This is a genomic window from Flavobacterium koreense, from assembly GCF_054776075.1.
Genome location: NZ_BAAHCF010000002.1, coordinates 1 through 57671, shown reverse-complemented (window position 1 = coordinate 57671; position 57671 = coordinate 1). Strand labels below are relative to the sequence as shown.

Annotated in this window: 54 protein-coding genes (1 of these 54 running past the window's edge); 23 read left to right on the top strand and 31 right to left on the bottom strand. The window is 31.9% G+C overall.

Going from position 1 to position 57671, the window contains the following annotated elements; genetic code table 11:
• The 3 genes from ACYU7A_RS00570 to uvrC all read right to left on the bottom strand — a co-directional run.
• On the bottom strand, positions 1-771 hold the 5' portion of the coding sequence (locus ACYU7A_RS00570) for an amino acid permease (protein WP_460573418.1). Its footprint begins 702 nt before the window's first position; the window shows 771 of its 1473 coding nt (coding positions 1-771); the start codon lies at positions 769-771; the stop codon falls past the left edge of the window.
• 78 nt (positions 772-849) lie between these two features.
• Positions 850-3063: a patatin-like phospholipase family protein gene (locus ACYU7A_RS00565; RefSeq protein ID WP_460573416.1), complete on the bottom strand. Its 2214-nt coding sequence runs from the start codon at positions 3061-3063 to the stop codon at positions 850-852.
• 37 nt (positions 3064-3100) lie between these two features.
• On the bottom strand, positions 3101-4894 hold the full coding sequence (uvrC, locus tag ACYU7A_RS00560; protein WP_460573414.1) for an excinuclease ABC subunit UvrC: 1794 nt from the start codon (positions 4892-4894) through the stop codon (positions 3101-3103).
• A gap of 106 nt (positions 4895-5000) precedes the next feature.
• On the opposite strand from uvrC, the gene ACYU7A_RS00555 reads away from it, so the two are divergent.
• A complete protein-coding gene (locus ACYU7A_RS00555) occupies positions 5001-6236 on the top strand; it encodes a pyridoxal-dependent decarboxylase (RefSeq protein ID WP_460573412.1) in 1236 nt (411 codons plus the stop codon).
• Complete coding sequence (locus ACYU7A_RS00550) at positions 6229-6792, top strand: 5-formyltetrahydrofolate cyclo-ligase (RefSeq protein ID WP_460573410.1); 564 nt, start codon at positions 6229-6231, stop codon at positions 6790-6792. The genes ACYU7A_RS00555 and ACYU7A_RS00550 overlap by 8 nt, the downstream gene beginning before the upstream one ends.
• On the opposite strand, the gene ACYU7A_RS00545 is transcribed toward ACYU7A_RS00550, so the two are convergent.
• From ACYU7A_RS00545 to ileS, 3 genes are all read right to left on the bottom strand, one after another.
• Positions 6789-7439 carry a lipoprotein signal peptidase gene (locus tag ACYU7A_RS00545; protein ID WP_460573408.1) on the bottom strand — a complete coding sequence of 217 codons (651 nt, stop codon included), beginning with the start codon at positions 7437-7439 and terminating at the stop codon, positions 6789-6791. The genes ACYU7A_RS00550 and ACYU7A_RS00545 overlap by 4 nt on opposite strands.
• 86 nt (positions 7440-7525) lie before the next feature.
• Positions 7526-7906, bottom strand: a complete 381-nt coding sequence (locus ACYU7A_RS00540) for a TraR/DksA family transcriptional regulator (RefSeq protein ID WP_460573406.1) — start codon at positions 7904-7906, stop codon at positions 7526-7528.
• Between the two features lie 7 nt (positions 7907-7913).
• The gene (gene ileS / locus ACYU7A_RS00535; RefSeq protein WP_460573404.1) at positions 7914-11315 is read right to left on the bottom strand and encodes an isoleucine--tRNA ligase; all 3402 of its coding nucleotides are present in this window, start codon (positions 11313-11315) and stop codon (positions 7914-7916) included.
• A gap of 229 nt (positions 11316-11544) precedes the next feature.
• Between ileS and ACYU7A_RS00530 the strand changes: the two genes are divergently transcribed.
• On the top strand, positions 11545-12636 hold the full coding sequence (locus ACYU7A_RS00530; protein ID WP_460573402.1) for an acyltransferase family protein: 1092 nt from the start codon (positions 11545-11547) through the stop codon (positions 12634-12636).
• Here the strand turns inward: ACYU7A_RS00530 and recO are convergent.
• The 3 genes from recO to gdhA form a co-directional block, all read right to left on the bottom strand.
• The gene (gene recO / locus ACYU7A_RS00525) at positions 12616-13329 is read right to left on the bottom strand and encodes a DNA repair protein RecO (protein WP_396144868.1); all 714 of its coding nucleotides are present in this window, start codon (positions 13327-13329) and stop codon (positions 12616-12618) included. The genes ACYU7A_RS00530 and recO overlap by 21 nt on opposite strands.
• A complete protein-coding gene (gene porZ, locus ACYU7A_RS00520; protein WP_460573400.1) occupies positions 13329-15626 on the bottom strand; it encodes a type IX secretion system anionic LPS delivery protein PorZ in 2298 nt (765 codons plus the stop codon). The genes recO and porZ overlap by 1 nt, the downstream gene beginning before the upstream one ends.
• Positions 15627-15753: 127 nt before the next feature.
• Positions 15754-17097: an NADP-specific glutamate dehydrogenase gene (gdhA, locus tag ACYU7A_RS00515; protein ID WP_460573398.1), complete on the bottom strand. Its 1344-nt coding sequence runs from the start codon at positions 17095-17097 to the stop codon at positions 15754-15756.
• Positions 17098-17358: 261 nt separating this feature from the next.
• Between gdhA and ACYU7A_RS00510 the strand changes: the two genes are divergently transcribed.
• On the top strand, positions 17359-18147 hold the full coding sequence (locus tag ACYU7A_RS00510) for a THC0290_0291 family protein (RefSeq protein WP_460573396.1): 789 nt from the start codon (positions 17359-17361) through the stop codon (positions 18145-18147).
• 60 nt (positions 18148-18207) lie between these two features.
• Here ACYU7A_RS00510 and ACYU7A_RS00505 read toward each other — a convergent pair whose 3' ends face one another.
• Genes ACYU7A_RS00505 through ACYU7A_RS00495 form a run of 3 tightly spaced genes read right to left on the bottom strand, consistent with a single transcriptional unit; the run spans position 18208 to position 20281 of the window.
• Entirely contained in the window at positions 18208-19350 is a 1143-nt protein-coding gene (locus tag ACYU7A_RS00505; RefSeq protein ID WP_460573394.1) for a cystathionine gamma-synthase, read from the bottom strand.
• Between the two features lie 31 nt (positions 19351-19381).
• The gene (locus tag ACYU7A_RS00500) at positions 19382-19834 is read right to left on the bottom strand and encodes a DinB family protein (RefSeq protein WP_460573392.1); all 453 of its coding nucleotides are present in this window, start codon (positions 19832-19834) and stop codon (positions 19382-19384) included.
• Positions 19835-19843: 9 nt separating this feature from the next.
• Positions 19844-20281: an acyl-CoA thioesterase gene (locus ACYU7A_RS00495; protein ID WP_460573390.1), complete on the bottom strand. Its 438-nt coding sequence runs from the start codon at positions 20279-20281 to the stop codon at positions 19844-19846.
• 71 nt (positions 20282-20352) lie between these two features.
• On the opposite strand from ACYU7A_RS00495, the gene ACYU7A_RS00490 reads away from it, so the two are divergent.
• The 10 genes from ACYU7A_RS00490 (at position 20353) to ACYU7A_RS00445 (ending at position 27702) form a co-directional block, all read left to right on the top strand.
• Positions 20353-20712 (top strand): arsenate reductase family protein, encoded by a 360-nt coding sequence (locus tag ACYU7A_RS00490; protein WP_298303433.1) that lies wholly within the window; start codon positions 20353-20355, stop codon positions 20710-20712.
• Entirely contained in the window at positions 20705-21595 is an 891-nt protein-coding gene (locus tag ACYU7A_RS00485) for a DMT family transporter (RefSeq protein ID WP_460573388.1), read from the top strand. Before ACYU7A_RS00490 ends, ACYU7A_RS00485 begins: the two co-directional genes overlap by 8 nt.
• A 96-nt stretch (positions 21596-21691) precedes the next feature.
• Positions 21692-22552: a YicC/YloC family endoribonuclease gene (locus ACYU7A_RS00480; RefSeq protein WP_298303430.1), complete on the top strand. Its 861-nt coding sequence runs from the start codon at positions 21692-21694 to the stop codon at positions 22550-22552.
• A 58-nt stretch (positions 22553-22610) separates the two neighbouring features.
• The gene (gene gmk, locus ACYU7A_RS00475; protein ID WP_460573386.1) at positions 22611-23186 is read left to right on the top strand and encodes a guanylate kinase; all 576 of its coding nucleotides are present in this window, start codon (positions 22611-22613) and stop codon (positions 23184-23186) included.
• A 32-nt stretch (positions 23187-23218) separates the two neighbouring features.
• Entirely contained in the window at positions 23219-23584 is a 366-nt protein-coding gene (locus ACYU7A_RS00470; RefSeq protein ID WP_460573384.1) for a four helix bundle protein, read from the top strand.
• Between the two features lie 52 nt (positions 23585-23636).
• Positions 23637-24218, top strand: a complete 582-nt coding sequence (nadD, locus tag ACYU7A_RS00465; protein ID WP_460573382.1) for a nicotinate (nicotinamide) nucleotide adenylyltransferase — start codon at positions 23637-23639, stop codon at positions 24216-24218.
• Positions 24219-24929: a hypothetical protein gene (locus ACYU7A_RS00460; protein WP_460573380.1), complete on the top strand. Its 711-nt coding sequence runs from the start codon at positions 24219-24221 to the stop codon at positions 24927-24929.
• Positions 24930-24995: 66 nt separating this feature from the next.
• On the top strand, positions 24996-26162 hold the full coding sequence (locus ACYU7A_RS00455) for an iron-containing alcohol dehydrogenase (RefSeq protein WP_460573378.1): 1167 nt from the start codon (positions 24996-24998) through the stop codon (positions 26160-26162).
• Positions 26163-26480: 318 nt separating this feature from the next.
• Positions 26481-27476: an NAD(P)H-dependent glycerol-3-phosphate dehydrogenase gene (locus ACYU7A_RS00450; RefSeq protein WP_460573376.1), complete on the top strand. Its 996-nt coding sequence runs from the start codon at positions 26481-26483 to the stop codon at positions 27474-27476.
• A gap of 1 nt (position 27477) precedes the next feature.
• Positions 27478-27702, top strand: coding sequence for a hypothetical protein (locus ACYU7A_RS00445; protein ID WP_460573374.1), 225 nt, complete (start codon positions 27478-27480; stop codon positions 27700-27702).
• Positions 27703-27806: 104 nt separating this feature from the next.
• Here the strand turns inward: ACYU7A_RS00445 and ACYU7A_RS00440 are convergent, their stop codons facing one another.
• The 3 genes from ACYU7A_RS00440 to ACYU7A_RS00430 form a co-directional block, all read right to left on the bottom strand.
• Positions 27807-28214 carry a hypothetical protein gene (locus ACYU7A_RS00440; RefSeq protein ID WP_460573372.1) on the bottom strand — a complete coding sequence of 136 codons (408 nt, stop codon included), beginning with the start codon at positions 28212-28214 and terminating at the stop codon, positions 27807-27809.
• A gap of 91 nt (positions 28215-28305) precedes the next feature.
• Positions 28306-29325 carry a phenylalanine--tRNA ligase subunit alpha gene (gene pheS, locus ACYU7A_RS00435; RefSeq protein WP_298303417.1) on the bottom strand — a complete coding sequence of 340 codons (1020 nt, stop codon included), beginning with the start codon at positions 29323-29325 and terminating at the stop codon, positions 28306-28308.
• 131 nt (positions 29326-29456) lie between these two features.
• Positions 29457-29813 carry a hypothetical protein gene (locus ACYU7A_RS00430; protein WP_396144907.1) on the bottom strand — a complete coding sequence of 119 codons (357 nt, stop codon included), beginning with the start codon at positions 29811-29813 and terminating at the stop codon, positions 29457-29459.
• Between the two features lie 153 nt (positions 29814-29966).
• Here ACYU7A_RS00430 and ACYU7A_RS00425 point away from each other — a divergent pair, with 153 nt between their 5' ends.
• Positions 29967-30461 (top strand): CvpA family protein, encoded by a 495-nt coding sequence (locus tag ACYU7A_RS00425; protein ID WP_460573369.1) that lies wholly within the window; start codon positions 29967-29969, stop codon positions 30459-30461.
• A gap of 19 nt (positions 30462-30480) precedes the next feature.
• Here ACYU7A_RS00425 and ACYU7A_RS00420 read toward each other — a convergent pair whose 3' ends face one another.
• The 8 genes from ACYU7A_RS00420 to ACYU7A_RS00385 form a co-directional block, all read right to left on the bottom strand.
• Complete coding sequence (locus ACYU7A_RS00420) at positions 30481-31230, bottom strand: tetratricopeptide repeat protein (RefSeq protein ID WP_460573367.1); 750 nt, start codon at positions 31228-31230, stop codon at positions 30481-30483.
• 5 nt (positions 31231-31235) lie between these two features.
• Positions 31236-32993: a BatD family protein gene (locus ACYU7A_RS00415; RefSeq protein ID WP_460573365.1), complete on the bottom strand. Its 1758-nt coding sequence runs from the start codon at positions 32991-32993 to the stop codon at positions 31236-31238.
• A 43-nt stretch (positions 32994-33036) separates the two neighbouring features.
• A complete protein-coding gene (locus tag ACYU7A_RS00410; RefSeq protein WP_460573363.1) occupies positions 33037-33765 on the bottom strand; it encodes a tetratricopeptide repeat protein in 729 nt (242 codons plus the stop codon).
• Between the two features lie 28 nt (positions 33766-33793).
• Positions 33794-34834, bottom strand: a complete 1041-nt coding sequence (locus tag ACYU7A_RS00405; protein ID WP_460573361.1) for a VWA domain-containing protein — start codon at positions 34832-34834, stop codon at positions 33794-33796.
• Between the two features lie 68 nt (positions 34835-34902).
• Positions 34903-35907: a vWA domain-containing protein gene (locus tag ACYU7A_RS00400; RefSeq protein WP_460573359.1), complete on the bottom strand. Its 1005-nt coding sequence runs from the start codon at positions 35905-35907 to the stop codon at positions 34903-34905.
• Positions 35908-35909: 2 nt separating this feature from the next.
• Complete coding sequence (locus ACYU7A_RS00395) at positions 35910-37538, bottom strand: BatD family protein (protein WP_460573357.1); 1629 nt, start codon at positions 37536-37538, stop codon at positions 35910-35912.
• Positions 37539-38408: a DUF58 domain-containing protein gene (locus tag ACYU7A_RS00390; RefSeq protein WP_460573355.1), complete on the bottom strand. Its 870-nt coding sequence runs from the start codon at positions 38406-38408 to the stop codon at positions 37539-37541.
• Positions 38409-38459: 51 nt separating this feature from the next.
• Positions 38460-39464: an AAA family ATPase gene (locus ACYU7A_RS00385; protein ID WP_460573353.1), complete on the bottom strand. Its 1005-nt coding sequence runs from the start codon at positions 39462-39464 to the stop codon at positions 38460-38462.
• A gap of 169 nt (positions 39465-39633) precedes the next feature.
• Between ACYU7A_RS00385 and ACYU7A_RS00380 the strand changes: the two genes are divergently transcribed.
• The 5 genes from ACYU7A_RS00380 to ACYU7A_RS00360 all read left to right on the top strand — a co-directional run bounded on the left by ACYU7A_RS00380 (position 39634) and on the right by ACYU7A_RS00360 (position 43571).
• Positions 39634-40503 (top strand): aldo/keto reductase, encoded by an 870-nt coding sequence (locus ACYU7A_RS00380; RefSeq protein ID WP_460573351.1) that lies wholly within the window; start codon positions 39634-39636, stop codon positions 40501-40503.
• A 72-nt stretch (positions 40504-40575) separates the two neighbouring features.
• Positions 40576-41727, top strand: coding sequence for a DUF5929 domain-containing protein (locus tag ACYU7A_RS00375; RefSeq protein ID WP_460573349.1), 1152 nt, complete (start codon positions 40576-40578; stop codon positions 41725-41727).
• Complete coding sequence (locus ACYU7A_RS00370) at positions 41720-42448, top strand: metallophosphoesterase (RefSeq protein WP_460573347.1); 729 nt, start codon at positions 41720-41722, stop codon at positions 42446-42448. The genes ACYU7A_RS00375 and ACYU7A_RS00370 overlap by 8 nt, the downstream gene beginning before the upstream one ends.
• A 43-nt stretch (positions 42449-42491) precedes the next feature.
• Entirely contained in the window at positions 42492-42983 is a 492-nt protein-coding gene (locus ACYU7A_RS00365; protein WP_460573345.1) for a DUF6646 family protein, read from the top strand.
• A gap of 12 nt (positions 42984-42995) precedes the next feature.
• Positions 42996-43571 carry a PhnA domain-containing protein gene (locus ACYU7A_RS00360; RefSeq protein ID WP_344815746.1) on the top strand — a complete coding sequence of 192 codons (576 nt, stop codon included), beginning with the start codon at positions 42996-42998 and terminating at the stop codon, positions 43569-43571.
• 126 nt (positions 43572-43697) lie between these two features.
• Here the strand turns inward: ACYU7A_RS00360 and amaB are convergent, their stop codons facing one another.
• From amaB to ACYU7A_RS00340, 4 genes are all read right to left on the bottom strand, one after another.
• Positions 43698-45251, bottom strand: coding sequence for an L-piperidine-6-carboxylate dehydrogenase (gene amaB / locus ACYU7A_RS00355; protein ID WP_460573342.1), 1554 nt, complete (start codon positions 45249-45251; stop codon positions 43698-43700).
• 99 nt (positions 45252-45350) lie between these two features.
• Complete coding sequence (locus ACYU7A_RS00350; RefSeq protein WP_460573340.1) at positions 45351-45890, bottom strand: 3-hydroxyanthranilate 3,4-dioxygenase; 540 nt, start codon at positions 45888-45890, stop codon at positions 45351-45353.
• Positions 45891-45960: 70 nt separating this feature from the next.
• Positions 45961-46320: a hypothetical protein gene (locus tag ACYU7A_RS00345; RefSeq protein WP_345093637.1), complete on the bottom strand. Its 360-nt coding sequence runs from the start codon at positions 46318-46320 to the stop codon at positions 45961-45963.
• Between the two features lie 44 nt (positions 46321-46364).
• Positions 46365-47471, bottom strand: a complete 1107-nt coding sequence (locus tag ACYU7A_RS00340) for an endonuclease/exonuclease/phosphatase family protein (protein WP_460573338.1) — start codon at positions 47469-47471, stop codon at positions 46365-46367.
• Positions 47472-47609: 138 nt separating this feature from the next.
• Here ACYU7A_RS00340 and ACYU7A_RS00335 point away from each other — a divergent pair, with 138 nt between their 5' ends.
• Genes ACYU7A_RS00335 through ACYU7A_RS00325 form a run of 3 tightly spaced genes read left to right on the top strand, consistent with a single transcriptional unit; the run spans position 47610 to position 52418 of the window.
• Positions 47610-50450 carry a carboxypeptidase-like regulatory domain-containing protein gene (locus tag ACYU7A_RS00335; RefSeq protein WP_460573336.1) on the top strand — a complete coding sequence of 947 codons (2841 nt, stop codon included), beginning with the start codon at positions 47610-47612 and terminating at the stop codon, positions 50448-50450.
• Between the two features lie 9 nt (positions 50451-50459).
• Complete coding sequence (locus ACYU7A_RS00330) at positions 50460-51074, top strand: choice-of-anchor J domain-containing protein (RefSeq protein WP_460573334.1); 615 nt, start codon at positions 50460-50462, stop codon at positions 51072-51074.
• A gap of 6 nt (positions 51075-51080) precedes the next feature.
• Positions 51081-52418 (top strand): DUF5689 domain-containing protein, encoded by a 1338-nt coding sequence (locus ACYU7A_RS00325; RefSeq protein WP_460573332.1) that lies wholly within the window; start codon positions 51081-51083, stop codon positions 52416-52418.
• A gap of 65 nt (positions 52419-52483) precedes the next feature.
• Here the strand turns inward: ACYU7A_RS00325 and ACYU7A_RS00320 are convergent, their stop codons facing one another.
• The 4 genes from ACYU7A_RS00320 to ACYU7A_RS00305 all read right to left on the bottom strand — a co-directional run.
• Positions 52484-53173, bottom strand: coding sequence for an ankyrin repeat domain-containing protein (locus tag ACYU7A_RS00320; RefSeq protein ID WP_460573330.1), 690 nt, complete (start codon positions 53171-53173; stop codon positions 52484-52486).
• 259 nt (positions 53174-53432) lie between these two features.
• Positions 53433-55295 carry an OmpA family protein gene (locus ACYU7A_RS00315; RefSeq protein WP_460573328.1) on the bottom strand — a complete coding sequence of 621 codons (1863 nt, stop codon included), beginning with the start codon at positions 55293-55295 and terminating at the stop codon, positions 53433-53435.
• Positions 55296-55312: 17 nt separating this feature from the next.
• Positions 55313-56233: a PorP/SprF family type IX secretion system membrane protein gene (locus ACYU7A_RS00310; protein ID WP_460573326.1), complete on the bottom strand. Its 921-nt coding sequence runs from the start codon at positions 56231-56233 to the stop codon at positions 55313-55315.
• Between the two features lie 33 nt (positions 56234-56266).
• On the bottom strand, positions 56267-57671 hold a 1405-nt coding region (locus ACYU7A_RS00305), incomplete at its 5' end, for a T9SS type B sorting domain-containing protein (protein WP_460573324.1).

The window sequence follows — 57671 nt, the reverse complement described above, 5'->3', positions numbered from 1 at the left end:
AAAACCAATGAATGCAAAAAATACTGTACCAGCTGCACCAAGTATTCCCATAATGCCTCCAAAATTATGACCAACTCCGTGTTCATCTGTAAAAATTGAACTTTCAGGAATGTATGGAGTATGGTTCTCAGGATTGATAAAGCTCCATCCAAAAACGATAATCATTACAACAATTGCAACTTTTACAACAACTATAATTCCATTTACAAAAGCTGATTCTTGAGTTCCTTTTATTAAAAGCAAGCTAATAACCGCAACGATAAACAATGCAGGTAAATTTATTATACCTGAAACACCATCAGCTGAAGTTTGAAATGGAGAATGGCATAATTCATATGGAATTGGACTAGTATGGAGGACATTGACCAGAAGATTATTGAGATATTCGCTCCAAGCAATTCCAACTGTAGCAGCTCCAACAGCATATTCTAATATTAAATCCCAACCAATAATCCATGCAAGTAATTCTCCCATAGTTGCATAAGTATAAGTGTAGGCACTTCCAGAAATTGGAATAGATGATGATAATTCTGCATAACATAAACCAGCTAGCGCACAACCGATTGCTGCAACTATAAAACCAATTGTAACTGATGGACCAGCATTTTGAGCCGCAGCTGTTGCTGTTCTAACAAAAAGTCCTGCTCCAATAATAGCTCCTATTCCTAATGCTACTAATGACCAAGCTGTTAATGTTCTTTTTAATCCTTTTTCAGAGTCTGATGCTTCAGCGAGCAACATAGACATAGGTTTTCTTTTCCAAATAGACATAATGTAGTTTTTTAGTTTATTGTGTTCAAATATACTTTTTTTGTTTAATAATTTTACGAAAATAGAAAAATTATAGATTTAAAACCAAAATCCTACATTAATCCAAGTAAATCCTTTAGGTAATTCTGGTGACCAAGAATATTTAATTTCAATTGGTCCTAAAACGGTTTCAAGTCCGTATCCAACTGCATATCCAGAGTATCTAGGTGTTGAAAGCCAATTGCCTGAACTGAATAATTTATTTTCAACATTGGCATAGTTTGCTGAAAAATTAATGTGATTTTTCTTTAAGAACTCTACATCAATTGTGGCTAATGATTTTATATAGCTATCTGCTGCGATACTTAAAAAATCGTAACCATAAAAATGTTTGAAATTATTTATTGTATTAAATCCATAACCACCTAAAACAAAATCTAAGAAATGAACACTATCTTCTCCGAAAGAGAAACCAGCCTCTGATTGAAATCTTAAATTAAATATTTTATAAAAAGTTCTTGTAATTCCCGCTTCTCCTTTTAAAATTGAGAATTTATTGAATTGATTTGTATAATCACTTGATTGCAAATAAGTTTGTAAATCTCCATTAAAAAACCATCCTTTTTTAGGAAAAAATTTATTATCAAAAGAATCATATTTTAAATATCCGAATGCACTTGCATAATTGCTGTTTTCAAAAATTGTGTTATTGCTTTCTAACGTTTTTGATCTAATTTTTAAATGTTTTAATTCTAATCCAGCTCCTATTAAAAACTTTTGTGCAAATATTGTCTGAACATAGGCTTGATTTGTAATATCAGAAAAATCTACGTTTAAGGAATTAATTCCGTATTGAGAAAAAAGATTACCATCATTAAAGTCTGTTAAAACATTTTTATTGAATTGATTAAATTGAGATTTAAAACCGAAACTAAAATAAAACCCGTTATCGATGTAATAATTAAGGTTGTATCTGAAATTATCTCCAAGTCCTAAATCTATTGCTAAAACGTCGTTTCTTAAAAAGAGTTTTTTCTGTGTTAGATTAACTAAAACTGCACTTTTATATAAGTCATCATAATGTAATCCGAATTTTAAAAACGTTTTATTCTTGTTCTCAATTAAATTTAAATTAATGTCATCGCCGTTTGTTAATTCATTGATTTGATAGTTAATAGCACTAAAATTTCCTGTTGCATCAAGAGTATTAATTCCTGTTTTTAACTGATCATAACTAATTACATTTCCTCTTTTAAAACCAAGCTTACCGATTACATAAGCATGGGTGTAATCTTTAAGAGTATTGATTGTTATTCTCTTAACATCTAAACTATCTCTAGTAACATTTAGTTTCTGAGTTTTATAATTTCTTGTTTCTGAACTCAACTTTTTTAATTCATCAAATACCTTTAATGCCGCATCTTCTCCTTTTTGAATAATTTCTTGGCCTTTGTCGAAGGTAATAACTGTATAGTCTTTAATATCTGGTTTTATGTAGATATCTGTCTTTTTTATCTTCTCTTTCATACCTTCAATCATCTGAAGATTTGAAATTTGAACCAAAATCTTTGTAGCTTCTTTCAATGAATTTCTTCCTTTTAATCCGTCTTGAACATCAACACCAATAATGATATCAGCTCCCATTTTTTTTACCTCATCTATAGGGTAATTATTAGTTACACCACCATCTATTAACATTTTTCCATCTATTTCTAAAGGAGAAAACAATGTTGGAAAAGCAGAACTGGCTAAAAGTGCTTGAGCTAAATATCCTTTATCTAGAACTAATTGTTCACCAGTTTCTATATCGGTTGCAATGCATAAAAAAGGAATTGGAAGTTTATTAAAATCTCTAATATGCCTTACAGAATGGGTAAGTTTTGTAAGTAAATTGTAATTATACATTCCTTTTGAAAGTGCTATTGGAACTCCAACACTGAATTTATTGAATGGTAATGAAATTGCGTAAAGCTCATCATTACGCTTTTCATAAAAACTTTTTGAAGACCTTGGTATGTAATCTTTTAAAAGTTGATCAAAATTTGTATCGTGAAATATTGAATCTATTTGCATGGCACTATATCCTGTAGCATATAATCCTCCAACTACAGCACCCATACTTGTTCCTCCAATATAATCTATTTTGACTCCAGCTTTTTCTAGCACTTTTAAAACTCCGATATGGGCAAATCCTTTTGCTCCACCGCCGGTTAAAACTAATCCGATTTTTTTTCTTTGAATGGTGTCTTGCGAAAATGAGTGTAGAGGTAAAAGAATCGTCAGTAAAAAATAAATAAAAATTTTAAATTTCACTTTTTGTCTTCCAAATTTTAATCTTAGACACATATGATTATTCTTTTTTGTAAAATTCGATAATTTTTTTGGATTTAGATACACCAACCACGTCAGAAATTTCTTTTTCTGAAGCTAATTTCAATCTTTTAACACTTTTGAAATGTTTTATTAATGTGAGCATGGTTTTTTCACCTATTCCAGGAATGGTTTCTATGGATGAATTTAAGGCAGATTTGCTTCGCTTGTCTCGATGAAATGTGATTCCGAATCGGTGCGCTTCGTTTCTTAAAAACTGAATAACCTTTAAAGTCTCAGATTTTTTGTCAAGATATAATGGAACCGAATCTCCAGGATAAAAGAGTTCTTCTAATCGTTTTGCAATTCCAATGATGGCAATTTTTCCACGCAAACCTAAATCGTCAATGCTTTTTAATGCCGAAGAAAGTTGTCCTTTTCCCCCATCGATGATAATTAGTTGTGGCAAAGGTTGATTTTCGTCTAAAAGACGTTTATATCTTCGGTAAACGACTTCTTCCATCGATGCGAAATCGTTTGGCCCTTCTACGGTTTTTATATTGAAATGACGATAATCTTTTTTGGATGGTTTTCCGTCTTTAAAAACTACACAAGCCGCAACCGGATTGGTTCCTTGAATATTGGAATTATCAAAACATTCGATATGTCTTGGTTCTACAGAAAGGCGTAAATCTTTTTGCATTTGCGCCATAATTCTATTTGTATGACGCTCTGGATCAACAATTTGAATTTGTTTTAATTGGTCTAAACGGTAATATTTGGCATTTCTTTCGGATAATTCTAAAATGTGTTTTTTGTCGCCGAGTTGTGGAATGGTAATCTTTACATTTTCGCCTAAATTCAATGCAAAAGGCAAAACAATTTCTTTGGAAGTCAAATGAAAACGCTCACGAAGTTCGACAACTGCCAATTCTAAAAGTTCTTCGTCGGTTTCGTCTAATTTTTTCTTTAATTCTAAAGTATGCGAACGAATGATTGCGCCATGAGCAATTTGCAAAAAGTTGACATAAGCCATAGTTTCATCAGAAATAATGGAAAACACATCGATATTGGAAATCTTCGGATTTAGAACCGTTGAACGCGATTGATAATTTTCGAGAACTTCTATTTTTTCTTTGATTTGTTGAGCTTCTTCAAATTGCATATTGGTTGCAAATTCTTGCATTTTGGATTTGAAATCCTTCAAACTTTCTTTGAAGTTTCCTTTCAATATTTCACGAATGGCGTTGACTTGAATTTGATAATGTTCAGCTGTTTCGTATCCTTCACATCCGCCTTTGCAATTTCCAATATGAAATTCTAAACACACTTTAAATTTTCCTTTTTCAATATTTTGAGATGACAAATCAAAGTTGCAAGTTCGCAATGGATACAACTCTTTTATTAAATCCAAAATCGTATTTACCGTTTTGAAATTGGTATAAGGTCCAAAATATTCCGAACCGTCTTTTATCATTCTTCTAGTTGGAAAAATTCTTGGAAATGGTTCTTTTTTGATACAAATCCATGGATAGGTTTTATCATCTCGCAATAAAACATTGTATCTTGGCTGAAGTTTTTTAATCAAATTATTTTCCAACAAAAGTGCATCTTGTTCAGACGAAACGACAATATGTTTTATAGTAACAATTTTGCGAACCAAGACATTCGTTTTTCCGTTATCGTGAACTTTGTTGAAATAGGAAGAAACGCGTTTTTTGAGATTTTTGGCTTTTCCTACATATAGAATTTTATCCTCTTTATCGTAATACTGATATACTCCAGGATTATCGGGTAAGGTTTGTATTTGAAGTTCTAAAGATGGATTGTTCATGTAACAAAGTTAATTTGAATTGTATCAAAAAACAAGAATTTAACAACCTAACAATTATCATGTTTTATTTTAGTCTGTTGAAGTAGTTTTGGCGAAAATTATAGGTATGATTTATTGGAAAAAACTCCCAAAAGAAGAACGTAAAACCAAGATACAAAATGCTTTAAAAGCAAATGTGAATTTCGCAAAAGATACTTCTTTGGGTTATCCTGCGTCAAAATTGGACGGAAAAGTATTTTTTGATGCTGATTTTTTGAAAGATGCTCCTGTTTTGCAAACCTTTGTTTCTAATCCAAATCACATTGGATGTCACACTTTAGGTGATTCTGAAAGTGCTTTTAAAGGAACTCATGAGTTAGAAAAAGAAGTTTTGAATGTTCTTGCCGTTGATATTTTTAAATCAAAACCCAACGAATTTGATGGTTATATTTCTCCTGGTGGAACAGAAGCTAATATTCAAGCCATTTGGATGTATCGCAACTTTTTCATGTACAAAAAAGACGCAAATCTTGACGAAATTGTAATCCTAGCTTCAGAAGATACACATTATTCAATTCCGAAAGGTGCAAATCTTTTGCAATTGGATTGTTTGAAAATTCCAGTTTCATTTGAAAAACGAGAAATTAATAAAATTGCTTTAGAAGAAATCATAGTTAAAGCCAAAAATAATGGAAAGAAATATTTCATAGTGGTTTCAAATATGGGAACTACTATGTTTGGTTCTGTTGATAATCCAGAAGATTATATTACTATTTTAGAAAAACATAATTTAGATTATAAACTTCATATTGACGGCGCTTATGGCGGATTTGTTTATCCGTTTAGCAATGAAAATTCTAATATAAACTTTAGTAATCCTAAAATTAGTTCAATTACAATTGATGCTCATAAAATGCTTAAAGCCCCATATGGAACTGGGATTTTTATTTGTCGAAAAGGATTAATCGAAAATGTGTTAACCAAAGAAGCGCAATATGTAGAAGGAATGGATTTAACACTTTGTGGAAGTCGTTCAGGCGCTAATGCAATTTCAGTTTGGATGATTTTGTTTACTTATGGTCCTCACAAATGGTTTGAAAAAATTAGTGTTTTACAAATGAGAACGCAGTTTTTATGTAATGAATTGGATAAATTAGGTATCAAGTATTTCCGTGAACCGTTTATGAATATTGTTACTATTCACGCTGAATTTATTCCAAGAGAAATAGCAGAAAAATTTGATTTAGTTCCAGAAACACACAATCATGAAAATAAATGGTACAAAATTGTGTTGATGAATCACGTAGAAGTGCAACATTTAACTACTTTTATAGACGAATTGAAGTCGTCTGTTTATGCATAAAAAAGAGTTAAGAAAAAAGTACAAAGAGTTAAGACAAGATTTGACTCCTGAAGCAATTGAAGATAAAAGTTTGGCTATTGCTAATCGATTATTGCAGTTGGATGTTTGGGATAAAACCTATTACCATTTATTCCTGTCAATTGAAGAACAAAAAGAAATTGATACGGAATTCATTCTTCAAATTTTAGCTGGAAAAGATAAAGAAATTGTAGTTTCTAAAAGTGATTTTGCTACTTTAGGAATGACACATTATCTTCTTACGGACAACACCAAATTCAAGAAAAACGAATACAATATTCCAGAACCTGTTGATGGTTTGGAAGTTCCTGTAACTAAAATTGATGTAGTTTTTGTGCCGCTTTTAGCTTTTGATGTAAAAGGAAATCGAGTGGGTTATGGCAAAGGATTTTATGACAAATTTTTATCCGAATGCAAACCAGAAACTATAAAAATTGGATTATCTTTCTTTGAAGCAGAAGAATTTATTGAAGATATTTCAGAAAATGATATTCAATTGGATTTTTGTGTTACACCAAATAAACTATATTTTTTCTAGATTGCATCGTCATCTAATTTATTAGAAAACTTAACGTTAGGTGGAAGTTTTACAGGAGCAAATGCTCTTTTATTAAAGAATATTAATATTCCAACTCCAACAGAAATTGCAAAATCTGCAACATTAAAAATTGCATTAAAAAATCTAAAATCATCACCGCCCCAAAAAGGAATCCAGTCTGGTAATTTACCTTCCCAAATTGGAAATTCAAACATATCAACAACTCTTCCGTGAAACCAATCGCCATAAGGTTGTTCTGGGAAATAAGTAGCTAGATGATATCTCGTGCTTTCATCAAACATAACTCCATATAGGACAGAGTCAATGATATTTCCTAAAGCTCCTGCAAAAATTAAGGCAATTGCAGTAATTAAAAATTTAGATTTTCCTTTTTCAACTGAATCCCACAACCAATATCCAATACCACCAACAGCTAAAATTCTAAATAAAGTTAAGAATAATTTACCATATTCACCTGGTATTTTTGTTCCCCAAGCCATACCTTCATTTTCAATAAAAGTAATATTAAACCAACTCAACACTTGATAAGGTTCTCCATAGTAAAAGTTGGTTTTTACGTAAACTTTTGAGAATTGATCTACAATTAATATAAGGATAATGATAAGTGCTGCGTGCCTAAGTTTCATTTTTTGATTTTTGTGTGCAAAAGTACTACTATTTTCTATGAAAAACGCTCCTTTTTGGAGCGTTTTATGTTAAATACAAACAACAATTATCGTTGTAAATTCTTAGCTTCGATACTCATTGTAGCATGAGGAACGATTTTTAATCTTTCTTTTCCGATTAATTTTCCTGTTACTTTACAAACACCATAAGTTTTGTTTTCAACACGGAAAAGTGCATTTTTAAGGTCACGAATAAACTTTTCTTGGCGAATTGCTAATTGTGAATTCGCTTCTTTACTCATGGTTTCGCTTCCTTCTTCAAATGCTTTGAATGTTGGTGACGTGTCGTCTGTACCATTATTTAAATCATTCATATAAGCACTTTTGATTAATTCTAAATCCGTTTGTGCTTTTTCAATTTTTGTAAGGATAATTTCTTTGAACTCTGCTAAATCAGCATCAGAGTATCGCATCATTTCTTCAACCATCTGTATACTATTTTGATATTAATATTTTTGTTTTTATGTCATCAAACTCAATTTCTATACCATTTTCTAAATTATCAGTAAAATTTAATTCTTCTGTTAATGTTTCGTCTTTGATATAGCTTTCGTTATTCTTTATTGCTTGTTCTAATTCTCCATTACGTTGAATTTGAACTTTAATTTTATCTGTTACTTCAAAACCAGAATCTTTTCTGATATTTTGAATTCTGTTCACCAATTCTCTTGCTATTCCCTCTTGTTTCAATTCTTCAGAAATTGTAATGTCTAAAGCTACTGTAATTCCGTTAGAATTTGCAACCAACCAACCTGGAATATCTTGTGAAGATATTTCTACATCTTGGGATGTTAAAATTATACTTTTTCCTGAAATAACAAGCGATAGCTCACCTTTAGCATCAATTTCATTGATTTGTTCTTGTGAAAATTTTTGTATCTCACTAGAAATCAATCCCATATCCTTACCAAAACGAGGTCCAAGTGCTTTGAAATTTGGCTTAATTTGCTTCACTAAAACACCCGATGCATCGTCCAAAAGTTCGATTTCTTTGACGTTTACTTCAGCTTTTATCAGGTCAGAAACTGCCTCGATTTCAGCACGCTGCGTCTCGTCAAGTATAGGAATCATAACCTTTTGCAACGGTTGACGTACTTTTATCATTTCCTTTTTACGAAGTGATAAAACTAGTGACGAAACCGTTTGCGCTTTCATCATTTTGCTCTCTAATGATTTATCAACAAAGTTTTCAACCGAAACAGGGAAATTTGCCAAGTGAACACTAGTAAAACTCTCGCTTCCAGTTGCATTAACTAAATTGGTATATAATTTGTCCATAAAAAATGGCGCTATCGGAGCCGAAAGTTTAGCCACATTCAACAAACAAGTATAAAGCGTTTGATAAGCTGCGATTTTATCTGTTCCGTATTCGCCTTTCCAGAATCTTCTTCTGCACAGACGAACATACCAGTTACTTAAATTTTCTTGAACAAAGTCAGAAATAGCTCTTGCCGCTTTTGTTGGTTCGTAATCTGCATAAGCTTCATCAACGGTTTTTATCAAAGTGTGTAATTCTGATAAAATCCAACGATCGATTTCAGGTCTTTCGTTTAATGGAATTTCTGCTTCTTCGTATTTGAAACCATCGATATTAGCGTACAAACTAAAGAACGAATAAGTGTTATATAATGTTCCGAAGAATTTTCTACGAACTTCTGCAACACCTTCGATATCAAATTTCAAGTTATCCCAAGGATTGGCATTCGAAATCATGTACCAACGTGTAGCATCTGGACCATATTCAGCCAAAGTGGTGAATGGATCAACGGCGTTTCCTAGACGTTTCGACATTTTTTGTCCGTTTTTATCCAAAACCAAGCCATTCGAAACTACATTTTTATACGCTATTTTATCAAAAACTAAAGTTCCGATGGCGTGTAATGTATAAAACCATCCACGAGTTTGATCTACACCTTCTGCAATAAAATCAGCTGGAAATGCTTTGTTTTCGTCAATTAAATCTTTGTTTTCAAATGGATAATGCCATTGCGCATAAGGCATCGCACCTGAATCAAACCAAACGTCAATCAAGTCGCTTTCTCGTTTCATCAATTTTCCTGATGGCGAAACCAAAACGATATTATCAACGACATTTTTGTGTAAATCGACTAAATCGTAGTTTTCTTCACTCATATTTCCAACCACAAAACCTTTAAACGGATTTTCTTTTTGGAAACCAGCTGCGATTGATTTTTCTATTTCTGAATACAATTCTTCAACCGAACCGATTAAAATTTCTTCTGTTCCATCTTCGGTTCTCCATATTGGCAATGGAATTCCCCAGTATCTTGAACGCGACAAGTTCCAATCGTTAGCATTTTTCAACCAATTTCCGAAACGACCTTCTCCAGTTGCTTTAGGCTTCCAATTGATGGTTTCGTTCAAATCGAACATTCTATCCTTGATTTCGGTTACTTTGATGAACCATGAATCTAATGGATAATATAAAATTGGCTTGTCGGTTCTCCAACAATGTGGGTAACTGTGAACGTATTTCTCAACTTTGAAAGCCTTATTTTCTTCTTTTAATTGAATAGCAATTTCAACATCGGCAGAGCGTTCTGGAGCTTCGCCATCGTTGTAATATTCGTTTTTAACATATTTTCCAGAATAATTTCCTAAACCATGAATGAATTTACCTTGTAAATCAACTAAAGGAACAGGATTTCCATTTTCGTCAAGAACCAACATTGGTGGTACTTCAGGTGTTGCTTCTTTAGCCACTTTAGCATCATCTGCACCAAAAGTTGGAGCTGTGTGTACAATTCCAGTTCCATCTTCAGTTGTAACGAAATCACCAGAAATTACTCTAAAGGCATTTTCAGGATTTTGATAAGGCAATGCCAATGGCATCAATTGCTCGTAACGAATTCCCACTAAATCAGCACCTTTGAATTCGGCTAAGATTTGATATGGAATATTTTTATCGCCTTCTTTGAAATTTTCAAAATCGGATGGTTCATTTGAAGCAAAAAATCCTTTTCCGAATTGTTTTCCAACAAGGTTTTTAGCCAAAATTACTTTAACAGGTCGAAAAGTGTATTGATTGAAAGTTTCCACCAAAACATAATCGATTTTTGGACCAACGGTCAAAGCGGTATTTGATGGTAAAGTCCAAGGAGTTGTCGTCCAAGCTAAAATGTGAACATCACCAAAACCTTGTAAAAAGCTCGGTAACGTTTCTACTTTCGTTTTGAATTGTGCTACAACTGTTGTATCCGTAACATCTCTGTAACTTCCTGGTTGGTTAACTTCGTGCGAAGACAATCCAGTTCCAGCTTTTGGAGAATACGGTTGAATGGTGTAACCTTTGTATAATAAGTCTTTGTTGTAAATTTGTTTCAACAACCACCAAACGGTTTCCATATATTTGGATTTGTAAGTCACATATGGATCTTCCATATCAACCCAATAACCCATTTTTTCTGTCAAATCGTTCCATACGTCGGTATAACGCATCACAGTTCGTTTACACGCTTCGTTATATTCTTCAACAGAAATGGTTTTTCCGATATCTTCTTTGGTAATTCCTAATTCTTTTTCAGTTCCAAGTTCTACTGGCAAACCGTGAGTATCCCAACCTGCTTTACGTTTTACTTGAAATCCTTTTTGAGTTTTATAACGACAAAAAATATCTTTAATAGCACGAGCCATCACGTGGTGAATTCCAGGTAATCCGTTTGCCGAAGGTGGACCTTCAAAAAACACATATGGAATTGCACCTTCACGCGAAGTTACACTTTGTTCAAAAACGTTGTTTTTCTTCCAAAAATCAAGAACTTCTGATGCTACTGTTGGCAAGTCAAGTCCTTTGTATTCAGTAAATTTTGTGCTCATTTTGTCGTAATCTTAAATCAGTTTGCGAAAGTAATAAATAGTTGTGAGTTATGAGTTATGAGTTATGAGTTTTTGCGATAGTACAAGAAAGAATGTCTAAATTTATCTTTTATGCAAAAACTTCCTTTAAAAATGTTTTTAGATTGTGGATTTTACTTAATTTGACTTTGCATCATTAATTTATTAATTGCACATTTGTGAACTATTTAAATTTTTAATTGAATTCCAAATGGAAAGAATACCAAATATTACAGGACTACGATTCTTTTTAGCAGTTTTTGTAATGATTTTCCATATTTCTGAATTTTGTAGTAAACATGACATTCCGTTTTACAATTCAATACCACTATTTCACAAAGGTTATGAAGCCGTTTGTGTATTTTTTTCATTAAGCGGATTTTTAATTATAAGGCAACTTTATCTTGAAAAAGAAACAACAAACACCATTTCGCTAAAAAACTTTTATATTAGAAGAGCTTTACGAATTTTTCCGCTTTACTTTTTGATTTTACTTTTTGGCTTGACTTATTACAATTATATTCTTCCAAAATTTGGTTTCACTGGTGGATTCAATACTAATTATAATTTATATGAAGGATTGTTGCTTTCAATATTCTTTATGCCAAATGTTTTTGCCGCTTTACACAATCCTGGTGGAATTATAGAAATTCTTTGGTCTATAGGTGTTGAGGAACAATTTTATTTGTTTATTGCTCCAGTATTATTGTTTTTGCCTGTAAGAAAAATAATTTTCTTCTTATTAGTTTCCACCATTGTTTTCTTTACGATATATTTTACTATTGAAGGAAATATTTTATATAAATACACTATGCTGTTTTTTTATTTTACTTCTAGTGGTATCATTTCGATTCTATTATTAAAAAAGCCACAACTATTTAATAATAAATTAGTTATATATATTTCTTTACTTAGTTTTATCCTCTATTTTACAACTAATTATTTTGTAAATTTATTTTCATCTAGCAACTATAATCTTTTCAGTATGTTGCTGTTTTGTTTAGTAATTGGAGTATTGAGCAATAAACCTTATTTCATTTTAAACCATCGTGTTACAATTTATTTGGGTAAAATTTCTTATGGAATTTATGTTTACCATGCAATTGTTATCCAATTGATTGGCTTGATTTATATCAAACTTTTTTCCAATCTTGGTCTCAATAATTATGTTATAATTTTGGTTTATAATGCTATTGTTTTAATAATAACTATTTGCATTTCGCATTTTTCTTATCAATATTTTGAGAAGTTTTTTATGAATTTTTATCGAAATAAATCTGTATCAAGAAAAAACTTCCTTTAATACGTCTAAAGATTTTGGTTTTTTAAATCCATCAAGGTGAATGGAATAGTAATCTAATAAGATTTTTAGAAGTATTTGACGTTCAATTCCTGCGAAAACCTTTTGGTCGGAGTCAAATTTTAAGTTGATTAGTTTTTTGAAGAGAAATGTTTCGTGTTCGTTAAGGCAATTTGTTCCTTGAAAAGGTGAAAAAATGCCATCAACCATTTCAAAAAAATTGAAATCCGTTTCGGAATTATCTGGGTAAAAACCTAAAAATTTTGTTGTTTCTAAAAGTAAAATTAGATGAAAATTGGATGTTTCTTCGTGTGTATCTAACCAAATTAAAGCCGTTTCAAGAAAGGTAAATAAATCTTCATTTTTTTCTTCTTCGTGAATGCTATGGTGTAACATCTCTGACAAGAAAATTACAATAGTACTTTTTACAATATCGGTATTTATGGTTTGATAAGCTGTGGCTAGTTTTATTTCTTTAAAATGCTCTAAAGTACCTTTATTCTTATGATTGGCTTCAATTTCAAGAATAGTTAAAGGTTGAAAATAAGCGATTTTTTGATTTGATTTTTTTCCAGAATAAGCACTTTGCACGAAGTAACTTTTTAATCCGTCGCTTTGTGTAAAACATTTTACAATCAAGCTTTTTTCTTGATATTTTACGGATGAAAGAACGATTGCTTTAGTTTTGACTAACATTACCTGATAATCATTACTTTTTTAACGATTGTATCTATTCCATCTTCTGCAGAAACTAAAATCATATACACACCTGAAGCTACTTTGTGTTTTCCGAAAGCTGTGGTATCCCATTCTATTGTACCTCCTTCTGAAGTAGTTTCATAGACTAAATTTCCTTCAATGTCTGTGATTTTAACAACTGCTTTATTAGTTAAACCTGATATCTTAACTGTTCCTGAAAAACCTGGTCTCACTGGGTTTGGATAAGCATACACATTACTTAAATCATCACTAGGTCTTGTGGCTGTTCCTTTAAAAGAAACTAATCCTTTATCTGTTGCAAAAAAGACTTCTCCTGTAAAACTATCAATTTCAATATCGTTTACATTATTACTTGGAAGTGGCGAATTTTCTTTTGTGAATTTATAAATAGTTTCCTGACCATTTGGCGAAACTAAATATACTCCAGACTCAGCTATCGAAATCCATTTTCTATTCGCGCCATCAACAGCAATATCCATAATAAATTGCTCATAAAACAATTCTTGAGCCAAATCATCTTCTAAAATAATAATTGGTTTTGATTCGATTTCAGTTTCACTAATAAAAGAATCCGCAGAAGGAATATATCTTAATCCTCTTGCTGTTCCTATCCAAACTTGATTTCTATTATCTATTGCAACAGCTCTAACGTCATTTATCGGTAAATTACCATCGGTTCCTGTTCTTATTCTAATAAATTTATTTGCATAATTTTCATTAAATGCAATCAATCCGTTTCCTCTGTAGGAAGGCACCCATTTGGTGTCGTTTTTATCTATAGCTAATTTGGAATATCTCTCTTCAGTTACTGATGCTAATTGATTTTGCCAATCACTTGGCGCTATCCAAGTCCCATCGCTTTTTAATGCTTTAAGTCCTTTAAAAACTAATGAATTTGACATCCAAAGACTGCCTTTACTATCAAATGCGCCTCCATTAATTCTAACTGAAACATATAATGGTGTAACTAACTGTTGGTTCTCAGGTCCGTTTGGTGGTGCACTATTTTGATTGTAAAAAGTGATCACATCATCTTTTATTTTAAGTAAACCATTATGAAAAGAACACACATAGACTTCTTTTTCATTTTTCGGATTGGTTATAATATCTGACAAAGATGTTGCGCCAAATAATTCACTAAAAGGTATTTTGCTCCAACCTGTTTGTCTTGAATATTTGCTTATTCCTTCTTCAAGTAATGTTGGATCGTAAGTTAATGAGTAACCTCCGTAGGTTGCCCAAAGAGTTGTTGATGTTTGTTTTAATCTAAAAATATTATTTCTGTCTGGACCATCTGGCTTTATAACTTGAAAAGTTGTTGGTGCAGATAAAGAGGACGTTAGTAGTCCTTTTTCATTTGTTCCGATGAAAATTTGATTATCAGCTACTGTCGCGCAACTAAAGGAAACAGGTGCTAAAGTATATTGATTACTATTAATAGTTACTGTTTGTTGCAAAGCAGCATTGAAAATATAAATATAATTTTGATTTGTTACAATTAGAAAATCCTCATTAGTCCTTATATCTAATCCACTTTGATTCATGATAAAAAATTCTTCAAAGAAAGTTCCATTATGCTTGTAGAGCCTAGCATTGGTATTCATTCCAACAAGTTTATTTTGAATGGTTGTAATTCCATTCCAATAACCACCATCGAATAGTTGCCATTGATTATAATCTACCAAATTAGGATTTGAAAGAGATGCTTTTTTCATACCATGTATATCGGTCACGGCAAAAATTTCACCATTAAGAATTGTTGTTTGGTATACTTTAACTTGTTGCCCATTATTCCCGATGTAATAAGTATCTCCAAATTCCATTGACGTTAAATCAAAAACTGAAATTCCATAATCACATGATATATAAACCTTTCCATTATGTTCTAAAAAATGATTAATTTTTTTAAGAAATGGTGAAACTGGTACTTCTACTACAATTCCGTTTTTGAAAACTATTTTGCCATCAGGATTCATTACTAAAAGTAATCCGTTTTTATTTCCAACAAGTGTTTTATTAAAACTTTCGCTATGATGAATTGCTGTAATTGTTTCTGCTTTCAGTCCATCAACAGATGTGGTTGTAGCTAAATCGTTAGTAGCTAAATTTTTAGAAAAAATAGAAATTTCTGAAGATGCGTAAATTTTATCTTGTCCTTGACTAATATCTGTTATTTTGTTGTAGGAGAAATAACCTTGCCATTGCGGATTAGTTTGAGCAAAGCCATTTACGAATAGTACTAAAAATAATATTTGAACAAATTTCTTTATCATTTGGTAAATTGCAATTTATAAATACAAATATACTATAAACGTATTTAATTGTAATTTCATATACATCAATAAAAAAACCTTCTCCCAATTAAGAGAGAAGGTTTATATAAATTTGTAAGTGTTTTAATTACACAATTCCTTGCGCTAACATTGCGTCTGCAACTTTTACGAATCCTGCAATATTTGCACCTTTTACGTAGTCTATATAACCATTAGAATCTGAACCATATTTCACACAAGCGGCGTGAATATTCGCCATAATTCCTTTAAGTCTTTCATCAACTTCTTCTGAGGTCCAACTTAAACGTAAAGAGTTTTGAGACATTTCAAGACCAGAAGTTGCAACACCTCCTGCGTTTGAAGCCTTTCCTGGAGCAAATAATATTTTAGCATTTTGGAAAACATGCATTGCTTCTGGAGTTGAAGGCATGTTTGCACCTTCAGCAACACAAATACATCCGTTTGCTACTAATGTTTTAGCTTCTTCTTCGTTCAACTCGTTTTGAGTAGCACATGGTAAAGCAACATCACATTTTACTTCCCAAGGACGTTTTCCGGCTACGAAAGTTGCGTTAGGATATTTAGTTACATAATCAGAAATTCTTCCGTAGTTTACGTTTTTAATTTCCATTACATAAGCTAATTTTTCTGCTGTAATTCCGTCTGCATCATAGATATAACCTGATGAATCTGACATTGTTACAACTTTTCCACCTAATTGAGTAGCTTTTTCTGTAGCATATTGAGCTACATTTCCAGAACCTGAAACTACAACTGTCTTTCCAGCGAAACTATCAACTTTAGTTGCAAGCATACTTTGTGCAAAATACACATCACCATATCCTGTAGCTTCTGGACGGATTAATGAACCCCCGAAAGAAATTCCTTTACCAGTTAAAACTCCAGTAAATTCATTTCTTAATCTTTTATATTGACCAAACATGTAGCCAACTTCTCTTCCACCAACACCAATATCTCCAGCAGGAACGTCAGTGTCTGCACCAATATGTTTAGATAATTCCGTCATAAATGCTTGACAGAATTTCATGATTTCAATATCAGATTTTCCTTTTGGATCAAAATCTGCTCCACCTTTTCCTCCACCCATTGGTAAAGTTGTTAAACTATTTTTGAAAGTTTGCTCAAAAGCTAAAAATTTCAAAATACTTAAATTTACAGATGGATGAAAACGAATTCCTCCTTTGTAAGGTCCAATTGCAGAGTTCATCTGAATTCTGTAACCTCTGTTTACTTGAGTTTTACCAGCGTCGTCAATCCAAGTTACTCTGAACATGATTACTCTTTCTGGTTCAACCATTCTTTCCAAAAGCATTTTGCCTTCGTATTTTTTATTCTCTTCAATAAAAGGAATTACTGTTTCGGCAACTTCCTTAACAGCTTGCATAAATTCTGGCTCGTTAGGGTTTCTTTTAGCAACCGCTTCAATAAAGTTGTTGATACTTTGTGACATAAAATATAATATTAATGTTTAAGAAAACGTTTTCGTAATATTCGACAAATATACATTTTATAAAAATAATGGCACAATTTTTTTTAAATTCTCATAATTTTTATCTTTTTGTTAAGATTTTTTAATGATATGTGAAATTAATGACCTGTTTTAAAACTATTTCTGCTTTTTTTCATAGATATACAAGTATTTTTTTATTTTATTTTATTAGTGAATGATGTTTTTATATATTTGTCGAGAATTGAATTAATCTGTATGAAAATGACCAAGTATTTTATTGTCACTTTATTGCTTTTGTTTGGTGTAACCAACAAGGCACAAGCTCAGTTTGGTTTCTCCCATGAAATTGGTGGTATCATGGGTCCTGTAGCATTTCAGTCTGACTATGGAGAGCGAAACGATATTTCTACAAATGCAGGAAATACTGGTTTTGGTATTGGATTAATCCATTATCTAAATTTTTCATATAAAGCAGAATGTAATTGTTACACTCCTGAGACTTATTTTAATGATCACTTTAAATTAAGAAGTGAATTATCTTACAACAAAACCAATCTTCAACATTTTGGAGAATGGGTTGCAGATAATAAAACTTCATTAGGAGCAAAACAACTAAGAGCAATGCAAGGAAGTACTGCTGTAACAAATATTGGAATGCAATTGGAATTCTTCCCTTTCAGTATTAGGGATTTTACAGCAAATATTGGAAGTTGGGCTCCGTTTGTAAGTCTTGGTGGTCAATTTAGTTTCTTTAAGCCAACTGCGGAATCGAGTTTAGGTCCTGGTTTAGGTCAATTACCAACAGTTACTCCAATAAAATATATTGATGCTTTTGATGTAAAAGGTGGAACAACATGGTCTGTTGTTTCAAGTGTAGGGACAAGATATAAATTAACTGAACTTTCAGATTTAATGGTAGATTTGAGATTTCAATACTATTTTTCAAACTGGGTTGATGGTTTAAGTCCTGATCCTAAAGTTTATTTAGAAAATAGAGCAAACGACTGGAATGTTTGGTTAAACTTTGGATACATCTATTATTTAAATTAATATAATATAAACAGAAATAAAAAACCCCGATTCATTGTATTGAATCGGGTTTTTTGTTTTTTATCTGAATGCTTGTTCTAAATCGGCAAGTAAATCATCTATATCTTCAACACCTGTGCTTAATCTTACTAAGTCATCAGTGATTCCAACTTCAAGACGTTTATCTTCTGGAATTGATGCGTGAGTCATTAATGCTGGGTGATTCGCTAAACTTTCTACTCCACCTAAAGATTCTGCCAAAGTGAAAACTTTAAGTTTTTCTAAAAAGGAAATTGCATCTTCTTTTCTTCCTGATGTGAATGTGAATGAAACCATTCCACCAAAACCACTCATTTGTTTTTTAGCAATATCATGAAAAGGATGATCTGGCAATCCTGGATAATAAACCTTAGCTACTTCTGGATGATTGCTTAAAAATTCGGCCACTTTCATTCCGTTTTCACAATGTCTTTGAACTCTTAGGTGCAAAGTTTTGATTCCTCTTAAAACCAAATAACTATCCATTGGTCCAAGCGTTCCTCCTGTTGCAAATTGCTTAAAGTGTAATTCGTCACCTAATGCTTTATCCTTAATAATCAAAGCGCCTGCAATAACATCCGAATGTCCACCTAGATATTTTGTAGCTGAGTGCATTACAATATCAGCTCCTAAATCTAAAGGTTTTTGTAAGTAAGGCGTTGCAAAAGTATTATCAACTGCAAAAAGGATATTATGTTTTTTAGTGATTTTTGCAATTTCTGAAATATCGGCTAATTTCATTAATGGATTTGTTGGTGTTTCAACCCAAACTAACTTCGTGTTTTCATTAATCAAGGATTGGAACCCATCCAAATCATTCATATCAACGAAGTGAAATTTGATACCACTATCTTTATATAAACGTGTAAATAATCTATAAGTTCCACCATATAAATCGTCCATAGCAATGATTTCGTCACCTGCTTTGAACATTCTTAATAAACAATCTGTAGCTGCCAATCCTGATGCAAATGCTAAACCTCTTGCTCCATTTTCAATTGATGCCAAAGCATCTTCCAAAGCTTGACGAGTTGGATTTGCTGCACGACTATATTCATAGTCACCTACAGGAATTCCTGGACTTGTTTGTGCATAAGTTGAGGTTTGAAAAACTGGAGTCATTACAGCTCCAGTTACTTTTTCGTGGTGTTGACCACCGTGTATTACTTTAGTATTGAATTTCATTATAATAATATTTTTACAAAGGTATTTTAAATTAAATAAATTTTCTAATATTCATCATAAAACCCAAATGAATTCCTTCATGATAATTATTAAACTCCATGGCATCTTTTATGTTTGCTAAATGAAATCCTGTTCCTGTTGTGAATTCGTTATAAGAAGTGAATTTTCCATTAGCATAATCTTCTTTGGTTTTTTCTAACAATGAAAATAATAAAACTTTCAATTCATTTATTTCTTCTTGGGTTGTAGCAGTTGGTTTTGACCCATTTTTATATTTTTCCATCATTTCGGGTGAAATATTCATTGGCAAACCCGAAAGTCGATATACCAAACCTTGTTGCGAAACAACAATGTGACCTAAATTCCAAGCCAAATTATTACTAAAACCTTCCGGAATCTTATTCAATTGTTCTAATGAATAATTCTCAATGATTTTTAAATAAATGTTTCTGCTGGTTTCCCAAATTTTAAATGTTGCTTCCATTTTGTGATTTTATAATTGTGTAAAATTATCTGATTTTGGTATTAAATTCATGACATCAATTGCAATTTGAGGTGTTGGATTTGCAATTTTCCTTAGTTTTGTATCCATCCAAGCGCCATCAACAGTAATAGTTGCTAGAAGTTCGTCTTTGTCGTTTTTAAATTCGTGAATAAGCGTCCATCGTGAAGCATCTTCTTTTATTTTACCCACTTTTGTGCTGATAAAAACCTTTTGATTCATTCGCTTTTCTCTTCTAAAAATACATTCTTCACGAAACAAGATTGGTCCAAAATGTTGTTCTTGCATGATACGCATTGACATTCCTAATTGTTCTAGAATTTCAACACGATGTTGTGCTCCAAAATCGTAATATGCGCTGTGACGCACGTGAAAATTTGGGTCTAAATCGGCCCAACGAATGTGTATTTCTTTAATAAATGTTGACATTGATTGCAATTTTTTTACAAAAATACAGATTATAAGTTTCAAATGAATTTTCTTTGCAAAAAGAAAAAATTATGACTGATACCATATACTATTTAGCGAGTTGCGATACGTGTAGAAAAATTATAAAATCGTTGCCTAAAAGTGCAAATTTGAAATATCACGACATAAAACAAGATCCAATTACAATTGAAGAATTAGAATATATGCGTTCACTTTCTGGAAGTTATGAAGCCTTGTTCAGCAAAAAAGCGCAGTTATACAAGTCATTAGATTTGAAGAATAAAAACTTAACAGAAGACGATTTTCGTAAGTATATTTTAGAACATTACACCTTTATTAGTCGTCCAGTTTTTATAATTCAAGACAAAATTTACATCGGAAACACACAACAAAACATGTTACAAGTAATGAAAGCATTAGAAAATGTCTAAAAGAACTTGGGCATTATTTGCCGCAACATTAGTTTCAATAATTTATGGCGTAACCTTTACTATTGCTAAAGATGTAATGCCAAAATATGTCGAGCCGTTCGGATTTATAACCATGCGCGTTGGTGGTTCGGTTTTACTATTTTGGTTAGTTTCCTTTTTTGGCCCCAAAGAAAAAATTGCTTTAGAAGATTTTCCTCGAATTGCTGCTGCGGCTTTGTTTGGCGTAGCTTTAAATATGCTTACTTTTTTTAAAGGTTTGAGTTATACTTCTCCAATTATGGGTGCGGTTTTAATGGTTACCACGCCAATGATTGTATTAATTCTTTCAGCAATAATAATGAAAGAACGAATGCAAAAACGTAAAATATTTGGAATAATTTTAGGATTAGCAGGAACAATAACCCTGATTCTTTACGGAAAATCAATGGTTAATGCTCCAAACGCCACTTTAGGGAATTTACTCGTTTTTATCAATGCGATTTCCTATGGTTTTTACTTGATTTTGGTAAAAAAGTTAATGGATAAATACAATGCTTTCACTTTCGTAAAATGGATTTACACCTTTGGATTTATTATGGTTTTACCGTTTGGCTGGAGCGAATTTGACGCCATAAATTGGACAACAATTCCAACGGATATTTTTTGGAAAATTGGATTTGTAGTGGTTTTTTCAACCTTCCTAACTTATCTATTAAATCTAATTTCGATGCGTGAGTTAAAACCAACAACCGTTGCCGTGTTCATTTATTTACAACCACTTTTTGCAACAATTTTTGCTGTTCGTTTAGGAAAAGACGAACTGAGTTTGGTGAAATTACTTTCGGCGGTTTTAATCTTCGCTGGAGTTTATTTAGTAACACAAAAACGAGTAAAAAGTGAATAGTAATTAGTAAATAGCTTTGAAATCGATAAATTACTAATCACTTTTCACTAATCACTAATCACTATTTCATATATTTGAAGTCTATAAAACATAAGAATGATACAATCAATGACCGGTTTTGGGAAAGCATCTTTGCAATTACCAACCAAAAAAATTACAGTAGAATTAAAATCACTAAATAGTAAAGGTTTAGATTTGAATACAAGAATGCCGTCAGTTTACCGCGAAATGGAATTGGGTTTACGCAATCAAATTTCACAAAGATTAGAACGTGGAAAAATTGATTTTTCTCTTTACATCGAAGTGACTGGCGAAGAAACATCTTCTAAAATTAATGTGCCTATTGTAAAAGGTTACATCAATCAAATGAAAGCAGTTATTCCAAATGCTGATGAAACTGAATTGATGAAAATGGCTGTAAGAATGCCTGACGCATTAAAAACAGAACGCGACGAAATTGACGAAAACGAATGGAAAGAAATCCAAAAAGTCATTGATGAAGCATTAGAAAATATCGCGAATTTCAGAAAAGACGAAGGCGTTTCATTAGAAAAAGAATTTCTACATCGCATTGCCAATATCATGAAATTAATGAACGATGCGGTTGCTTATGATGCTGAGCGAGTTGAAACTGTAAAAACAAGATTGAGAACCGCTTTAGACGAACTTCAAGTGAATGTTGATGAAAATCGTTTCGAACAAGAATTGATTTTTTATTTAGAAAAATACGATATTACAGAAGAGAAAGTTCGTTTAGAAAATCACCTAAATTATTTCATAGAAACCCTTGCAGGAACAGAAGCTAACGGAAGAAAACTAGGTTTCATCACGCAAGAAATGGGTAGAGAAATCAACACTATGGGTTCTAAATCAAACCATTCTGAAATGCAGAAATTGGTAGTGATGATGAAAGATGAGTTGGAGAAGATTAAGGAACAAGTTTTGAATGTTCTTTAAGAAGATAGAGAATAGAAGATAGAGAATAGAATAAAGAGAATAGACAACACAACTAAGAATGAATAAAGGAAAATTATTAGTATTCTCAGCGCCATCTGGTTCGGGAAAAACCACCATAGTAAGGCATTTATTGGCTCAAGAAGATTTGAATTTAGAGTTTTCAATATCTTGTGCAACACGCGAACCTCGTGGTCAAGAAGTAGATGGAAAAGACTACTATTTCATCAGTTGGGAAGAATTTAAAAAACACATCAAAGCCGAAGAGTTTGTGGAATGGGAAGAGGTTTATACCAACAACTATTACGGAACCTTAAAAAGCGAAGTTGAACGCATTTGGGCTAAAGGTAAAAACGTAATTTTCGACATTGATGTTTCAGGTGGATTGCGAATTAAATCAAAATTTCCTCAAGAAACATTAGCAGTTTTTGTAAAACCACCAAGCGTTGACGAATTGAAACGAAGATTAAAAGAACGTTCCACAGAAAGCGACGAAAAGATAAATATGCGCATCGCAAAAGCACACGTTGAATTAGCAACCGCACCACAATTTGACAAAATCATTAAAAATTATGATTTGGATGTAGCCAAAGCTGAAGCTTATGAACTAGTAAAAAGTTTTATTTCTTTAGAGTAAATAGTGAAAAGTAATTAGTAAATAGCAATAAGATGGGAAGCATAAATTCTTATAAAGACTTGCATATTTGGCAGAAAGGTATTGTTTTAGTAGTAAAAGTTTATAAATTAGTTAAATCTTTTCCTCAAGAAGAGTTATATGCTTTAACTTCTCAAATTAAAAGAGCCGCAGTATCTATTCCTTCTAATATTAGTGAAGGTTACGGTAGAAATACAGATAAATCATTAAGTCATTTTCTTGATATTTCAAGAGGTTCTTTAAATGAATTAGAAACACAACTAATTATTGCTAAAGAACTTGAGTTTATATCAGATTTTGATTCATATAATGAAGTTTTATCATTAATTACAGAAGAATCAAAAATGATTAACGCTTTTTCTAAAACACTCAAAAACTAGTAGATAAAGCATTCGACTAATCACTTTTCACTATTTACTAATCACTAAAATCATGAAAATAGGATTATATTTCGGAACCTTCAACCCAATTCACGTTGGGCACATGATTATTGCCAATCACATGGCAGAACATTCCGATTTGGACCAAATTTGGATGGTTGTCACGCCACATAATCCTCACAAACAGAAGAATACCTTATTGGATGATTACCAACGATTGCATTTAGTGAATTTAGCAACCGATGATTATCCTAAAATCAAAGCTTCGGATATTGAATTCAAATTACCTCAGCCTAATTATACCGTAAATACTTTAGCGCATTTAAAAGATAAATTTCCGCAACACGAGTTTTGTTTGATTATGGGCGAAGACAATTTGAATTCGCTTCACAAATGGAAAAACTACGAATACATCATAGAAAACCACGAGATTTATGTCTATCCAAGATTGAATTCAGGTGAAATTGATGAACAATTTGTGAATCATTCCAATATTCATCGAGTTGGCGCACCAGTTATCGAACTTTCCTCAACTTTCATTCGCGAAAGCATCAAAAACAAAAAAAATATTCGTCCGTTATTGCCCGAAAAAGTTTGGGAATATGTAGATCATAATAATTTTTATAGGAAGTAAATGAGTTTTGAAGCAGAAATTTACCTAAAGTACAGTAATATTCCGTTTTATAAAACTTGGGCAACCACCGAATTGTTGACTTGGACAAGTTTTTTATTATTTTTTATATTAATCATTCCTATTAATTTTATCAATGAAATAGTAGCATCATTTGTAATTGATGTTTTATTATTTCTATCCGTATTTCCTCTTCTTACCATTGTTTTTGCCTCATTTAAACGAATAGTAGAGTATGAAAAAATGAATGGGAAATTGGAAGGTAAAATTTCTTTAAATGAAACTTCAATTGTCATAAACGACAAAACATATTTATTTAATGAAATTAAAGATTTTAAAATTGGTTATGGAAATAAATATGGTGATTTTACAGGAAACACAAAAATTGGCGCCACTTATTCACTAGGTTTAAATAATTCCGTTTCGTTTTATTATAATTCAAATTACATTGAAGTTTTTTTTCAATTAAAAACAGAAAATCAATTAAATACTTTAAAACAGGATTTATACTTTTACATAATAAATGAGGTTCTCCCCTTAAATACAAGAACTTTTCAATATGTAGATAAAAAATTTAAACATAAAGAAGAATTTAAAAATCTAATTCATAAGCATATTAAATCTGGTAAATTAAGTTGTACTGAGGGTTTATTAATGATTGGTTATTCATCAGATAAAGAAGCTAAAGAATTGAGACAAAAATATTGCTCGTAACTTAACATTCCTTTACCACTTGTTCGTTCAATCGTTTCGTAAATTTGTACTCTAAATATTTTTACAATGAACAATTTCGAATTATACAATCCTGTCAATTATGTTTTTGGCAAAGGACAAACAGAAAAATTAGCTACATTAGTTCCAAAAGACGCCAAAGTTTTATTGGCTTATGGTGGCGGAAGTATCTTTAAAAATGGCGTTCACGAAGCCGTAACCTCAGCTTTAAAAGGATTTGAAATCGTTGAATTTGGTGGCATCGAACCCAATCCAAGATTTGAAACGTTGATGAAAGCGGTTGAAATTATTCGCGAGCAAAAAATCGATTTTATTTTAGCTGTTGGTGGCGGAAGCGTTATCGATGGAGTGAAATTTATTTCTGCAGCTTCGAAATTTGAAGGCGATGAAGCAGATATTTTAAGAAAACGAATCTTATTTACCGATTTATCCCAAGTGATTCCGTTTGGAACCGTTTTAACCTTACCGGCAACAGGTTCAGAAATGAATTCTGGTGCTGTAGTAACTATTGAAGCAACTCATGAAAAACTGACTCTTGGTGGAAGTGCTTTGTTTCCAAAGTTCTCAATTGTTGATCCAACTGTGATTACTTCTTTACCAAAAAGACAATTGCAAAATGGTGTTGTTGATGCGTTCACACACGTTATGGAACAATATTTAACGTTTCAACACGATGCTTTATTACAAGATAGATTTGCAGAAAGCATTTTGAAAACTTTAATCGAAGTTGGTCCAAGTGTTGTTGAAAATCCTAGTGATTATAAATTAGCTTCTAATTTCGTTTGGAGCGCAACAATGGCGTTAAACGGATTGATTCAAAAAGGTGTTCCGAGTGATTGGGCAACCCACATGATTGGTCACGAATTAACGGCTTTATACGAAATTGATCACGCAAGAACTTTAGCGATTATTGGTCCGAACTTATACAAAGTAATGTTTGAAACCAAGAAAGACAAACTAGCACAATATGGCGAAAGAGTTTGGAACATCACAGGAAATTCTGTAGAAGAAAAAGCTGAAAAAGCCATCGAAAAAACTATTGAATTTTTCCACACCATGGGAATGAAAACCAAAATCTCTGAAAACGCAGAAAATATTGAAAAAACAGCCGATTTTATTGTAAATCGTTTCGAAGAAAGAGGTTGGAAAGCGATGGGTGAAAAGCAAAACATCACTTTAGAAAAAGTTAGAGAAATTGTGGAAATGAGTTACTAATTTTAGTGATAAGTGAAAAGTAAATAGTGATTAGATACTGAAACAAGTTCAGCATAAATTCAAAAGGCGTTCAAGATATACTTCCTGAACGCCTTTCTCAAACCCCAAAACAAAATTTTTAACTAACTAAACTTATGAAATCACCTAACAGAAATCATATTTAGTAATAACGGCCATTATTTCTTGTTATTGTGCTGAATATCATAATTTTAAGTTAAATTAATTTTTAACAATATCTTTCCTTAATAATCTTAAACTAATGCAATCGCATTGCTTTAAATAAATTTCAGTATTTTTGGATTATCAAACAAACTAATAATGAATCAATATCCAAAATTTGCAGTGATTGGTGGCGGAAGTTGGGCTACTGCAATTGCAAAAATGTTGTGCGTCAATTTAGACGAAATTGCATGGTACATGAGAAATCAATCAGCAATTGACCATATAAAATCTCAAAAACACAATCCAAATTATTTAAGTTCAGTAGAATTTGATACTAATAAATTGCGATTAACTTCCGATATTAATGAAGCTGTTTCTTATGCTGATTATATCATTTTCGCTATTCCATCGGCTTTTTTAAGCGCTGAATTAGAGAAACTTACTTTTAGCTTACAAGGCAAAGTAATCTTCTCTGCTATCAAAGGAATTGTTCCTGAAACATTTTTGATTGTTGGCGAGCATTTCAACAAAAAATTTGATATTCCTTTTGAAAATATTGGAGTAATTACTGGTCCTTGTCACGCAGAAGAAGTAGCTTTAGAAAGACTTTCTTACTTAACAATTGCTTGTGGCGATTCAAATAAAGCAAAAGTTGTAGCCAAAGTTCTTGCCGGAAATTACATCAAAACTAAAATCTCTGATGATATTATCGGTACTGAATATGCAGCTATGCTAAAAAACATTTATGCTATTGCTGCAGGAATTGCACATGGTTTGGGTTATGGTGATAATTTTCAATCGGTTATTATGAGTAATGCCATTCGTGAGATGAAGAAATTCATTCGAAAAGTGCATAAAATGAAACGTAATATCAATAATTCGGCTTATTTGGGCGATTTATTAGTTACAGGATATTCGGTATTCTCAAGAAATAGAATGTTCGGAAACATGATTGGAAAAGGCTACACTGTAAAATCGGCGATGATGGAAATGAGTATGGTTGCCGAAGGATATTATGCCGTAAAAAGTGCCTACAAATTAAACCAAGAATACAAAGCTAAAACGCCGATTATTGATGCTGTTTACGAAATTTTGTACGAAGGGAAAGATGCTAAAAGTACATTTAAAAAACTAACCGATAAATTAGATTAAGATGAGCGAACGTTGGAAGTATCAGTTAAAAATGGGTGGATTTTGGGGTGTTTTTATGGTTATTTTCATGACCTTATTTGAGCTTAAAGAAAAAACTATTTCGCAACAACTTTCGGAAAATAATTTCTACATAAGAGCAGTTTCTTATATTGTGATAGGTATCTTCGTTTTAGGATATTTTAGCTGGAAAGAGAAGGCTAAAAGAGAGAATTCTTCTAAGAAGTAGATTCCTTAGTCATTTCGACGTAGGAGAAATCACATTATTATATAAAATCTGTGAGTTACTTTATGTGATTTCTCCCAAAAGGTCGAAATGACAAAATAGAGAAACTACCTTACAATCACACCGTCAACAAACAAAATCGGCACTTCCTCAACATAATCTGGAGTTATGGTTTGGGCACGGAAGATGAATTTTTTGTCATACAAAGTATCACCAATAAAGTAAGTCACCATAAATTCATTGTTCAATCTTAGAACGCTTGTTTCAACCATTTCTATCTTTACAACAGAAACCGATGGCACATTTGGAAATGCATGACGCAAAAGCGACGTTTTTTTCATTTCGCCATCAATAGTTCCAAAAGCTTTAGAAACAACCATTACGCTGTCTAAATTGAAGTCAGAATCGTTTACTAAATAGATGTACCAAACCTTTTCCATAAAGTCGTCGCTCCATTCTTGAACGGCAGCTAGGAAAACGTTTTCTACTTTTGGGATGGTAATATCTGCTTTCATTAGATTGTTGATTGTTGATTTTTGATTAACGATTTTTGATTTCGAGATTTACTTCTAAAATCAAAAATCGTTAATCTTCATTCTTAAATCATTAAATACTTGATTTAAATTGCTCTAAGAAACGAACATCGTTTTCAAAGAACATTCTGATGTCACCAATTTGGTGTAAAAGCATTGCGATACGTTCGATTCCCATTCCAAAGGCGAAACCTGAGAATTCATCAGGATTGATACCACAATTTTTTAGAACATTTGGATCAACCATTCCGCAACCTCCAATTTCTAACCAACCTGTTCCTTTTGTGATACGATAATCAGTTTCGGTTTTTAAACCCCAATAAATATCAATTTCGGCACTTGGTTCTGTAAATGGAAAATAACTTGGACGCAAACGAATTTTAGATTTTCCGAACATTTCTTTAGTGAAATAAAGTAATGTTTGTTTTAAATCAGCAAATGAAACGTCTTTGTCTATATACAAACCTTCCACTTGATGGAAAATACAGTGTGAACGCGATGAAACCGCTTCGTTACGGAAAACTCTTCCTGGAGAAATCGTACGAATTGGTGGTTTGTTGTTTTCCATGTAACGCACTTGCACTGATGATGTGTGCGTACGCAACAAAACATCAGGATTGGTTTGAATGAAAAACGTGTCTTGCATATCACGAGCTGGATGGTATTCTGGCAAGTTTAATGCTGTAAAATTATGCCAATCGTCTTCAATTTCTGGACCTTCAGAAACATTGAATCCAATGGTTGAAAAGATATCAATAATTTGATTTTTTACTAATGAAATAGGATGACGAGAACCAATTTGAATAGGTTCACCTGGACGTGACAAATCGCCATAAAAACCTTTAACTTCCTCTTTGCTTTCTAGCTCTTCTTGAATGGTTTTTACCTTTTCTTCGGCAACAGCTTTAAGTGTATTAATTACTTGTCCGAAGTCTTTCTTTTGGTCGTTTGGAATGTTTTTGAACTCATTAAAAAGTTCTTTCAACAATCCTTTACTCCCCAAATATTTTATACGAAATTGCTCTAACGATTCTTTATTTTTATCGTTAAATGCTTTAGCTTCTTCAATATGTTGTTTAATCTTGTCTATCATCGTTCGTTCTTTGAAGGTGCAAATTTAAGTTTTTTTAGTGATTAGTGAATAAAAAAGTGAAGAGTAAATAGTTAATAGCAGAAAAATATTTTATCCTCTCAATAGACTAATTACTTATCCCTTTTTACTAATTACTTAATAAGTTCTTTCTCAACGAAGTAATTTACAATGGCATCTTTCATTAAAATGGTTTGTTCTCCTGCTTTTAATGGTGGTAATTCTTCTTTTACTTTGTAATGTGGCCATCCGTCTTTATCGAAAAATTCGAATTCGTAGTAACCATAAGGTTCTAATAATCTACAAATGGCAATGTGCATTAGGTTTACTTTTTCGTCTTTTTTAAATAACTGTTGGAATTTTCCAAGTTCTTGAACTCCAATTAAGTATATTATTGCATCTAAGTCAAGTTGTTCTCCTTCGGCAAATTGATTGGAAAGGATTTCAACGACTTTTTCCCATCGTTCTTTTAGTTGTATATCTCGAGACATTTTTTTTATTTTGAGAAAAGAAAATAGAGAAAAGAAAATAGACTTTTCAACTACAATTTTCTATTAGTTTGCAAATATATCACATTTACCATCTTTTCTCTTTGTTCTATTTTCTATATTCTTATATCTTTACCGCTCACTTTTATTAAATTTATGGGATTTATCGATATTATCTTTGCAGTTTTGTTGGGTTTTGCAGCTTTTAAAGGTTTGCGAAATGGATTGTTTGTTGAATTGGCTTCATTGATTTCGTTTTTTGTTGGAATTTATATTGCGGTAAAATTCTCTTATGTTGTTGGAAGTTTTATTGGTGATAGTAAAACGGCGAAAGTTGCAGCATTTATAATTACTTTACTTATCGTGGTAATTGCGATTCACTTGTTAGCAAAAGTATTTTCTAAAATTGCTGATTTTGTATTTTTAGGTTGGTTGAATAAATTGGGTGGCGCATTTTTTGCCGTCTTGAAAACCACATTATTGTTAGGTATTGTGTTGAGTTTGTTCCAAAAAGTGAATATTAATGATGCTTTAGTAAGTAAAGAAACCCAAGAGAATTCAATCTTTTTCAATCCAATTTTAAAAACTTCTGAATTTATGTTGCCTGTTTTAACCGATTGGTTTAAGGATTTGAAAACTAGTGTTCAGTAGTCTGCTCACTTAAAACTAATTAAAGCTCTTTAATTGCTTCATCACTAATCCAACCTGTAGTTTCATCTGTAAGTTGTACTTTTTTCCAGTTGGCGATGCTTTCTAGAATGTACACTTTTGTTCCTTCGTGAAGTAAAATCGTTTCTGGGCTTGATGCTTTTGGTTCGCCTTTTACTGATGCTGTTTCAGCAAAAACTATTGCTGTTTTTTCAGTTGCTAATCGGTTCTTTTCAAAAAATGCGGAGAAGACAGAAGTTAATAACAACAACAAAACCACAAACATTCCTGTAAAATAAATACGCTTCTTAAAAGCAGTTGGTGAGAAATAATATCCAATAAAGAACGCTAAAAACACAAATCCAAAAACGACGGCAATCCAAGCCCAAGTGTCGTAGCGATAACATGAAGTAAAATCAGAAATTAATTTATCGAAACCTACTTTTGGAATGATTTTGATATCGTCAATAGCCATTTTTCGTGCAAAATCTAGATTGGTTTGAATTTCTGGATCGTTCGGATTTAGTTGTAAAGCCTTTTCGTAATTGTAAATGGCTGGTGCAACTTTATGCAATTTATAATAACAATTTCCAAGGTTGAAATACAACTCAGCCGATTGTTGACCATTTGCCAAAACACTTTCGTAGCTTGTAATCGCTGCTTCATATTTTCCATCGTTATATTGGATATTCCCATCTACAAAAGGATTAGAAATATCCGTTGCAAAAACAGATGCATAAATAAATAGAAATAGATAAAAAAACTTCTTCATGATTACTATTTAATTTGTTTTTCTAAACTTGAAATTATTTCAACAGCTTTGTCATAATCTTGATGAATTATAGTGCTTGTTGATGGCGCATATCGAGCTAATTCACAACTTTCGGTCAAGGTTATAAATTCTGTCACCGTTTCTGAATTTGCATTTCGCGAAAGCAGAATTTCAGTGATTTTATCTTTACTCATTTCTGAAGTTTCGATATTTAATTTGGCTTTCAAGAAATTGTGCATTGCTTTTTCTAATGCAATGTAAAATGGCTCTTTATTATTGATTTGTTTTTTGGCTTCCGATAAATATTTCTTAGCTAAAGCATTAGCTCTTTTGGTTTTATTACCAATAATATCAGCATTTTGCGTGTCTTTTCGCTTTTTAACAATAACTAGAACTGGAATTAGTAAAAACGGCAAAAATAGCAATCCATAAAATAATCCTGAACCTAGAAAATCGTCTGATTCTATACTTTCTAAATCCGTTTTTTGTTTGATAAAGGCGAATGATTTTGAAGGTGTTGCTACAGTTTTTGAGGTAGCATCTGCAGAATTTACATTAGAATTTACAACTCCTGGTCCATCCAAAACATTCAACATAATGTTTGGAGAAGCAATTGTTTTATAGCCTCCAGTTGAAAGATCAAAATAAGAAAACTCCAAACCTTTGATAGGAAAATTTCCTTTAGATTGCGGAATAATGGTATATCTATCGGAAATACTTCCTGTCATTCCAGATAATGGCGTGGAAACATTTTCTGAATGTTCTGGATCATACATTTCAAGTTCGGAGGGCACCACTGGCTTTGGTAAATTGAATAATTTTAAGTTTCCAACTCCTGTTACTTTAATGTCTAAGTCAAGAGATTCTCCATTTTTTAAAGTTGTTTTGGATGGAAGAACACTGAAATTAAATTTACCAACTGCACCAGTAAAATTTGCAGGTTTTCCAGCTTCAGGTAGAGACTTTACAGTTATTACTTTACTTCCAGCAGAAACTCTTTTCGTTTGATTTCTTACTTCATAATTTCCATATCTATCTTCTCTTCCAGTAGGAACCTCTAAATCTACATCTAAAGAAATTGGTTCAATTTGAAGATTGCCAGCTTTCTGTGGATATAGAACAACCTTTTTAATAATAAGATATCTGAATTTTTCTCCTTTAAATAGTTCCTCTCCAGGAATTTGATTGACATCAATATTTTGACTCCAAAAATCTTTATATTTAGGTTTGCTTAATTCTTGCCAATTCATTATTCCTATATTATAACTAAAATAAAGTTTGTAAACTACTGTAATTGGTTCGTTTACAAAGGGATTAATTTTAGAAATGTCTGCTACCAAGAATAAATTATCTTCAACACGAATAGTTCCACCATTTTGGAAAGGATTATTTTGTTGTTTAATTTCATCAACAATCTTGATTTTTAATATGTTGCTTTTATATATTTTACCATTGAATTCAATTTGTGATTCCTTAATTACAAAAACTCCTTTTCTTTTGGGAATTAGATAATATTTATATCTTTTTTGAAAAGCAACTCGTCCATTTATATCATATTTTGCTATCGATATAAAGGGTCCTTGTACTCTAAAATCATTCAATACTGGTAATTCAAAGTTATCTGCATCTACATTCATAGTAAAAGCAAGTTCAATATTTTCATTTAATGCATAAGTTGTTCTATCTGTTGAGGCTTCAAATCGTACTTGTTGAGCCCAAAGAGATTGAGAAAATATATATACTATTAAAAATATTCGTTTCATTTTTTCTGAATTTATTCAGTATAGTTATTCAAAGTAATATTCATTACCAGTCTTTTTCTGGCTTTTGCGGATTTGCTAATGCCTTTTGAGCATTTACTTTTTCTTGAACTTTTTTCTCTTCGTTGTTCACAGCGTCAAGCAAATTATCTATTCGTTGTTTTGAGGCGCTAGACGGTTTAGGTTGTTTAGGTTGATTCCCTTTGTCCTTGTCTTTGTTGTCGTTTCCTTCTTTTTTATCTTTATTTTTGTCCTTGTTTTTATCGTTATCTTTTTCCGGCTCCTTCTTCTCTTCTTTTTTATCTTTCTCTTGGTCTTTTTTATTCTCTTTAGGTTTTTCTGGTGGTGGATTGTCTTTTAGCATTTTTTTTGCCAAAGCATAATTGTATCGAGTTTCTTCATCGTTTGGATTGTTTCTCAATGCGTTTTTATAAGCATCAACAGCACCTTGATATTCTTTTTCTTTCATCAAAACATTTCCAAGATTATGAAAGGCTTTGTGTTTTTCGGGTTTTGTCTTAGCATCTTGAATGGCTTTTGCAAATTGGTATTTTGCTTCAGAATGTTGATTTTGCTTATAAATTGATGTGCCTAAATTATAAGAGGAAACTGCTTTTTTCTTGAATTTAGATTGTGAAATTCTATAATTTGCTTCAGCATCGGCATATTTTTTTTCTGCAAATTCTTCGTTTCCTTTTGGCAAAAACTTATCTTTCTCTTGTGCTTTTGTTGCAAAAGAGATTAGGATTAGACAATATGTAATTAATTTTTTCATTTTTATTTAGACGTGATAAATCGCATCTCTACTTTGTTTCGTTAAATAAATTCATTTTTCTAACCCATTTGGTTCTTCTTTCCAATAAAAATGTGTCTAAAAACAATAAGAAAAACCCAAAACCTAAAAACCATTGAAACTGTGATTTTAAATCGGCCATTTGTGTAGCGCCAAATTCAGTTTTTTCTGTATTATCAATCACTTTTTTTACGTAATCAACTACAACTTTGGTTGAATTTCCATCAATATATCCACCTTTTGAACTGTTAGCTATTTTAGAAAGTATTTCAGCATTTCTTTTAGTGATAACAACTTGATCGTCTTTGTCACGTTGGAAACTCTCAACAACGCCATTTCTTTTCAACGGAATTGGACCTCCTTTTTCTGTTCCTACTCCAATGGTTATGATTTTGATTCCATTCTTCTGAGCGTCTTCTGCGGCTGTTTCTGCATTATCTGTGTGGTCTTCTCCATCAGAAATTAGTATCAACAACTTATTTGTTTTGTCTTTTTTGTCAAAAAACTTAATATTGGCTAAGTCAATAGCTTGGTCTATAGAAGTTCCTTGAGAAGAAATCATTGCCGGATTCATACTTTGAAGAAACATTTTTGCTACAGCATAATCTGAAGTCATTGGTAAAACCGGAAAAGCACTTCCTGAATAGGCAATAATTCCAATTCTATCACTTCCTAATTGATTGATTAATTGTGAAACCAATTGTTTACTTTTTTCTAATCTATTAGGCGCTACATCTTCTGCAAGCATACTTTTAGAGACATCAACCGCAAAAACGATATCGATTCCTTGGCGTTTTACTTTTTCAACTTTAGTTCCCATTTTAGGATTAACCAATCCGATAATAATAAACGTAAGTCCTAATAAAAACAAAACCATTTTCAAAATCGGCTTGAAAGTAGATTTCTCTGGACTCAATTTTTGAATCAAATCTAAATCTCCAAATTCTTTCTGCTTTTTTCTTTTCCAAAATTGAACATAGAGAAAAAGCACCACCAATATTGGGATGATGGATAATAAATATAAATAACCTTTTTCTTCTAATTCGTACATTAAATATTAGATTTTTGATATTAGATATTAGATTTACTTTCTAATTCTAAACCTTATTTGTTCTGATTTTATATAAAACTTTTAAAAATTGTGTTTCTTAATGCGATTTCTATCAATAATAATATTCCTGCGATAATAACGAATAATCTGTATTTTTCGTCGTAATCATAGTATTTCAATTCTTCAATTTCAGTTGTTTCTAGTTTATTGATTTCGTTGTATATACTTTCTAATTTACTATTATTATTTGCTCTGAAATATTTTCCTCCTGTATTTTTTGCGATTGTTTTCATTAGTTCTTGGTCAATTTCTACAGGCAACATTCTATATAAAAAATCCCTTCCGTTTGGAGCATAAGCATAAGGAAATTCGGCCATTCCATTAGTTCCTAATCCAATTGTATACACTTTTATTCCGTATTCTTTTGCAATTTCTGATGCTGTTTCTGGTTCTATAAATCCTGAATTGTTTACACCGTCAGTTAAAAGAATGATGATTTTACTTTTGGCTTTACTGTCTTTCAACCTATTTACTGCTGTGGTCAATCCCATTCCAATACCAGTTCCATCTTGGAGTACGTTGTCAAATTTAATATCTGAAATGGCTTGTTTTACGATAGCTTTATCGCTTGTAACAGGTGTTTTAGTGTAAGCTTCGCCTGCGTAAACTACAACGCCAATTCTGTCGTTCGGACGTCCGTCAACAAAATTGGCCGCTACCTCTTTCAACGCTTCCATTCTGTTAGGTTTCAAATCTTTTGCCAACATACTGCTAGAAAGGTCAATTGCCATAACAATATCAATTCCTTTAGTTGTCTTGGTTTGATTACTAATATCAACTGTTCGAGGTCGAGCTAAAGCGATGATTAAAAAACATAAAGACAAGACTCTTAATCCTGATAAATGAGGTTTTAGTTTTGCCAAAATTGATTTAGACCCTTTAAATCCTTTAACAGAACTTATTTTTAGAGTAGCTGTTTGTTCTTTGTTTTTCCACCAAAGCCAAGCTATTGCAAAAGGAATTAGCAAAAACAACCAAAAAAATTCAGGATTTAAAAAACTTATTTTTTCCATTGTTATTGTGCTTGTTTTAATTCGGCAGAATTAATAATTCTCTTACCTATTTTCTCTCCATTAACATCACCATCTCTTTGAGCAACTATTATTTGTTGCAAACCACCATCTTGTTTAAACAATAAAATCTCATAATACATTTTCTCACTTTCATCCTCTTCTTTATCAAAAACAGTCATTGTTCCATAAGCTTTTACACCAGTCACTCCTTTTCCTGTATTGAATTCTTCTTGTTTGAAAAGCATATTTTGTGCTCCAAGTTTTTCCCAATTTTTAGTAATTCCGTCTAAAACCGTTTCAAATTTAATATCGGTTGTATCTTTGAATTTAATAGTAGAAACGCCAATAAATAGCTTCTGATTTAAAGCACCATATTCAAACAATTGCATTTCTTTTAGTATAGCATACGATTCTCTTGGAAGTGATTTTTTAGCGTCAATTCTTTTTAAAACCTTAGGAGTTTCGAGAATTACTCCAGGATTTCCGTACTCACTTAAAACCCATTCGCCTTCTACTAGTTCTTTGGTCTCGTTACCTAAAACAAAATCTTTGACAAAGTCGAATCCTTTTATTGCAGACGTTATTCCAACAGCTAATGCAAGAACCAAAACTGTAATAAAGACTGCGTTTTTGATGCGTTTTATTTTTTGTTCTGATGCTTTTTTAGCTAATGCTTTTTGTTTTTGCTCTTCATTCCACTCCTCTAATTCATCTTTTTCTTCAACTAGTTCTGGAATAGCTTTATGAATGGTTACAATTGTACTTGTAATTCGCTTTTTATCTTCTTCGATTTCAAAATCAAGTGGCTTTACTTTAGCAAATTTTACTAAATCGGCTTGTTGTAATACTTTTTCTAAATTTTCAAGTATTTCTTTAGAAAGTTTTAATTTTTTATTTTTGGCAACGTTTCTCAAACTCACAATTAACTCCGAAGTGGTGCTTTCCATGGCTGGAATGTGAATCTCTTCTTCGATGTAAGTTCTAGCAATATCAGTTAATTCAGAATAATAATTTTTTATTTCACCACGCTGAATAAGCTCTTTTCTTTCTAATTGTTGCAATAAAGATGTTGCTTTTTCAATTGGAGAAGTGTAAACGATTTCTTCTACTTTTTCGGGTTTTTTGTAGTACTTTTTGAAAAGCCAAAACGCTAGAAATCCTAAGCCAACTAAAAGTAAAATTCCCAAAAGATATTTCCACCAATCGCTTGAGGTTTCAACTGGAATAATATCTTTTATCTCATACATTTTCTGTTTTAAGGTATCGACTTTTACATCAGCAACCTCAACTTTTAAACTATCAGAAAAAGAAGGTTTTCCGTTGATTAAAATTTGAATTCTTGGAATAGTATATTTTCCTGAATCAAATTGAGTCAACCCATATTTCTTGATTAATTCGTATTTGTCATTCGATTTAATCGTGTCTATTTTATAAGATTCTATAACTTCTAAAGCTCCAAAATTCTTAGCTTTTGGAAAAACAACTTTATCTGTTTTATTCACTGATGCTTTTAAAGTCAACTTGAATTCGGCTCCTATTTTTTTCTTAGTAGAATCAATAGAAGTCGTGACTTTTTGGGCAAAAAGTGACGTTGTTAGTAGAAAAAATAATATATATAATTTGAATTTCATTTATCCTCTGGATTTAAAATAACCCAATAATTTTTTTACATAACTCTCATCGACACGAGTATTTACTGTTCCTGAACCGCATTTTGAGAAAATATCTTTAAAATAACCAACTTTCTGTTGGTAGTTTTTTTCGTAATTCAATCGAACATTTTTAGAACTCGTATCCACAACCATAATTTCACCCGATTCGGCATCTTCCATTTCGACTATACCAATGTTTGGCATTGTTTCTTCACGAACATCATATACTCGAATTCCGGTGATGTCGTGTTTTTTTCCTGCTATTTTCAGTGTTTTTTCGTAATCATCGTCTACCATAAAATCGGAAATCAAAAATACAATGGCTTTCTTCTTTTGGGTTGATGATAAAAACTTCAAGGCTTGTGATAAATCGGTTTTTCTGCTTTTGGGTTGAAATTCGATTAACTCACGAATGATTCGGAGTACGTGTGATTTTCCTTTTTTTGGTGGAATATACAATTCGATGGCATCGGAAAACAAAATCAAACCAATTTTGTCGTTATTCTGAGTTGCTGAAAAAGCCATCGTCGCGGCAATTTCGGTTACGATTTCGCTTTTCAACTGATTTTTAGTTCCAAAACTTTCTGAACCCGAAATATCAACCATTAACATCATAGTTAATTCGCGTTCTTCTTCAAAAACCTTTACGTGTGCCTCGTTGTAACGCGCGGTCACATTCCAATCGATAGAACGAACATCATCACCAAATTGATAAGGTCGCACTTCAGAAAAAGTCATTCCGCGTCCTTTAAACGACGTATGATATTCACCCGAAAAGATATGATCACTCAATCTTCGGGTTTTGATTTCTATTTTACGAACTTTTTTTAGTAGGTCTTTTGTTTCCATGTTTTTGCCACAAAGGCGCAAAGGCACTAAGTTTTTTTTAAAGAAAAAAGATTAAGGAACCTCTATTTCGTTAACGATTTTGTTGATGATGTCAACTGAAGTTACGTTTTCGGCTTCGGCTTCGTAGGTGATTCCAATTCTGTGACGCAAAACATCGTGAACAACGGCGCGAACGTCTTCTGGAATTACATAACCACGGCGTTTGATAAATGCGTAACATTTAGCCGCTGTTGCCAAATTAATACTTCCACGAGGAGAAGAACCGAAACTGATTAATGGTTTTAAAGATTCTAATTTATATTTTTCTGGGAAACGTGTTGCGAAAATAATGTCAAGAATGTATTTCTCGATTTTCTCATCCATATATACTTCGCGAACGGCTTCTTGAGCGCGCAAAATTTGTTCTACCGAGACAACAGCGTTTACTTTTTCGTAAGAACCTTTCAAATTTTGACGAATTACCAATCGTTCTTCATCCATTTTTGGATAATCGATTACTGTTTTAAGCATAAAACGATCGACTTGTGCTTCTGGTAATGGATACGTTCCTTCTTGCTCAATTGGGTTTTGTGTTGCAAGAACTAAAAATGGTCTTTCTAATTTAAAAGTAGTATCACCAATAGTCACTTGTTTTTCTTGCATTGCTTCAAGCAAAGCTGATTGTACTTTTGCTGGCGCACGATTAATCTCATCTGCAAGAACGAAATTTGCAAAAATTGGTCCTTTTTTTATTGAAAACTCATTGGCTTTAATGTTGTAAATCATTGTTCCCACAACATCGGCCGGAAGCAAATCAGGTGTAAACTGAATACGACTAAAACTTCCTTGAACCGCTTGAGATAAGGTGTTAATTGCCAAGGTTTTTGCCAATCCTGGAACACCTTCAAGAAGAATATGTCCTTGACCTAAAAGTCCAATCAACAATCGCTCTACCATGTGCTTTTGTCCCACAATGACTTTGTTCATTTCCATGGTCAATAAGTCAATAAAAGCACTTTCTCTTTCTATCTTTTCATTGATGGCTCTAATATCTAAAGCAGCAACATTTTCTTCCATAAATTCTATTTTTTTCGAGGCACAATTAACTATAAAATTTTAACATTTCAAAATTGAAGATTTTAACACGAATAGAATGTTAACAATGCGTTAAAACTTGCCTCTAATTCTGGTTTTTAAGGATGATTTATGATTTTGTTTTAGTAATTTTAGAGTTTTAATTTCAATTATGAGAAAAACAACATTATCACCTGTAATTGCTGGAACGATGAATTGGGGTGTTTGGGATAAAAAACTCAACACACAAGAAATGATCCATTTGATAAACATTTGTATCGAAAATAAAATTACCACTTTTGATCATGCCGATATTTATGGTGGTTACACTACAGAAGAGCAATTTGGAAAAGCATTTGGCGAAAGCAAAATTTCAAGAGAAAAATTGCAATTAATTTCGAAGTGCGGTATCCAACTTGAAGGAAGTAGAACTAATAAAATCAAACACTACGATTACTCGAAAGAATACATCATTTGGAGTGTAGAAAATTCGTTAAAAAAACTTCAAACGGATTATTTAGATGTTTTGCTTTTGCATCGTCCAAGTCCGTTGATGGTTGCTGATGAAATTGCTGAAGCGGTTGAAAAACTTAAATCAGAAGGAAAAATCATAGATTTTGGATTATCTAATTTTACTAATTCGCAAACTGAACTAATTAGAAGTAAAACGGAAGTTAGTTATAATCAAATTCAATTTTCGGCAACACATTATGAAGCCATGTTGGATGGAAGTTTAGATTACATGCAAACGCACAAGATTAGACCTATGAGTTGGAATCCGCTAGGAACCGTTTTTAGAGAAGATATTGAGCAAACAAGACGATTAAAAAAACTTTTGGTACAATTAGTTGAAAAATATGGTGTTGGTTCAGATACCATTTTACTTTCGTGGATTTTAAAACATCCTTCCAAAGTTATTCCTGTTGCTGGAACTGTAAATATTGCCCGAATTCAAGCATTAATGAAAGCCATTGAATTACCTTTAGACAACCTAGATTGGTTCACCATTTGGACAGAAAGCATGGGAAATAAAGTACCTTAAATTTAGTTGGCAGTGTTCAGTATTCAGTTGGCAGTCACTGAATACTGAACACCGAATACTGATCACTAAAATATGATAAACAAACGCCTACTTATCAAAAACTTACTGGCTCACAATGATGAGTGCAGTTTTTATGATAAAAAACGGCAGTTGAACTTGCATACCAAAGAAGGAAAAGCTAAGTTTTTGAAACATATTTGCGCTTTGTCTAATTCTAATCCTTCTAATAATTCTTATATCGTTGTTGGTGTTGAAGATGAGAATAACGAAATAACTGGCGATGATTTTTTTGACGACAGTCGCATTCAGAATTTGGTAAATGCTTTTTTGGAAAATCCACCTAAAATTCAGTATGAAAATGTTCCTTTTCCAAATTTGCCAAGAGATAAAGTTGTTGGATTGGTAACTATAAAACCCAAATCTAAAACTTCTTATTTTAAGAAAAATATTCATACCATTTTGGCCAATGCCACTTTTGTAAGAAGAGGAAGCAATACCATACCTACGGATGAAAAAATACCCTATTCTAAACTAAATATTGAAACAGTTTTAAGCATTGAAAATAGCTCTAGAAATAGCATTTCTAATACACTTGATGGCGTAATTGATTTTGTAAATAATCGTCACAAGGATATGCCATCAAAGTATAAGGTTTTTAAGGAATTGTTTGTGATTTGTTGGGCAGGAATTCCGAAAAAAAATAGAGATAAAACCTTTTTTACACGAGTTGATATCGAATTGGTAAACGAGCAAATTAAGTTGTTTTATTCGGCTCAAGATGATGTGACGATTGATTATGACGAAAATACATTTACGATAACCGAATATGTGCCTTTGGGATTGAATGACAAAACAAGTTATTATCCTTTGGAACAACAAAAGTTATCTTTCTTTGATAATGGCTATTATAAAATAGAAACCGAAATGCTTTTTGAACCACCACAATACAATCGAAAAGTTTTGTTTCATATTTATAATTCTAATTTATCTTTGTTGAACAAATTGCAAAAAGGAATCGAATTATCTGATAGAGAACATAAAGATTTGATTAATTTGCCATCCACTCTAATGATTTGTTACCTCAACGGATTTGAAGATGCCAAACAGAAATTAATTGAAGCTAAACCTTTATTGAAATTGCATTCATTTACAACTGTTTATGTGAATTTTAAAGAAGTAATGCGAGTTTTGAGGAAAGTGAAATATAATAAACAAAATGAATAGAACATTAGTAATTGGAGATATACATGGCGGTTTACGAGCGTTGCATCAAATAATGGAGCGTGCTAATGTTACCATAAACGATACTTTAATTTTTCTAGGTGATTATGTTGATGGCTGGAGTCAATCGCCTCAGGTTATAGATTATTTGATTGATTTAGGTCAAAAACAAAAATGCATCTTCATCAGAGGAAATCACGACGAACTCCTTTTAGATTGGCTTGAAAACAGCACCGATAACAGAGAATGGTATAAACATGGTGGAGAAGCTACTGTTATTGCCTATTCAACAATTTCTGAAGCAACAAAGTTGAAACATGTTGCATTTTTAAAGTTATTGGAAAACTATTATTTAGATGATAAAAACAGGTTGTTTATTCATGCTGGTTTTACCAATATGAATGGCATTGCTTATGAATATTTTCCGAAATTATTTTATTGGGATAGAACATTGTGGGAAACTGCGTTATCGTTGAATGAAAACTTAGAAAAAACAAGTTGGTTTTATCCAAGAAGATTGACTTTATATGATGAAATTTATATTGGTCATACTCCTGTAACAAGAATTGGTGAAACTATTCCAATCAAAAAAGCTTGTATTTGGAATGTAGATACTGGAGCTGCATTTAAAGGACCTTTGACAATTATGGATGTAGATTCTAAAGAATTTTGGCAAAGCGAACCTTTAAACCATTTGTATCACACTGAAAAAGGACGTAATTAAATTAATAAACTATTATATTTGCACTCTAAAATTTACAGAAATTATGAAAAGAGTTATTACATTATTACTTGTGTTAACTGCAAGTTTTGCAAATTCGCAAGCGTTTAAAGGAAAAGGAGATAAAAAATTTCAAGTTGGTGCGACGATGCAAGAATATGGAACTGGAATTGCTGCGACTATTGATTTTGGAGCAGGAGAAAATATTTCTTATGGATTTACAACTTCTTATTTATTGAATACTACAACCAAAGCAGGAACACCTAAATTTGCTGATAAATTTGATGCTAAAGCACGTTTCAATGCCAATATTGGAAATGTTTTGAATATTAGTGACAAGTTAGATGTTTACCCAGGTTTAGATTTAGGTTTAAGGAATTTTGGTGCTCATCTTGGTGCAAGATATTTCTTTACAGAAGGTTTTGGAATTTACACAGAAGCTGGAATTCCTCTAGCGAAATATGATTCAAACACTATTGGATATGAGAGATTCAATAATCAGTTTGTGTTTCAAATTGGTGCTTCATTCAACTTATAAAAACCATACAAAATGAGTGTTGTTACAGAAAAAAGATTAAAAGACAGAAGCGGTTCATTATGTGAAATTAGTGGAAGCGATGAAAATTTGGTAGTCTATTTAGTAGAACCAAAAACTGAAGCTACTCCAGAAAATTGTATTTTAATTACAAAATCATTAAGAGATCAAATTCAAAATCCTGAAACCATGAATCCAAACGATTGGCGTGGTTTAAGTGATAGCATGTGGAATGAAAATCTTCCGGTTCAAATTGTTTCATGGAGAATGCATGCACGTTTAAAAAACATGGATATGTTAGAAATGATGTATCTTGATGAAGATGCTCTTGAATGGGCAAAAGCAACTGGTGAAGCCGATGATGACGAAGGAAAAATTGTTCACAAAGATTCTAATGGAAATGTTTTATTGGATGGTGATTCTGTTGTTTTAATAAAAGATTTAGATGTAAAAGGAGCAACTTTCACTGCAAAACGTGGTGCGGCTGTTCATAATATAAAATTAGTTTGGGACGATGCTAACCTTATTGAAGGTCGTGTTGAAAACCAAAGTATTTTCATTTTAACGCAATACGTTAAGAAGACAAAATAGTTTAGACACGAATTGCACGAATTTTCACGAATTCAAAATAGGTTGAAATTATACGAAAAAAAAAGTCCCGAGATTATCGGGACTTTTTTGTCTATATTCTATTATCTTTTTTCTATGCTCTAAAGATTACAAATCAAATTTAATTCCTTGAGCCAATGGCAATTGATCTGAATAATTGATAGTATTTGTTTGTCTTCTCATATATACTTTCCAAGAATCAGAACCCGATTCTCTTCCGCCGCCAGTTTCTTTTTCACCACCAAAAGCACCACCAATTTCAGCTCCAGAAGTTCCAATATTTACGTTGGCAATTCCACAATCTGAACCTGCAAAAGACAAGAATTTTTCAGCTTCTTTCATTTCGTTAGTCATAATTGCAGACGATAATCCTTGAGCAACACCATTTTGTTTTGCAATTGCATTTTCAACTTCACCACTATATTTCATTAAATATAAAATTGGTGCAAAAGTTTCGTGTTGAACGATTTCAAAAGAGTTCTCAGCTTCAATAATTGCTGGTTTTACATAACAACCCGATTCGTAACCTTCGCCAGAAAGTACTCCACCTTCAACTAATACTTTTCCACCTTCAGCTTTTGCTTTTTCAATTGCAGCTAAATAAGTGTTTACTGCATCTGTATCAATTAATGGTCCGATATGATTTTTTTGATCCAATGGATTTCCAATAGTTAACTGACCATAAGCACCAACAATGGCATCTCTTACTTTATCATAAACCGATTCGTGAATGATTAATCTTCTTGTAGAAGTACAACGTTGACCAGCTGTTCCTACAGCACCAAAAACAGCACCAGGAACAACCACTTTTAAATCAGCTGTTGGAGTAATAATAATGGCATTGTTTCCACCTAATTCTAGTAAAGATTTTCCGAAACGTTGTGCTACAGTTGCACCAACAATTCTACCCATTCTTGTTGAACCTGTTGCAGAAATTAAAGGAATTCTAGCATCAGTAGTCATCATTTCACCTACTTTATAATCTCCATTGATGATACATGAAATACCTTCTGGTAAATTATTTGCTTTTAAAACTTCTGCAATAATATTTTGACAAGCAATAGAGCATAATGGCGCTTTTTCAGAAGCTTTCCATACACAAACATCACCACAAATCCATGCTAATGCTGTATTCCAAGACCAAACAGCTACTGGAAAGTTGAACGCAGAGATAATTCCAACAACTCCAATTGGATGCCATTGTTCTCTCATAACGTGACCTGGGCGTTCTGATGGTATAGTTTGTCCGTTTAATTGACGTGATAAACCTACTGCAAAATCGCAGATGTCAATCATTTCTTGAACTTCACCATATCCTTCTTGCAACGATTTCCCCATTTCATAAGAAACTAATTTCCCTAATGGTTCTTTTAATTCTCTTAATTTGTTTCCAAATTGACGTACAATTTCTCCACGTTGTGGAGCTGGCATAGCTCTAAAAGTAAGAAAAGCAGCTGTTGCCGTTTGCATTACTTTTTCGTAATCTTCTGCGGTAGTTGTTTTTACTTTTCCTATTAGTTGACCATCAACTGGCGAGTAGCTTTCAATAATTTCACCATTTGAAAAATGATTATTTCCTGTAGAAGTTCCTTCATTAATAGCTTTTACTCCAAGAATTTCTAATGCTTCGGTCATGCCGAATTGTTGAGCAATTGTTGACATTATGTGTTTTTTTTGAATGTTTTTTAAATTTTATACAAAAATAGTAGTTTTTTTTGAATATTAGGCAGTTTATGTCATTTAGCAAAAACTCTAAAGATCTTATTTTTTATCTACAAATCTTACGTCGGATTCCATAGTTGTTCCACACTTTTCACAAGTTCGAAGGTGTTCTGAATTGTAAAAATGTTTAAAATGAGATAAGAAATCAGTTTCTATGTTGTGAAGTTCAAAATAGACTTCATATAATTTATGATTGCAATTTTCGCAAAACCAAAGCAAACCATCTGGAATATCCTTACCTTCTCTTTTACGTTCTACAACTAAACCAATTGAACCTTCTGTTCTTGATGGAGAATGAGGCACTTTAGCTGGAAGCAAAAACATATCACCAGCTGCAAGTTTCATGGCTTTCTTTTTGCCATTATCTTGAACATAAACCGTTATTTCTCCTTCTAACTGATAAAATAATTCTTCGGTTTCATTATAATGAAAATCTTTGCGTGCATTTGGCCCACCAACTATCATTACAATATAATCACCAGAATCTATGTACAGATTTTTATTTCCAACTGGTGGTTTTAGAAGGTGTCTGTTTTCTTCAATCCATTTGTTGAGATTGAAAGGTTTTTGAATTGACATAATACTATAATGTTTTTACGAAATTACAAAAAATAAAAAAGGTTAGCATTAAACTAACCTTCTAATATCTTTATTTTATTTCAATTTCTAGCGGATTAAATATCTGAGGGATTTTTTTGGGATCTTTTTCATAAACTGAGATAGTCCCTTTAACTGTAATTTCTTTTCCAACAGATTGAGAAAGATCTAATTGATGTTCTTCAAGGTATTTGTTAGAGATAACAACTGTAAATACATTGTCTGGATAAGGTTTATCAATATTTATATAATTAGTTGATTTTCCTTCAGACGCCAACTTAAAAGAAGCAATTTTACCTTTCAAAATAACTTCTTTCCCAATATATTCTTTTGCTTGAGATGTTGTTATAGTTTCTTGAGCAAATGATGTTGTAACAAGAATTAAAAATGTGATAACAAATAACTTTTTCATAATACTAATTTAAAAAGGTTAGCATAAACTAACCTTAGATTTTTTTAATTCAATTGTTTAATCAAATAAATATAAACCGGAAAGTGATCGCTAAATCCGGGTTCACTTTGAGAATTTCTGAGTGGATATCCTTTATATTGTCCAGTGGTCTGAATTAGAAATGGCTTGTTATAAATTCCTGCCTTCCAATATCTAAATGATGTATAATCATTTCTAGTTAATGGTTCTGAAATCATAATTTGATCGAAAATATCACCAGAATCTCTGTAAAATAATGTTGCATTACCATCTTTTGCCATTTGTTCAAATGGATTGTAAATATCTCCTGATGTTTTTAATTCAGATTTTTTAAGTTTAGCTCCAATACCAACTTTAACACTTTTATTATAAGAACCATCATTTAAATCACCCATAGTAATGATTTTAGCATCTGGATTAATCTTAATTAACGAATCAATTATTTTTCTATTAAGTGCTCCAGCAGCCTCACGAAATGGCGAACTTTTTTTCTCACCTCCAGAACGAGAAGGCCAGTGATTAACAATAATATTTACTTCTTCACCATCTAAAAAGCCAGTAACCAAAAGTTGATCACGAGTATAAACTCTTTCAGAAGTATTATCAACCTCTACATTATCATCTGTTGCTTCTCCTTTATCTTTCTTGTCTTCTTTACCTTGTTGATTTTTATAAATCAATAATGGAATGTTAACATAGCTTGTTGGCTTAAAATGTTTTTTTTGATATAGCAAAGCCACATCAATTCCTCTTTTGTCAGGAGAATCAAAGTGAACAATTCCATAATCTCTATTAATTAATTTTGGTTGTTTCACTAAGTCTTCCAAAACCCTTCTGTTTTCAATTTCACAACCACCAATAAATGTTGGAGAATTTGTTGGGTTTTCACCGGTACCTATTTCAGAAAGTACTCTGGCAAGATTGTCTAATTTCTTTTTGTATTTTCTTCCTGTCCAATTCATTGCTCCATCTGGCAACCACTCTTCATCATTATTAGAACCATTAATTGTATCAAACAAGTTTTCAAAATTGTAAAACGCAACGGTATGAATAATATACTTTTTTGACTGGGCATTTACCGCTATTGTTGCGAATAAAACAAAGAAAACGGCAATTAAGTTTTTAATTTTCATTTTAACTATATTAATTAATTATGAAGTTTAACACAAACTTCACGCCAAAAGTAAATAATATTATTAAAAGATGTACATTTGTAGGCTGTTAAGTTTGTATTAAGACTTAACGAAAAGAAAATTAATTTAATTCAATTTATGAAAAAACTTGTCATTAGTATTTTGTTTGTGATGCAAGTGTGTTTTGCTTTTGCACAAACAGGTACTGGATTTTCCGGAAAAGTTGTTGACTCAAAAACACAAAAACCATTACAAAATGTTGTTGCCACTATTCAGAACAGTAATTTAACTGAAATTACAGATGCTGAAGGAAAATTTGTTTTTAAATCAGTGCCAGCTGGTTCACAATTATTGGTAGTTAAAAGTGATGGTTATAAAGACCAACTATTATCTATCGATGTAGAACAAGGAAAAATTTTAGATTTAGGTGTTGTTGTTTTGGAAGAAGATGTTACCGAAGAACAACAATTAAGTTTAGTTACCATCACAGATAACGATTTGGGTGATGATAATAGTGGTTCAGAGAGTACTTCTGGACTTTTACAAGCATCAAGAGATGTTTTTCAACAAGCTGCAGCCTTTAATTGGGGTCAAGCAAGATTTAGAATTCGTGGTTTAGATAATGAATATGGTACCACGATGATAAATGGTATTTCAATGAATAAGATTGTTGATGGGAGACCGCAATGGGGAAATTGGGGAGGATTAAATGATGCTACTCGTAACCAAGAATTTACGATGGGTTCAGCTCCATCAGATTATACTTTTGGTGGGATTTTAGGAACTCAAGAAATCAATACTAGAGCGTCTATATACAGAAAAGGTTCTAGAATTTCTTTTTCTGGAACTAACACCAACTACAACTGGAGAGCTATGGGAACTCACGTTTCTGGAATGAATTCTAAAGGATGGGCATTCGTGGTTTCAGCATCTAGAAGATGGGCACAGGAAGCCTATTTTGAAGGAACAGATTATGGTGCAAATTCACTATTTGCAAGTGTTGAGAAAAAAATAAACGACAAGCATTCGTTAAACTTTACTTCTATTTACGCTCAAAACTATAGAGGTAAAAACTCACCAAACACTCAAGAAGTTACAGATATTGCTGGTGTAAAATACAACTCTTATTGGGGTTACCAAGATGGTAAACAAAGAAATTCAAGAATTAAAAAACTAGAGGAACCAATTAATATGTTAAGTCATTATTGGAAAATGAGTTCAAAAACAAATTTGAACACAAATATTGCTTATCAAACAGGTTCAATTGGGAATAGCCGTTTAGACTATCAAGGTCAAGATAATCCAGATCCAACTTACTACAGAAGTATGCCTAGTTATTATACAACTCAATTTGATGACAATGGGGCTTATATTGGAAATAGTGCTCAAAATCAATTAGAAGCATCACAAGCTAAATTCCTTACAAATAGACAGCTTAACTGGAATGAGCTTTATGATATCAACAGAAATAGCGTTTCTGGAAACAGTTATTACGTTCTTTATGAAGATAGAACAGATGATAAACAATTTACTGCAAATTCTGTATTGTCTTCTCAATTATCAGATAATATATTGGTAAACGCAAGTGTTAATTTCAAAAAATTAACTTCTAACAATTTTCAAAATTTAGTTGATTTGTTAGGTGGTAGCTTCTACAATGACATTGATAATTATGGAACTACATTTGAGCAACAACAAAGTGATTTAAACAATCCAAACAGAACTGTTGTAGTAGGAGATAAATTTGGCTACAACTATAAATTGTTAGCAACTACTTTAGATGCGTTTACTCAATTTAAATTTACTTACAAAAAAGTTGATTTTTATGTAGCTCAAAACTATTCTCGTTCAGAATACCAAAGAGATGGTTTATACAAAAATGGATATTATCCAACTAATTCTTATGGGAAAAGCAAAAAAGTTGAATTTGACAACTTTGGATTTAAAGGTGGTTTAACATATAAAATTACTGGAAGACAATTCCTTGATTTTAATGGTTATTATGCTACTAAAGCACCAAATATGAGAAATACTTTCCCTAATGCTAGAGTTAATAATAATGTGTTTGATGATTTAAAAAGTGAAACTATTGCAAGCGCAGATGCTAGCTACATTATAAGAACACCGAACTTAAAAGCAAGAATTACGGGATTTTACTCTTACATTACAGGAGCAACTGAAACTTCTTTTTTCTTTGCTGATGGTGTTGATGATGGTAATCCTGACACAACTGATGAAAATAGTTCGTTTGTTGCAGAAACAGTGAAAGGATTAAATAAAAAGAATTTAGGTGTTGAATTTGGTTTAGAATATCAAATAACAAAAACATTAAAAGCTAGTTTAACTGGTTCTTATGGTGAATACACTTATGATAGTAATCCAACAGTTCAAATAAATGTTGATAGTCAGTCAAATGTGAACAATACTTTTCCAATAGCAAATTTTGGAGAATCTAAACTTAAAAACTACAGACAACCTGGAATGCCTCAAACAGCCGCTTCATTTGGATTAGAATATAGAGATCCGAAATTTTGGTGGATTGGTGCAAATGCAAATTATTTAGCAAATAGCTATATAGATGTTGCTCCAATCATAAGAACTAATAATTTTTTAGTTGATCAGGCATTTGGAAATACAACTACTCCTTTTAGTGAAGCCACCCAAGAAAGAGTTGATGCATTATTAAAACAAGAAAAATTTGACCCATTTACGTTAATTAATCTAACTGGAGGAAAATCATGGAAAGTTGGAGCTCAAACTTTTGGGTTCTTCGCAAGTGTTAACAATGTTTTTGATGTTACTTACAAAACTGGAGGTTTTGAACAAGCAAGAAATGCTAACTTTAGACAATTGAATCAGTCAAATTCTCATATTGATCAAACTACAGGGCAATATGTAAACCATACTCCAACTTTTGGACCTAAATACTTTTATGGATTTGGAAGAACTTATTTCGTTAACTTATACATTAACTTTTAATTAAAAAGCATGAAAAAGACATTTATTTATTCGCTTTTAGTTATTACAGGTTTTACGTCTTTTACAAGTTGTACAAGTGAAAGTGACGTAGAATATCCTAAAGCTAAAACAACATTGTTTGTTGAAAATTTCACAGACAATACTGATGGTCAAGTTCTAAATTCAACTGGTTGGACAAATTATGCTCAAGCAGGAACTAAGAAATTTACGGAAGAAGTTTATCAAGACAATGGATATGCTGAATTTACATCATTTGGTTCAAGTCAAGTTTCAAATATCGCTTGGCTTATCTCTCCAGCATTTGATATGAGTAAACAAGATGGTGAAAAATTGGTTTTCCAAGCTGCCCATGCATTTTTAACATCTGCTGATAACACTTTAGAGTTAATGGTTTCAACTGATTATGATGGAAACATTGCTAATTTTAATCAATCAAGTTGGTTAAGTTTACCTGTAACAACACCTAAACCTAGTAATGACTTTTACGAATGGGTAAATTCTGGTGAAGTAGACTTGTCAAGATTTAATGGTACATTATATTTTGCATTTAAAGTTAAAGGTTCTGGAACCAATACAAGTTTAGATGCTACTTATCAAATTGATAACATAAGACTTTATTACTAAAAAACTATGAAAAAATTTATCACATCATTATCCATTTTCGCTCTTGTAGTTAGTTTTACTAGCTGCGTTGACGATGACACCAACATGGACAATCCAGATACTGGCATTGTTACTTACGACCTTACTGCAACAAAGACAATTCAGGATATTATAGCTTTTAACAACTCCGCTTTACCTGTTCAGTATACAGCAGATGACATTATTGAAGGTTATGTTACTTCGACAGATGAAACTGGTACTTTTTATAACTCTATCAGTTTTCAAAATATTGCAACAAACACATCGCAACCAGTAGGTTTTAGTGTAACTGCAAATTTTTCATCATATGGAAAAGGATTTACACCTGGTAGAAAAGCCTATATTAAATTGAAAGGTTTATATACTGCTGTTGTTGACGGATCATTAAAAATTGGATCTCTATACAATGGAGAAATTGGAAGAATTTCTGAAAATGAATGGCAAAAATACCTTTTCGTATCGGCAACTAAAGTTTCTGAAGATGATATGGTAAGACAAGTATCATTATCAACCGCTGCATCCAATGCAAACTTGAATACACTAATTGAAATAACTAATGTTCAATTTGCTGATGGTTCATTAGCAAGAACTTATTTTGATGTTGATTCTGGAGGTAGTGCAACTAATCACAATATCGTTGATATTGCTGGTGGTACTACAAGATACTTTAGAGTTAGTCAATTCGCTCTTTTTGCTTATCAAAATGTTCCTTCAGGAAGAGGGATTATTAGAGGTGTAATGACTAAATATGGTTCAGATTATCAGTTTATTGTTAGGCATCAAAATGATGTTAAGTTAACTAATCCTAGAACTTATACTTTTAATTCTAGTTTAACTGAAAACTTTGAGAGTTTTGCTGCTAACCAAAAAGGTTTTACAAGCTATTTAAACTTTGCTACTTCTGGTACCAAAGATTGGATTATTAAAACTGTAAATGGATCTAAATGTATTCAAATGTCTGCTTTTGGAGGTTCTTTAGAGAGCAACAAATCTTATTTTGTTGTTCCTGTAGATTTTACAGCTGCCAATTCTTTAACTTTTCAAGTTGATGCTGACTTCTATAGTACTGCATTTGGTTTGAAAGTATATAGATCTATTGACTATGTACCAGGTCAAAAACTTTCTAAAGCTACTTTGTTTGATATTTCATCTAGCTTTACATTCCCAGGTGCTAATACAACTTCTTTTGTTTCTGCTGGAACTTATACTATTCCAACATCAGTGCAAGGAAACGGTTATATCATTTTTGAATATACAGGTAGTAATATTTCTGGTACAAGTTTAAATACTACAAATTGTAATATTGACAATATTGTGATTAACTAAATTACAATAGCCTTTATATCAAAAGAGCTTCCAAATTTGGAAGCTCTTTTTTTGTTTACTATTCACTAATCAATTTTTAGCAATTTTCGTAGTTCATTCATTTGCTGTTCATTACAGCTTTTATTAATATAATCTGTGTTTAGATAATCATATGCTGTTCTACCTTTATTGTCTTTTATTTTTATATCTGACTTATATTCTAAAAGAAGTTTAACTTTATCTATATCTTTTGCATATGAAGCGAGCATTAACGCAGTCGCTGAGTTTTTATTTCTCTGAATGTTTATGTTTTGTGAACTAAAACTTAGTATAGTCTTTAAAACTTCAACGGTGCTAAAGCTAGTAGCTTGCATGATTATAGTATGATTATTTTCATCTTTGTAATTTGGATTTCCTCCATATTGAATTATTAAAGCAACAGTTCTTATACTTTCATGACCAGATGCAATTAATAAATACTCATCAAGATTTTTGTACGCTCTTGTTTTCAATAAAAGCTCAACGGCATATGCATTTTCACATCTAATAGCAACTTCTAAAGGTGTTAATTCATAGTCACTTTTATCACAAATAGAAACATAAGTTATACCTTTTTTGCTTTTTATTAATTTTTCAAACTTCTTAATTTTATTTTTATAAATAGCAACCATTAAAGGTGACCAACAATCTCTACTTTCATCCCAACGTTCTTTGTAAGAGATAAAAGAGGAAAACAAAAAAACCATTAAGATAAATAATATAATTTTTTTTATCATTTTTCTGCTTAAAAAATTCATCAACAATATATTCTAAATTATAACTCACATAAATAGTGTTTATTATTTTAACTAAAGAGAAATTGAAATAAATTGCGTTTTAGACAAGTTCTTAGACTTTGAAAAGATACTAGGTATTTATCAGAAAAATGTCTTAAAATAAATAAAAACACTATTATTCGTGATACTTCTTTGGATTAGAAAACAAAAAAACCGAGACTTTCATCTCGGTTTTTAAATCTTATTGATTAAATCTTAATTATTTCACGATTAAGAATTCTGAACGTCTGTTTTGAGAGTGTTCTTCTTCTGTACATTTATCACATGCAACCTTAGGTTCAGATTCACCGAATCCTTTTCCTGAAATTCTTTCAGCTGAAATACCTTTAGAGATTACATATTGAACAGTCGCTTGAGCTCTTCTTTCAGATAATGACATGTTATAGTTATCGCTTCCTCTTCTATCTGTGTGTGATTTAGCATAGATTACTAACTTATCATTATTTTTCATCACTTGAACTAATTTATCTAATTCAAATGCTCCTTCTTGAGTGATGTTGCTCTTATCAAATTCAAAATAAATTGGTTTTAAGATAATCTCAGTTGGAGTAACTATTACGTCAATTGGTTGTAATGCAGCATCAATTTTAGCAGTTGGTCCTTTACTTTTAGCAACTGGGAATACATTTCCTTCGAAACCATCTTTAGAGGCTTGAATTGAATAAGGCTTATCACATTCAACTTTGAAACTAACTTCACCTTTATCATTTGAAGTTTCAGTTGCAATAACATTTTTCTTATCGTCTAGGATAGCCACTTTTGCATTAGCAAGTATCTCTCCTGTTTTAGCATTAGTTACAACAACTAATAAATCAACAGCGCAAAGTGGTGTAGCGCTAAAGATATCGTCATTACCATTTCTGTTACTAGATAAGAATCCTAAGTTTTTAGCTTTATTAAAAGTAAAAGCGAAATCATCTTTTTCAGTATTAACTGGTTTACCCATATTTACTGCTTCAGAACCTTTTGCTAAATCAATTTGGTATACATCATATCCACCTAAACCTTGTTTTCCGCTTGAAGCAAAATATAATGTAGAATTGTCATCAGCAATGAAAGGGAAACTTTCATTTCCTTCTGTGTTTACTTTATTTCCTAAATTTTCAGGAGTACCATAAGTATCGCCATTTACAGAAACTTTCCAAATATCAACACCACCTAAACTTCCTGGCATATTAGAAGAGAAGTATAATGTTTTACCATCTCTGCTTAAACTTGGGTTGCTTAAAGAGTAATCTTTACTATTGAAAGGAAGTGGTTTAATATTAGTCCAAGAGTCACCAGATTTAGTAGCAACATAAAGATTGTTTTTTCCAAGTTTCAATTTATTTACTTTATCTTTTTCAAAAAGACCTTCTCTAAAACTATCACTTGAAAAATACATTGTATTTCCATCAGTACTAATTGTTACTGGTCCATCATGAAACTTTGAATTTACAGATGTTAAAGTAGACGCTTCAGAAAAAGTTCCTGAATCACCCATTGTTGAAGTATAAACATCTAAAAACGGTTCGTCATTCCAACCATAATTTTTTCTAGCACCATTTCTAGCACTTGTAAAATAAAGTGTGTTATCATACATTACTGCACCAAAATCTGATTTATCTGAACTTACAGGTAAAGAATTTACTGTATAACTAACACCTTTACCTAAGATTTTAGGAACATAATTTGGGTTTTCTTTAAATGCTTTAGCTCTCAAATCATTAGGAACCATTGAAGCAAACTTATTCATTTGCTTGTTTGCTTCTTCATACTTTCCATTTGCTTTAAGCATTTGAGCATATCTAAAATAGGTTTCTGCATCTTGAGAAGATTCTGTTGCTTTAGCATACCAAGTTGAAGCCTCAGTTGTGTTAAACATGTTATAGTATGTATCAGCAAGTTGCTTATAAACATATCCATCACCTTTACCATTATCAACCAATTTTTGATATTCCTTTGCTGCAGAAACATATTCATATCTACTGAATAATTTGTCTGCTGCTTTTGTGTCTTTATTTTGTGCAAAAACAGATGCGCTAATTGCTACAAAACTTAATGCTATATATAGATTTTTCATTTTTACTATTATTTATGTTAGAAATATCTTGGAGATTGTGATACTTTTTTCGGGAAGTTCAAATCGAATAACAAAATTACCTCATGGGAAGATGGTGTTGTTACTTTTAAATCTGAAACAATGTGATCATATGCATATCCAATTTTTAAATTTGGAGTTATTGCATAATTAACCATTGCACCGAATGAATCTTCTAATCTGTATGTAGCACCAACTTCGAACTTATCGTTAAACATAAAGTTTGTCGAAACATCAAGAGATGTAGGAGCATTAAATGCAGATTTAATCATTGCAAATGGTTTAAATTTAACGTTTGGTGTCAAATCAAAAACATATCCTCCTGTTAGGAAATAATGCAAAGTCTCGTTTCCAAATTGTTTTCCATTATAATCTAAATGTTTAGATTTTAACATATTTGGAACTGAAAATGCTACATAATATTTATTAGTATAGTAAAATAAACCTGTTCCAATATTCAAAAATGTATTGTTAGTATTAGCAGCAAATGCATCGTCATTAGCATCTGGAACATTGTTAAAAACTTCATCAAGTAAACCAACTTTATGAAAAGTTGCACCCGCTTTAAGACCCAATGCTAACCTATGCTCACCACCCATATTTAGTGTGTAAGAGAAATCTCCATAAATATTAGTTTCTTCAACCGGACCAATTTTATCATTGATAACTGATAAACCAAGTCCAACATTTTTACCAGTAGGACTGTGTAAAAAGAAAGTACCTGTAGATGGAGCATCTTCAATATTTACCCATTGTTTTCTGTAAAGTAAACCTCCTGCAAGGTTTTCTTTAGATCCAGCATAAGCAGGGTTAATAACACTCATATTATACATATACTGAGTGTAGTGAGGGTCTTGTTGAGCACTCATTTCAAGGAATGTCAACAAAGCAAACGCAGTTAAGAAATATATTTTTTTCATTGTTTTGAAATTTATCATTATATAGTTAGTTTGTTATTTTATTTCTCTGTTAATATAAATCCAACCTGTTTTGCTTGGCTGATTGTTTTTAAACTCTATAACATAGTAATATGTACCGTCTGGCAATTCATTTCCATTATCAGATTGACCTACCCATTCTTTAGTATATTCTGTTTTAGAATAAACATTTGTACCATATCTATTATAGATACTTAATTTCTGAACATTAAGATTTTGCAAATCAAAAAATTCATTAAAACCATCGTTATTAGGAGAAATACCTTTTTGAATTGTACAATAAATACTTGCTAATGTTATCTGATGCATTAATGTACATCCTGCTGCTGTAGTTACAGTTACCTCAAAAGTCAAAGGTAATGCCTCAGTTGCAGCTGTAGTATTTACATAAGTTGTTACATCAAAAGTAGAATTTGTTCCAACTGGTAAACTGTTATATACCCAGTTAAAAGATGCAGTATTTACATCAAAACTACTATTTGTAGGCGAAACTTCTAAAACAAAATTATTATTAGCACATGCTCCATCTATAACAAAATCAAATGGTGGAACAAATGTTACTGTTCCAGAATCACTTAAACTTGAACAACCTGTTGTAGTATCTGTAATTATTACAGAATATACTCCTGATATAGTCGTAGAGAAAGAAGAAACGTTTCCTGGGCTTGTCACTCCTGTTGGAACTGTCCAAACATAAGTATATGTTCCAGATGTTCCCGGAGTTGCAGTAACTGTAGCAGAACTACCTTGACAAATTGTAACATCATTTACTGTTACAGTTGGATTTGGATTTATAGAAACAATTCCACTTGCGCTTGGGCTTATACATCCAGTCGCTGTATTTGTAATAACAACACTATATGTTCCAGCAATTGTTGTGCTAATTGTAGCATTATTACCTGGATTTGTTGCTCCAGCTGGAACAGTCCAAGCATAACTATAAGTTCCTGAAACTCCTGGCGTTGCAGTAATTGTTGCAGTAGAACCTTGACAAACTGTTGTACTACTAACGGTAACTGAAGGGTTTGCGTTAATAGTTGCAATTCCTGAAGCGCTTGAACTAACACAACTTGTAGCTGTATTTGTAATAACAACTGAATATGTTCCTGAAATTGTTGCATCAAATGTTGCAACGTTTCCTGGGTCTGTCGCTCCTGTTGGAACTGTCCAAACATAGTTATATGTGCCTGCCGCACCTGGCGTAGCTGTTACTGTAGCTGGAGTACCAGCACAAACTGTTGGGCTATTAACTGTTACTGTAGGATTAGCATTAATAGTTACAACTGAAGAAACACTTGAACTACTACAACCAGAAGTTGTGTCAGTAATTACAACTGTGTAAGTTCCTGAAATAGCTGCATCAAATGTAGCAACGTTTCCTGGGTCAGTCGCTCCTGTTGGAACGGTCCAAACATAGTTG

Coding starts and splice junctions, on each gene's coding strand:
- ACYU7A_RS00445 (WP_460573374.1), top strand. CDS start 27,478: ATGAGCGAACGTTGGAAGTATCAGTTAAAAATGGGTGGATTTTGGGGT.
- ACYU7A_RS00360 (WP_344815746.1), top strand. CDS start 42,996: ATGAGTGTTGTTACAGAAAAAAGATTAAAAGACAGAAGCGGTTCATTA.
- ACYU7A_RS00505 (WP_460573394.1), bottom strand. CDS start 19,350: ATGAAATTCAATACTAAAGTAATACACGGTGGTCAACACCACGAAAAA.
- ACYU7A_RS00425 (WP_460573369.1), top strand. CDS start 29,967: ATGGGATTTATCGATATTATCTTTGCAGTTTTGTTGGGTTTTGCAGCT.
- ACYU7A_RS00340 (WP_460573338.1), bottom strand. CDS start 47,471: ATGAAAATTAAAAACTTAATTGCCGTTTTCTTTGTTTTATTCGCAACA.
- pheS (WP_298303417.1), bottom strand. CDS start 29,325: ATGATAGACAAGATTAAACAACATATTGAAGAAGCTAAAGCATTTAAC.
- ACYU7A_RS00370 (WP_460573347.1), top strand. CDS start 41,720: ATGAATAGAACATTAGTAATTGGAGATATACATGGCGGTTTACGAGCG.
- ACYU7A_RS00420 (WP_460573367.1), bottom strand. CDS start 31,230: ATGAAGAAGTTTTTTTATCTATTTCTATTTATTTATGCATCTGTTTTT.
- recO (WP_396144868.1), bottom strand. CDS start 13,329: ATGTTAGTCAAAACTAAAGCAATCGTTCTTTCATCCGTAAAATATCAA.
- gmk (WP_460573386.1), top strand. CDS start 22,611: ATGAATAAAGGAAAATTATTAGTATTCTCAGCGCCATCTGGTTCGGGA.
- ACYU7A_RS00540 (WP_460573406.1), bottom strand. CDS start 7,906: ATGGTTGAAGAAATGATGCGATACTCTGATGCTGATTTAGCAGAGTTC.
- ileS (WP_460573404.1), bottom strand. CDS start 11,315: ATGAGCACAAAATTTACTGAATACAAAGGACTTGACTTGCCAACAGTA.
- ACYU7A_RS00400 (WP_460573359.1), bottom strand. CDS start 35,907: ATGGAAAAAATAAGTTTTTTAAATCCTGAATTTTTTTGGTTGTTTTTG.
- ACYU7A_RS00320 (WP_460573330.1), bottom strand. CDS start 53,173: ATGATAAAAAAAATTATATTATTTATCTTAATGGTTTTTTTGTTTTCC.
- uvrC (WP_460573414.1), bottom strand. CDS start 4,894: ATGAACAATCCATCTTTAGAACTTCAAATACAAACCTTACCCGATAAT.
- ACYU7A_RS00470 (WP_460573384.1), top strand. CDS start 23,219: ATGGGAAGCATAAATTCTTATAAAGACTTGCATATTTGGCAGAAAGGT.
- amaB (WP_460573342.1), bottom strand. CDS start 45,251: ATGTCAACAATTGCTCAACAATTCGGCATGACCGAAGCATTAGAAATT.
- ACYU7A_RS00490 (WP_298303433.1), top strand. CDS start 20,353: ATGACTGATACCATATACTATTTAGCGAGTTGCGATACGTGTAGAAAA.
- ACYU7A_RS00375 (WP_460573349.1), top strand. CDS start 40,576: ATGATAAACAAACGCCTACTTATCAAAAACTTACTGGCTCACAATGAT.
- ACYU7A_RS00350 (WP_460573340.1), bottom strand. CDS start 45,890: ATGTCAATTCAAAAACCTTTCAATCTCAACAAATGGATTGAAGAAAAC.
- ACYU7A_RS00440 (WP_460573372.1), bottom strand. CDS start 28,214: ATGAAAGCAGATATTACCATCCCAAAAGTAGAAAACGTTTTCCTAGCT.
- ACYU7A_RS00480 (WP_298303430.1), top strand. CDS start 21,692: ATGATACAATCAATGACCGGTTTTGGGAAAGCATCTTTGCAATTACCA.
- nadD (WP_460573382.1), top strand. CDS start 23,637: ATGAAAATAGGATTATATTTCGGAACCTTCAACCCAATTCACGTTGGG.
- ACYU7A_RS00510 (WP_460573396.1), top strand. CDS start 17,359: ATGACCAAGTATTTTATTGTCACTTTATTGCTTTTGTTTGGTGTAACC.
- ACYU7A_RS00385 (WP_460573353.1), bottom strand. CDS start 39,464: ATGGAAGAAAATGTTGCTGCTTTAGATATTAGAGCCATCAATGAAAAG.
- ACYU7A_RS00325 (WP_460573332.1), top strand. CDS start 51,081: ATGAAAAAATTTATCACATCATTATCCATTTTCGCTCTTGTAGTTAGT.
- ACYU7A_RS00410 (WP_460573363.1), bottom strand. CDS start 33,765: ATGAAAAAATTAATTACATATTGTCTAATCCTAATCTCTTTTGCAACA.
- porZ (WP_460573400.1), bottom strand. CDS start 15,626: ATGATAAAGAAATTTGTTCAAATATTATTTTTAGTACTATTCGTAAAT.
- ACYU7A_RS00310 (WP_460573326.1), bottom strand. CDS start 56,233: ATGAAAAAAATATATTTCTTAACTGCGTTTGCTTTGTTGACATTCCTT.
- ACYU7A_RS00380 (WP_460573351.1), top strand. CDS start 39,634: ATGAGAAAAACAACATTATCACCTGTAATTGCTGGAACGATGAATTGG.
- ACYU7A_RS00330 (WP_460573334.1), top strand. CDS start 50,460: ATGAAAAAGACATTTATTTATTCGCTTTTAGTTATTACAGGTTTTACG.
- ACYU7A_RS00530 (WP_460573402.1), top strand. CDS start 11,545: ATGGAAAGAATACCAAATATTACAGGACTACGATTCTTTTTAGCAGTT.
- ACYU7A_RS00315 (WP_460573328.1), bottom strand. CDS start 55,295: ATGAAAAATCTATATATAGCATTAAGTTTTGTAGCAATTAGCGCATCT.
- ACYU7A_RS00415 (WP_460573365.1), bottom strand. CDS start 32,993: ATGAAACGAATATTTTTAATAGTATATATATTTTCTCAATCTCTTTGG.
- ACYU7A_RS00460 (WP_460573380.1), top strand. CDS start 24,219: ATGAGTTTTGAAGCAGAAATTTACCTAAAGTACAGTAATATTCCGTTT.
- ACYU7A_RS00390 (WP_460573355.1), bottom strand. CDS start 38,408: ATGGAAACAAAAGACCTACTAAAAAAAGTTCGTAAAATAGAAATCAAA.
- ACYU7A_RS00345 (WP_345093637.1), bottom strand. CDS start 46,320: ATGAAAAAGTTATTTGTTATCACATTTTTAATTCTTGTTACAACATCA.
- ACYU7A_RS00500 (WP_460573392.1), bottom strand. CDS start 19,834: ATGGAAGCAACATTTAAAATTTGGGAAACCAGCAGAAACATTTATTTA.
- ACYU7A_RS00545 (WP_460573408.1), bottom strand. CDS start 7,439: ATGAAACTTAGGCACGCAGCACTTATCATTATCCTTATATTAATTGTA.
- ACYU7A_RS00485 (WP_460573388.1), top strand. CDS start 20,705: ATGTCTAAAAGAACTTGGGCATTATTTGCCGCAACATTAGTTTCAATA.
- ACYU7A_RS00555 (WP_460573412.1), top strand. CDS start 5,001: ATGATTTATTGGAAAAAACTCCCAAAAGAAGAACGTAAAACCAAGATA.
- ACYU7A_RS00430 (WP_396144907.1), bottom strand. CDS start 29,813: ATGTCTCGAGATATACAACTAAAAGAACGATGGGAAAAAGTCGTTGAA.
- ACYU7A_RS00495 (WP_460573390.1), bottom strand. CDS start 20,281: ATGTCAACATTTATTAAAGAAATACACATTCGTTGGGCCGATTTAGAC.
- gdhA (WP_460573398.1), bottom strand. CDS start 17,097: ATGTCACAAAGTATCAACAACTTTATTGAAGCGGTTGCTAAAAGAAAC.
- ACYU7A_RS00395 (WP_460573357.1), bottom strand. CDS start 37,538: ATGAAATTCAAATTATATATATTATTTTTTCTACTAACAACGTCACTT.
- ACYU7A_RS00455 (WP_460573378.1), top strand. CDS start 24,996: ATGAACAATTTCGAATTATACAATCCTGTCAATTATGTTTTTGGCAAA.
- ACYU7A_RS00405 (WP_460573361.1), bottom strand. CDS start 34,834: ATGTACGAATTAGAAGAAAAAGGTTATTTATATTTATTATCCATCATC.
- ACYU7A_RS00365 (WP_460573345.1), top strand. CDS start 42,492: ATGAAAAGAGTTATTACATTATTACTTGTGTTAACTGCAAGTTTTGCA.
- ACYU7A_RS00335 (WP_460573336.1), top strand. CDS start 47,610: ATGAAAAAACTTGTCATTAGTATTTTGTTTGTGATGCAAGTGTGTTTT.
- ACYU7A_RS00450 (WP_460573376.1), top strand. CDS start 26,481: ATGAATCAATATCCAAAATTTGCAGTGATTGGTGGCGGAAGTTGGGCT.
- ACYU7A_RS00550 (WP_460573410.1), top strand. CDS start 6,229: ATGCATAAAAAAGAGTTAAGAAAAAAGTACAAAGAGTTAAGACAAGAT.